The following is a 50,761-nucleotide window of genomic DNA, read 5'->3' as shown; positions in this document are numbered from 1 at the left end:
GTGAGGGCATCAGGCTTTCAGGACTCAGAAACCGGCGCTCTTGCGCTCGCCGTTTCGCGGCTATCGATAAAATGCTTCACCACAAACATGCCGCCCATCATCAGATACGCCGTCACGAACGTCAGCGAACTGCCTTCGGCGAAGCCCACCACCGGGGCGTGGATCACGCCGAACAGCGCCAGCACGGCACCGCCAGCGGCTGCCACCGCACCGCGCAGGGGTTTGTTGATGATGGCGAAGATCGCGATACAGCCCCAGAGCATGCTGGCGAGCGGCGCGCCGTTACCCAGATGCACAAGCCCCTCGTAGTAGATGCCTTTGCCGTGCAGCACGTCGGTGCCGATCTTCGCCGCGCTGGTGCCCGCCGCCCCCATCACGCTGTTCATCATGGTCAGCGCCCAGTTGGCGATCCACGGGAACAGACAGATGAAAATGACGGGCACCTCCACTTTGGGCGTTTCCCTCACCACCTGGTTGGCGGTGACCACGCCGATAAACACCAGGATCGGCACGATGGCGGTCATCGGAATGATGGCGAGCATAAACGCCCCCAGGCCGAACAGCGGCACGATGAACATGGTCACGCCGGAGGCCAGCGTGTAGCCGATGCTCGCCCCCATCGCTTTCCAGCCCGCGTGGCCGACGTAGACCGTCACCGGGAACGGGTTGCCCATCAGGCAGCCGAGCATCGACGCCAGACCGTTCGCCAGCATCACCTTGCGGGTCGGGTATTCATCCCCCGCCGCGTGGGCGCTTTCGATGTTCTCCAGGTCAAAGATGTAGTTCGCCAGCCCCAGCGGCACGGCGGAGGCCAGATACGGCAGGGCGTGCGGCAGCCCCTGCATAAAGCTGTCGATATGCACCCCAGGCGGGTTAAAGCCGAACGACGACATCGAAGCCCTGATCGCCTCCGGGCTTTGCAGGCCGGAGATCCACGCCAGCGCCGTTCCCGCAATCAGCAGCAGCAGGCCGGTCGGGATGCGGGCGAAGATCGGCTTTTTGCCAAACCAGTTGATGAAGATCAGCAGCAGCACGATGAACGACACGGTCGGCGCTTCGAACGCCTGGAGCATCGGGTTCATCGCCAGCAGCAGCAGGCCGAGGCCGGACAGGCACGACAGCAGCACGGTGCGCGGGATCATCTTGCGGATGGTTTCCCCGAGGAATGACCCGCCCGCGAGGATCATCGCCTCCACGAAGCACCACACCAGGCCAATCTGGATGGCGAAGTCAGCGTCGCCCGTCTGCTGATAGACCGGCATCAGCACCAGAAAGGTGACGGTGAAAATCGACGGCGCGCTCGGGCCGGACGGCAGCGCGGTGACGTCCGTTCGCCCGGTCGCGCGGGCCATTTGCAGGCCAAACCACGCGTAGCACACGCTCGCCACCAGTACCGCCAGCCCGAAGGCCGGCGCGATGCGTCCATAAACAATCTCCTTCGGGATGCCGACGACAAAAATGAGCAGCCCCATCATGGTCAGCAAATTGGTCAGGTTGTTGGTCATCAACCCGAAATATGCCGCCCAGTCACCTCTTTTCCACTCCAGTTTCATGCTTTTCATGGATGCTTACCTTATAGGAAGTAGCGATCGCGGAAGGTCAACAGCGCCTTTTCAAAACAGCTAAACGGCGGGTGAACGATGCCCGCCCCAATCATGCCGATGCCCGCGTCTTTGTGGGCAATGGCGGTGTTGATCACCGGCAGAATGCCGCTGCCCGCGACTTTGGTGATGTCGATAGCGGTCGGGATACCCATAAACGAGAGCAGCGGAATGGTGACGTTCGGATTTTCACCGAGGGTGATTTCGCGCATCTGGCGGGAGAAGTCGATGGCTTCCTCCACCGTGCCGCCCACCAGCGCCACAATCGCCGGCGCCGTCGCCATCGCAAACCCGCCGATGCCGTAGGTTTCGGTGATGGCGCTGTCGCCGATATCCAGCCCGGAGTCTTCCGGCTTATAGCCCGCGAACATCGGGCCAATCACCTGCTGCGCCGGGCCGGTGAACCACTGCCCCGGCAGGCCGGAGATGCGCAGGCCGAACTCGTAGCCGTTGCGCGCCATCGTCGTGACCACGGTGCTGTACTCGATGCCGTGGGCGGCATCCAGCGCGGCTTTGCACATCGCCATCCACGTCGGGCCGGAGAAGTAGTCGCTGCTGGCGACAAACTCAAACACCTCGCGCTGCTGCTCCACCGGGTAACCCGCCTGGATCAGGCCCGGCGTTAACGCCTGAATAAGCAGCGTGGTGCCCGCGTTGTTGCGGTTGTGGCACTCGTCGCCCATGTGCAGCGCCTGGGCCAGCATCAGGCGCAGGTCGATTTCGCCGATAATTTTCATCGCGTCGCGCAGCATCGGGCCGAGCACGTCGCGCATCCAGTTCAGACGGTCGATCACGCTCTGGTCGTTGGCGCCCATGCGCAGGATCTTCGCCATCTGCTCGCTGAGGTTGGTGAACGCGCGGTTGCCGTAGGTTTTGTTCTCCACGATGTGCATAAACATCGACGCGGAGGTGACGCCCGCCATTGATCCCACGCAGTCGTGCTCGTGGCACGGCGAGAAGGTGATGTCGCCTGAGGCCGCCAGACGCGCCGCGTCGTCCAGGTCTTTCGCGAGCCCTTCAAACACCAGCGCCCCGGTCACCGCCCCCTTCATTGCCCCGCACATGTTTTCCCACGCGACGGGCGGGCCCGCGTGCAGAATGGTGGTGCGGGTCATGCCCGGCACGACGTTGATGGCCTGCTCGAAGCCCACCAGCACCGGATGGGACTGGATAATGCGCTCAAGGGCAATCTGGTTGGCGGCAGCGATTTTCTCCGCCAGCGGTTTTTCCGCCAGCTGGTCGAGGGCGTCGACCACCTGCATATTGCCCTGCCCCGGCGGCGTCCAGTCGAGCTGGGTCACGGGAACATGCTGTTTTTTCAGGTCGTAACTGAACATGGCAATGCCGACGTTGATGACGTTCAGCGGCTGGTTAAATAACGTCGTCATTATGCTTTCTCCCCTTTGCAGACAAATTCGCGCGCCAGTAAACCGGTATTGGTACTGCTGCTGGCCCAAATCACGCCGGCATCCGTCAGCAGCTGGCACTGCTGAGAGAGCGACGGCGCATCCTGGTCGGTGCCGAGCACGTAGCCGAGGATCGCCAGCGGGCGGTTGTCGGCTTTAGCAATGGCCTGCGCCTCCCTGATGGCGTCGATCATCACGCCTACCGGATCCTCGTGCGCGCCGAAGCCGAGCACGAAGTCCATCACAATCACCCCCACTTCCGGATCGCGCGCTTCCTGCAGCAGGCGGCTGATGCGGTTGGTCGGGTCGATCATCGGATGCGGCCTGCCGTTGGTGAAATCGTCATCGCCAAAATCAAGGAAGGTGTGGGCCCGGCTGACGTTGATATCCGCCAGACGCCTGGCGGGATCCGGCTGGATGTTGCTGTAAACGTCGTCGAACTTTTCCAGCGCGGCGAACATCGCTTCGTCGCACAGGGTGCCGCCGCAGAACAGGCCGCGAATGTACTTCTGCTGCGGGGTCAGGAAGGCGCGCACCTCTTCGATCAGCGGCCAGTTGAGCGGGTGAAGGTCGAGGGACTCTTTTTTGATCCCGGTGAGCAGCACCGACTTCAGCGCCGCCTCTTTGGTGCCCCGGGCAAACTGCAGACCGTCTTCGTCGGCGGGCGGCTGGTTGCGACCGAGGAAGCAGGCGATAACCGGTTTACGGCAGGCGCGGGCGCGGGCCAGCACCTTTTCGGCCACCGCCGGCGCCGGGGGCTTGGAGATAAGGGCAATCACCTGCGTGGCGTCGTCCGCTTCCAGCATGTCGATGGCGTCGAGCATCATCAGGCCGCCGATCTTCTCGCTGAGATCGCGCCCGCCGGTGCCGATCAGCTGCGACACGCCGCCGCCGAACTCGTGAATGCGCACGCTCAGCTCCTGGCTGCCGGTGCCGGACGCCCCGACAATGCCAATCGACCCGCGACGCACCGCGTTGGCAAAGCACAGCCCCGCCCCGTTGATGATGGCGGTGCCGCAGTCCGGCCCCATCATCAGCAGCCCTTTTTCGTGCGCCAGCTGCTTCAGCGCCAGCTCGTCGTCCAGCGACACGTTGTCGGAAAAGAGCATCACGTTGAGATCGTTTTCCAGCGCCTGACGCGCTTCCCGGGCGGCGAAGGTGCCGTTCACCGAAATGACGGCCAGGTTGGCGTCCGGGCGATGGGTTTTGGCGCTGGCGAGGGTCGCGTAGCGCGCTTCATGGGAGCCTGCGCTCTCTTTACGCGTGAACAACGCTTCAATCGCCGCCAGGGTTTCGTCATTCGCCGCCTCGCCCTTAATGACGATCATCAGGTCGCCGTTTTTGGCGTCCTCTAATTCTGGCGTCAGCAGTCCGAGGTTTTTCAGTACGCCTTTATTCATTTCGGTCGCCATCGCCACAACGGCCTGCTCAACGCCCGGCAGTTTATTGGCTTTGGTGGACACCGACATTAGCGAAACCGAATCAAAATAGGTGTTCTTTTTTATGACGATTTTGGTGGGCATTATTTTCTCCTGAAAGCGGATAAAAGGGGGCCGCCACCGTGCAAAAGGCACGACGGTAAAAGGGTGTTGTGAATAACGACCAGCCCGGTCAGGCTGGCCGGTTTAATTACGCGCCCGCGGCCAGCAGCAGGTCAGCAATTTCGTGGAAGCCTTTTTCCCGCGCCAGTTCGAGAGGCGATTTACCGTATTTATCGGTCATGTGCGGGTTGGCACCGTTATCCAGCAGCAGCCTGACGATCGCCTGCTGCTTCGCGCCGCCGTCGTTTAATACGATGGCCTCCAGCAGCGGCGTCCAGCCGACAAAGTTGGTGTGGTTAACGTTGATATCGGTTTTTTCCAGCAGCTCACGCACGATCTCCACGTGCCCTTTTTCACTCGCAGGGGTAATCCCCACGCCGCCGAAGCGCGTCAGGCGGTCGAGATCGGGATTCGCCGGCAGCACCAGGCGCAGCAGGGTTAAATCGTTGGTCAGGCAGCTAATCAGGAAAGGGTTAAAACAGGTCTGATCCTGCTTATCAATATCCGCCCCGGCGGAAATTAAAAACTCAACGCAGGAATAGTGTTTATTCAGGCTGGCAATAGTAATGGCGGTTCTTTTCTGGCGGTTGGTGGCGTTAATATCCACCCCCTTTTCAAGGCAGGCCTTTAGCGCGCCGATATTCCCCTGCTCTGCCGCCAGCAGAAATTCAGTAACGAGTTCATTTGCAGACATATTCAGACTCCCGACGTTTCCATTTCTGATGACCTGAGAATAGCAACAGCCTGGTCATAAAAGAATCCGCTTAAAAATGATTCATCGACAGTCAATTCATTGTTGAGTTAAATTCAACAGTTCCGCTAAAACGTGCGTCCGTGCAACCTTTTTCTTATGTTTCACCGCGTTTTCGCCGTTTACGCTGCATTATGCTTATGTCTGGAGAAGCCTTGCCGGGCGCGGTTTTCAGCAAATATGCAGAACTGTGATCGGCTTCAAATGGGTTGTAACGGCGCTGTTAAAATATGTTCAAAACTGATGACCGCCAGGAGCCGTAATATGAATTCCATCTTTACCGAAGAGAATCTTCTGGCCTTCACCACCGCAGCGCGTTTCGGCAGCTTCAGCAAGGCCGCCAGCGAGCTCGGGGTGACGACCTCTGCCATCAGCTACACCATCAAACGCATGGAGACCGGGCTGGACGTGGTGCTGTTCGTGCGTAATACCCGCAGCATTGAGCTGACCGAGTCCGGCTTTTACTTTTACCGCAAAGCCACCGACCTGCTGAACGACTTTCACGCCATCAAGCGCGGGATTGATACCATCTCGCAGGGCATTGAGGCGCGGGTGCGTATCTGCATCAACCAGCTGTTATATACGCCGCGCCATACCGCCAGGCTGCTGCAGGTGCTGAAAAAGCAGTTTCCCACCTGCCAGATAACCGTCACCACCGAAGTGTATAACGGCGTGTGGGATTCCATCATCAACAACCAGGCCAATATCGCCATCGGTGCGCCGGACACGCTGCTCGACGGGGGCGGGATTGATTACACCGAGATCGGCGCGATCCGCTGGGTGTTCGCGATTGCGCCAGAGCACCCGCTGGCCTTTGCCCCGGAGCCGATTGCCGAAAGCCAGCTGCGCCTGTACCCGAACATCATGGTGGAAGACACCGCGCACACCATCAACAAGAAGGTCGGCTGGCTGCTGCACGGGCAGGAGGCGATTCTGGTGCCGGACTTTAACACCAAGTGCCAATGTCAGATCCTCGGCGAGGGGATTGGTTTTTTACCGGAATATATGGCGCGGGAGGCGGTGGAAGATGGCCTGCTGGTGACGCGGCGCATTAATAATCCGCGTCAGGATTCCCGCATGCTGCTTGCCACACAGCATGCGGCCACCGGTCAGGTCACGCGCTGGATCAAACAGCAGTTTGGCCCACAGGGCGTGCTGACCGGGATTTATAGCGATTTACTCTGGCGGGGCTAGCTTTTGGTCTGCACCCAGAAGGCGTGGATAAGACCGGGGATGTAGCCCAGTAAGGTGAGCAGGATGTTAAGAATGAACGCCCAGCCAAAACCTTTGCCAAGCAATACGCCAAGCGGCGGAAGAATGATCGTAAAGACGATTCGCCAAAAACCCATAAAGACTCCATGCTTGCTAAACAATTGAAAACAAAAAAGAGACTATCTCTAAGCGTAGCCAGTTTATCCGCCTTCGCCAGGGCGCGGCTGCGCTTTTACCTGCCTTTACCCTCTTTACACTGGCTTAAGGGCATGACGTACCTCAAAAGCAATAACGGATGAAATAGACTGTACCCTTTGCCGGGCGTGGTCTAAGGTGAAGAACACTACAATGACGAGGAGGTAATATGTTTTCTGTCGGCGATTTTGTGCAACCGCGTGCGGGCGGCCCAAAACTGAAAGTGCTTGAAGTGAATGGTGAGAGCATTGTGGCGGTACAGGCCAGCAATGAGCAGGGCGAGAAATACACGCTGAACGCGGCGGACGTCACCCTTTATAAAGAAGACGGCGATTTCGGCGTCTGCTAATAAAGTGCAGCCGGGTGAGTGATTTCGCCCGGCACACTGATTAGATCAGGAAATCATCCAGTGATTTGCCGTTTGCCAGCGCGCTGGCAATTGGCTTCGGCGTGCGGCCCTGGCCGGTCCAGGTTTTCTCTTCGCCGTTAACGTCAATGAAGCGATATTTTGCTTCACGCGCTTTACGTTTTTTCGCAGGTTGCCCCGCGCTGCCCGCTTCAGAGCCCAGCAGATCGGCAGGAGAAATACCGTCGGCTTTCATTCGTTCCAGCAGAGCATTAATTTTATCCTGCTGTTCAGCACGTTGCTGCTCGAATTCAGCCAGTTCGTTACGCTTTTCTTCGGTAACAATTTTGACTTTTTCCAGCATTTCTTCCAGAACGTCCAGAGAGAATTCACGGGCCATTGCGCGGAGTGTACGGATATTATTAAGATTCTGTAACGTCAAAGACATAATAATTGAAAACCTTTTCTTTGTGATTAATCGAAAAATCGAAGGACAGAATAATTCATTTCCCCTTCAATAGCCACCCATCGAAACTTAAAAGTAATATTGTAAACATTTTAAAATATTTAATTTAAATATCCTTTCGATTCCCATGGACGCGTGTGATGTATTTCACAGGGATTATTAATGCCTATGTACCGCGACAAGGATTTATATCGGTCGCGGCGCATGAAATGGGAATGCATAGATATGCACTCAAAGAGAATAAAACAAATCTTGCAGATGCAGAGCTTTTCACTACTATAGCGAAGTAATGAGAACAATCGTCACGAACAGGTTGTTTTTTACACACCTCTAAGGATGCTGTGCTGAACCGCGCTTTTAAGCATTATTCACTCTTATACAAACCAAATTTAAGACACTGATTTTTAATCAATTTAACGTCACCAGGAGAGAAAATAGCGAAGCGGATAACAAATATACAATTTTAGAGAATTTTGTGGACAAAACGCCTTTAAATAAAAATTAATCACTAATTGTTAGCTTCAAAGCAGAGATATACGCTATACACGTCAAATAAACCAACCTAAAGCACTAAAAGCCGAAGGTAAAGCGCCACTATTGTGTTTCTCTCAAGGAGTTCAGACATGTTCTCACCGCAGTCTCGCCTGCGCCATGCGGTAGCGGATACTTTCGCGATGGTTGTTTACTGTTCCGTGGTAAACATGCTGATCGAAATATTCCTCTCCGGAATGTCCTTCGAGCAATCACTTTCTTCTCGTCTGGTGGCTATCCCGGTAAACATCATTATTGCATGGCCGTACGGAATGTATCGCGATGTGGTGATGCGCTATGCCCGCCGCATTAGTCCGGCAGGCTGGGTGAAGAATCTGGCGGACGTGCTGGCCTACGTGACCTTCCAGTCACCGGTGTACGTTGCGATTTTGCTGACCGTGGGCGCAGACTGGCATCAGATTGCCGCTGCGGTAAGTTCGAATATCGTGGTGTCGATGCTGATGGGTGCGGTGTACGGCTATTTCCTCGACTACTGCCGTCGCCTGTTTAAGGTCAGCCAGTACAATCAGGCTAAAGCGTAACGACGCTTCGCGACTGGCACGCTGCCAGTCGCTCGTTTACTGCTGTTCGCCAAACAATCCCTTCAGAAAACGCTCCAGCGCCATGCGAGAGCTGAAACCGTGCGGAATACCATAATGCTCATGCGATTCACCGCCTAAATAGAGCGGGAATTGCTGGTAGTGATCGCAGGTTTTAATATCCGAGGCAGGCTCAGCAAATGACTGGCTTCTGTCTTTCAGCGTCGGGTGAATAATGAGAGCGGTACGCCCCATTCTCGCTTCACGGTTGACGTAAACATAATTCTCGCCGCGGCGATATCCATAGGCTTTAGTGGTCACAGCATCCATGGTAAATCCCGCTTTCTCAAGAACGCGTGCCACCTCATCGGGTCGTAAATACATATTTAATCCTCGTTATCTTTACCTGCCGGGCAACCTTACAGTATTCAGCATTAGCAGCGCTTTCAGAATATTCCATAAACGGCCGGATAAGTCGTGACTCGCTTCAGATAATAAAATCCTGGGCTAAACTTAACGGGAACGCAAAATTATGGAGGATCGTATGTTTAACAGACCGAACCGAAACGATATTAACGACGACGCTCAGGATATTCGCAATGATGTCAGCCAATTAGCGGACACGCTGGAAGAGGTGCTGAAATCCTGGGGCTCAGATGCAAAGGATGAAGCAGATGCCGCGAAACGTAAGGCTCAGTCTCTGCTGCGTGAAACCCGCGCGAGAATGAACGGGCGCAGCCGCACCACCCAGGCGGCGTGCGACGCCGTGAGCTGTGCGACAACCTTCGTTCGCGAGAAGCCGGTGTGCGCGCTGGGTACGGTGGCCGCCGTCGGTATTTTCGTCGGCGCGCTGCTTAGCCTGCGTAAGTAACCCCCGCGCGCGCAGACCCCGGTTGCCCCTGGCGCCGGGGTTTTTCTTTGCCTGACGCCTGAAAAGCCCGTACAGCCTGCCCTGCCCCGGTGCGTTCATCATCGCGGCAATATCAATCTGAATTTCCCATATCTTGTATGGTTGAAACTTATCGCAACTACATCTAGTATTCCTTTCAGCAAGACACACACAACCCGACGCGTTCCAACGCGCCGCAATCTCATTTTAAATGGAAATACGAATCATGAGCATTATTATTTACACTCGTAACGATTGTGTTCAGTGCCACGCCACCAAACGCGCAATGGAGAGCCGCGGCGTCGCGTTCGAGATGGTGAATATCGACCAGGAGCCCGATGCCGCCGACACGCTGCGCGCCCAGGGATTTCGTCAACTTCCGGTCGTTATCGCCGGGGAAACCAGCTGGTCCGGCTTTCGCCCGGACATGATTAACCGCATCGCCGCCATGGCCGCCAGTGCATGAGTGGTCTGGTCTACTTCTCCAGCAGCTCGGAAAACACGCTCCGCTTTATCGAGCGCCTCGGGCTGCCCGCGATACGTATTCCGCTCAACGAGCGGGAGCGTATTCAGGTAGACGAACCTTACATTCTGGTGGTTCCAAGCTATGGCGGCGGCGGAACGGCGGGCGCTGTGCCCCGCCAGGTGATCCGCTTTCTCAACGATCCCCATAACCGGCAGCTGATTCGCGGTGTGATCGCCGCAGGCAATCGCAATTTTGGCGATGCGTTTGGCCGGGCCGGGGATGTTATCTCTCAAAAATGCGCCGTGCCGTATCTCTATCGCTTTGAGCTGATGGGGACACAGCAGGACGTAGAGAACGTGCGTAAAGGAGTGAACGAATTTTGGCAACGACAACCGCAGAACGGGTAATGCAGGCCGCCCCCGACTATCACGCACTGAATGCGATGCTTAATCTCTATGACCGTGACGGGCATATTCAGTTTGGCAAAGACAGCGAGGCGGTAGACGCCTTTTTTACTGCCCACGTGCGACCAAACAGCGTGACCTTCGCCAGCCAGGACGCGCGTCTGGACTATCTGGTCAGTGAAGGCTACTACGAAGAGCGCGTGCTCACCCGCTACCATCGCCCCTTCGTGGTGGCGCTGTTCGAACGCGCCCACGCCAGCGGTTTTCGTTTCCAGACCTTCCTCGGCGCGTGGAAGTTCTACACCAGCTATACCCTGAAAACCTTCGACGGCAAGCGTTACCTCGAAGGCTTTGAAGATCGCGCCGTCATGGTGGCGCTGACCCTCGCCCAGGGCGACGAAGCGCTGGCGGAGCGGTTGACCGACGAGATCCTCTCCGGCCGCTTCCAGCCCGCCACGCCGACCTTCCTCAACTGCGGTAAAGCCCAGCGCGGCGAGCTGGTGTCCTGTTTTCTGCTGCGCATTGAAGACAATATGGAGTCGATTGGCCGGGCGGTGAACTCCGCGCTCCAGCTGTCAAAACGCGGCGGCGGCGTGGCGTTTCTGCTCTCCAACCTGCGCGAAGCGGGCGCGCCCATCAAGCGCATCGAGAACCAGTCTTCCGGGGTGATCCCGGTGATGAAAATGCTGGAAGATGCCTTCTCCTACGCCAACCAGCTCGGAGCGCGTCAGGGGGCGGGGGCGGTGTATCTGCACGCCCATCATCCGGATATCCTGCGCTTCCTCGATACCAAACGCGAAAACGCCGACGAAAAAATCCGCATCAAAACCCTGTCCCTCGGGGTAGTTATCCCGGACGTCACTTTCCAGCTGGCGAAAGAGAACGCCGAAATGGCGCTGTTCTCGCCCTACGACGTGGAGCGCCTCTACGGCAAAGCCTTTGGCGATATCGCCATCAGCGACAATTACGCGGCGCTGGTCGCCGACGATCGCATTCGCAAGACGTACATTAACGCCCGCGACTTCTTCCAGACCCTTGCCGAGATCCAGTTTGAGTCCGGCTATCCCTACATCATGTATGAAGACACGGTGAACCGCGCGAACCCGATTGCCGGGCGCATTAACATGAGCAACCTCTGCTCGGAGATTTTGCAGGTCAACAGCCCGTCAGCCTATGACGAAAACCTGGACTACGCGGACATCGGCAAAGATATCTCCTGCAACCTCGGCTCGCTGAACATCGCCCACACCATGGACTCACCGGACTTTGGCCGCACGGTGGAAACCGCCATTCGCGGCCTGACGGCGGTGTCGGACATGAGCCACATCCGCAGCGTGCCGTCCATAGAAGCGGGCAACGCCGCCTCCCACGCCATCGGCCTGGGGCAGATGAACCTGCATGGCTATCTGGCGCGCGAGGGGATCGCCTACGGCAGTCCGGAGGGGCTGGACTTCACCAACCTCTATTTCTACACCATCACCTGGCACGCGCTGAATACGTCGATGATGCTGGCCCGGGAGCGCAACCAGCGTTTCGCGGGCTTTGAGCAGTCGCGCTATGCCAGCGGTGAATATTTTAATCAGTATCTGGAAGGCGACTGGCAGCCGAAAACAGAAAGGGTGCGGGCGCTGTTTGCCCGGGCGGGCGTCGCCCTGCCCACCCGCGAGATGTGGCAGCAGTTGCGCAGCGATGTGATGCGCTACGGCATCTATAACCAGAATTTGCAGGCGGTGCCGCCGACCGGGTCGATCTCCTATATCAACCACGCCACGTCGAGCATTCACCCGATCGTGTCGAAAATTGAGATCCGCAAAGAGGGCAAGACCGGACGCGTTTACTACCCTGCCCCGTTTATGACCAACGACAACCTGGCGCTGTATCAGGACGCCTACGAAATCGGCCCGGAGAAGATCATCGATACCTACGCCGAGGCGACTAAGCATGTGGATCAGGGGCTGTCCCTGACGCTGTTCTTCCCGGATACCGCCACCACGCGCGATATCAATAAGGCGCAGATTTACGCCTGGAAGAAAGGCATCAAAACGCTGTACTACATTCGCCTGCGCCAGCTTGCGCTGGAAGGCACCGAAATCGAAGGCTGCGTGTCCTGCGCGCTGTAAGGAGAAAGGATGAAACTGTCACGCGTGAGCGCCGTTAACTGGAACAAAATCCAGGACGATAAAGACCTTGAGGTGTGGAACCGCCTGACCAGCAACTTCTGGCTGCCGGAAAAAGTGCCGCTCTCAAACGATATTCCCGCGTGGCAGAGCCTCAGCCACGCCGAGCAGCGGCTGACCATCCGCGTGTTTACCGGCCTGACGCTGCTGGACACCATTCAGAATACCGTGGGCGCTCCGGCGCTCATGGCCGATGCGCTGACGCCGCACGAAGAGGCGGTGATGTCGAACATCAGCTTTATGGAGGCGGTTCACGCCCGCTCCTACAGCTCGATTTTCTCGACGCTGTGCCAGACCAAAGATGTGGACGCGGCCTATAGCTGGAGCGAAGAGAGCGAATCCCTGCAGCGCAAGGCCGCTCTGGTGCTGGCCTATTACCAGGCCGACGAGCCGCTGAAAAAGAAAATCGCCAGCGTGTTTCTGGAATCGTTCCTGTTCTATTCCGGCTTCTGGCTGCCGATGTACTGGTCGAGCCGCGGCAAGCTGACCAACACCGCCGATCTGATCCGCCTGATCATTCGCGACGAAGCGGTGCACGGCTATTACATTGGCTATAAGTATCAGAAGGGGCTGGAGAAGGTCAGCGAGGCGAAGCGCGAGGAGCTGAAAGGCTTTGCCCTCGATTTGCTGATGGATCTCTATGACAACGAGCTGAGCTACACCGAAGAACTTTACGCCGGAACCGGCTGGGAAGAGGACGTGAAGGCGTTCCTCTGCTACAACGCCAACAAAGCGCTGATGAACCTCGGCTACGAGGCGCTGTTCCCGCCGGAAATGGCGGAGGTGAACCCGGCGATCCTGGCGGCGCTTTCCCCTAATGCCGATGAAAACCACGATTTCTTCTCCGGGTCCGGCTCGTCCTACGTGATGGGAAAAGCGGTAGAGACCGAAGATGAGGACTGGGATTTTTAATGTTTCCCCTCACCCCGCCCTCTCCCCAAAGGGGCGAGGGAGAAAAGACGACGCCGAACGATCCCCTCTCCCCTTTGGGCCGAGGGATTAAAGACGGCGCCGAACGATCCCCTCTCCCCTCTGGGGAGAGGGTTAGGGTGAGGGGAAATAACGTTCATTAATTTAATATAAACCCCATAATTCCCGCCCTAATATTTCCACACCCGCTACACTGTAATTTCCACGTCATATTCACCTGAATCACGCCGATTCAGGTGAAATTCCCCGATGCAGCAGCAAAAAAATCATAAAAATTCAGATCGCCCTCAGCCCTTTACTCATGGGAAATTCAGCCGTTTCGCCTGTGGCAAAATTCATGCCATAAGCAAACCCAGGGTTGTCTCAGATTCTCAGTATGTTAGGGTAATGCCAGTTAACTATTTACCATGGTAATCATATCGACATAAACAAATAACAGGACACTCTCTATTGCATGGCAATTAAATTAGAAGTGAAAAATCTTTATAAAGTATTTGGCGAGCATCCACAGCGCGCATTCAAATATATTGAGAAGGGACTTTCGAAAGAGCAAATTCTGGAAAAAACCGGGCTTTCGCTTGGCGTCAAAGACGCCAGTCTGGCCATTGAAGAAGGCGAGATTTTTGTCATCATGGGGTTATCCGGTTCGGGTAAATCCACTATGGTTCGCCTTCTCAATCGCCTGATTGAACCCACCCGCGGGCAGGTGCTGATTGACGGTGTAGATATTGCCAAAATATCCGATGCCGAGCTTCGCGAGGTGCGCAGAAAAAAGATTGCGATGGTGTTTCAGTCGTTCGCATTAATGCCGCACATGACGGTATTAGATAATACCGCTTTTGGCATGGAATTAGCCGGCACTCCAGCAGACGTTCGTATTGAAAAAGCCCTGGACGCATTACGTCAGGTGGGGCTTGAAAATTATGCGCACAGTTATCCGGATGAATTGTCTGGCGGGATGCGTCAGCGCGTTGGATTAGCCCGCGCATTAGCCATTAATCCCGACATATTATTAATGGACGAAGCCTTCTCGGCGCTCGATCCTTTAATTCGTACCGAGATGCAGGATGAGCTGGTAAAACTTCAGGCAAAACATCAGCGCACCATCGTATTTATTTCCCACGATCTGGATGAAGCGATGCGTATTGGCGACCGAATTGCCATTATGCAAAACGGTGAAGTGGTGCAGGTCGGCACGCCGGATGAAATTCTGAATAATCCGGCCAACGACTATGTCCGCACCTTCTTCCGCGGCGTGGATATTAGCCAGGTCTTTAGCGCCAAAGATATTGCCCGCCGTACCCCGAACGGCATTATCCGTAAAACGCCAGGCTTCGGCCCGCGCTCGGCGCTTAAGCTGCTTCAGGACGAAGACCGTGAATACGGCTATCTCATTGAACGCGGTAATAAATTTGTTGGCATTGTCTCCATCGATTCCCTGAAGCACGCCCTGAGCGAAAACCTGGGTATTGATGCGGCGCTTATCGCCTCTCCGCTTGCCGTAGACGCCGAAACGCCGCTCAGCGAGTTGCTCTCTCACGTAGGCCAGGCGCCGTGCGCAGTGCCGGTGGTGGGTGAAGAACAACAGTATGTCGGCATCATCTCCAAAGGGATGTTGCTCAAGGCTTTAGATCGCGAGGGGGCAAACAATGGCTGATCAATCTAATCCGTGGGGAACCACAGAGGCCGCCGACAGCGCGGCACAATCCGCCGATGCGTGGGGTTCATCCACGCCTGCACCAGACGCTGGCGGCACGGCAGACTGGCTCAACAGCGCGCCCGCACCGGCGCCTGAACACTTCAACATTATGGATCCGTTCCATAAGACGCTGATCCCGCTGGATAGCTGGGTGACGGAGGGAATTGACTGGGTGGTCACCCACTTCCGCCCGGTGTTCCAGGGGATCCGCGTCCCGGTGGATTACATCCTGAACGGCTTCCAGCAGCTGCTGCTGGGGATGCCGGCCCCGGTTGCCATCCTCGTCTTTGCGCTGATCGCCTGGCAGTTCGGGAGCGCAGGCATGGGGATCGCCACGCTGGTGTCGCTGATTGCCATTGGCGCAATCGGCGCCTGGTCGCAGGCGATGATTACCCTGGCGCTGGTGCTCACCGCCCTGCTCTTCTGCGTGGTGATTGGCCTGCCGATGGGGATCTGGCTGGCGCGCAGCCCGAAGGCGGCGAAAATCATCCGTCCGCTGCTCGATGCGATGCAGACCACGCCGGCCTTCGTCTATCTGGTGCCTATCGTGATGCTGTTCGGTATCGGCAACGTGCCGGGCGTGGTGGTGACGATTATTTTCGCCCTGCCGCCAATCGTGCGCCTGACCATTCTGGGCATCAACCAGGTGCCGGCCGACCTTATCGAAGCGTCGCGCTCGTTCGGCGCCAGCCCGCGCCAGATGCTGTTTAAAGTGCAGCTCCCGCTGGCGATGCCCACCATTATGGCGGGCGTTAACCAGACGCTGATGCTGGCGCTGTCGATGGTGGTTATCGCCTCGATGATCGCCGTGGGCGGCCTGGGCCAGATGGTGCTGCGCGGCATTGGCCGTCTTGATATGGGCCTTGCCACCGTGGGCGGCGTGGGGATCGTGATCCTCGCCATTATTCTCGACCGCCTGACGCAGGCCGTCGGCCGCGATTCACGCAGCCGCGGAAACCGCCGCTGGTACACCACCGGCCCTGTCGGTTTAGTCACCCGCCCATTCATTAAAGCTAAATAAGGAACAACGATGCGACATCACGTACTTTTTGCCACAGCGTTTGCGACCCTTGTCTCCACCAGCGCGTTTGCTGCCGATCTGCCGGGCAAAGGCATTACCGTCCAGCCGGTTCAGAGCACCATTTCGGAAGAGTCCTTCCAGACGCAGATTGTGAGCCGCGCCCTCGAGAAGCTGGGCTATACGGTGAATACCGCCAGCGAAGTGGATTACAACGTGGGCTACACCTCGATTGCCTCCGGCGATGCCACCTTTACCGCCGTGAACTGGCAGCCGCTGCACGACGACATGTATGCCGCCGCCGGCGGTGACAAGAAATTCTACCGCGAAGGCACCTTCGTGACCGGGGCAGCGCAGGGTTATCTGATCGATAAGAAAACCGCCGACCAGTACCACATCACCAACATCGAGCAGCTTAAGGATCCGAAGATCGCCAAACTGTTTGATACCAACGGTGACGGCAAAGCCGACATGATGGGCTGCTCCCCGGGCTGGGGCTGCGAAGCGGTGATTAACCACCAGAACAAAGCCTTCGACCTGGCGAAGACGGTTGACGTGAGCCACGGCAACTACTCCGCGATGATGGCCGATACCATTGCGCGCTTTAAAGAAGGCAAGCCGGTGATCTACTACACCTGGACCCCGTACTGGGTGAGCGACGTGCTGAAGCCGGGTAGAGACGTGGTATGGCTGCAGGTGCCGTTCTCCTCCCTGCCGGGCGAGCAGAAGGATATCGACACCAAGCTGCCAAACGGCATGAACTACGGTTTCCCGGTGAACACGATGCATATCGTGGCTAATAAGGCCTGGGCGGAGAAAAACCCGGCGGCGGCGAAGCTGTTCTCGGTGATCAAGCTGCCGCTGGCGGACATCAACGCGCAGAACGCCATGATGCACAACGGCAAATCGTCTGAAGCGGATATTAAAGGCCACGTTGACGGCTGGATCAAAGCCCACCAGCAGCAGTTCGATGGCTGGGTGAAAGAAGCGCTGGCCGCGCAGAAGTAGCCGTATACCCTCTCCCTTAGGAGAGGGTTACCAGTAGTTTTGATCTTTTGAAGCGACAGATTGTTGTCATAAAAGCAGAGAAGCTACAGCGACATTCCGTCCGGCCGAAAATCGCCGAAGCGTTTCCGGAAGGCCGGGGCGAGGCGCAGGGACGCGCCGAGAGGGCATAGCCTGCAGGGATGCAGGCTGGTGCCCGACCCGAAAGCCTGAAGGAATAAGCTGAGGGTCACCGCGAAGCGGCGATTTTCTTGCCGGGAGCCCGGGTGGTCAGGGCGGCGGCGACTGAGCCGCCCTGACACGTTCACAAGTTCCGTGGTAAACAGAGAAGCAGGGAACGTGAGGTGAACGGAATAACCACCGTAGCCGTATGTTCCCCTCACCCTGGCCCTCTCCCCACAGGGGCGAGGGAAATACCGTGCGCAAATAATCCTAAATGGAGATCTCCCGGCTCCAGGGGAGAGGATCGGGGCACAGCCCCCACCCCAAACCGCACAAACCCACACACAACATTCCCCCCACGGTCACAATCATTGGTTATTATTGGTTCCCGGAAAAATAATCACTTAACTAATGATTCCTGAACCAATGACCAAAACAACTCACGGGCTTAGCCCGGCACTGATCCTGCTCATGTCCGTCGCCACGGGCCTTGCCGTCGCCAGCAACTATTACGCGCAGCCGCTGCTCGACACCATCGCACGCGCCTTTAACCTCTCCGCCAGCTCCGCGGGCTTTATCGTCACCGCGGCGCAGCTCGGCTACGCCGCAGGCCTGCTGTTCCTGGTGCCGCTCGGAGATATGTTCGAGCGCCGGATGCTGATCGTCTCGATGACCCTGCTCTCCGCAGGCGGGATGTTGATCACCGCCAGCAGCCAGTCGCTCACGATGATGATTATCGGCACCGCGCTGACCGGGCTGTTCTCCGTTGTCGCGCAGATCCTCGTGCCGCTGGCCGCCACGCTCGCCTCCCCGGAAAAACGCGGCAAAGTGGTGGGCACCATCATGAGCGGCCTGCTGCTCGGGATTTTGCTGGCGCGTACCGTCGCCGGGCTGCTAGCAAGCCTCGGCGGATGGCGCACCGTCTACTGGGTCGCCAGCGTGCTGATGGTCATTATGGCCCTCGCCCTGTGGCGCGGCCTGCCGAAGGTAAAGCAGGAAAATCACCTCAACTACCCGCAGCTTCTCGGCTCGGTGTTCAGCCTGTTTACGCAAGATAAACTGCTGCGAACCCGCGCTCTGCTTGGTTGTTTCACCTTCGCTAACTTCAGCATTCTGTGGACGTCGATGGCGTTTCTGCTGGCGTCGCCGCCGTTTAACTATTCCGAAGGGGTGATTGGCCTGTTTGGTCTGGCGGGTGCCGCCGGTGCGCTGGGCGCGCGTCCCGCCGGCGGCCTGGCGGATAAAGGCAAGGCCCATCTGACCACCACCACCGGCCTGATTTTACTGCTGCTGTCGTGGGCGGCGATCTGGTTCGGACACGCGTCGGTGCTGGCGCTGATTGTCGGCATTCTGGTGCTCGACCTTACGGTGCAGGGGGTGCACATCACCAACCAGACCGTGATTTACCGCGTGAAGCCGGACGCGCGTAACCGTCTGACCGCAGGCTACATGACCAGCTACTTCATCGGCGGTGCCGCCGGATCGTTGATTTCAGCGTCCGCATGGCAACACGCTGGCTGGGCAGGCGTGTGCAGCATCGGGGCAATTGTTGCCGCGCTTAATCTGGTGGTGTGGTGGCGCGGTTATCACCGTCTGGAGGCAGATTCTTAAGCTTTACATGGCAATGGGGATACTGAGGGTGTTAAGGCGTCCCCATGTCTGTTAAGGTTAGCGTAATCATTTATCCCAGAAATTTTAATGTGGGTGACATATTAAAAAGCAGCATGAATAACTCATACCTGTTAGTTGATTCCGGTCCTCACATCCCGTCTTCAGTGGGCGTAAGCCCATCCCTTTCTGTGCTCACCGGGGCAGGGATTTACCCGGCGCTTTCTGATAGTGACATGTATTTGGCGGATATAACCGCACAAATAATTCATTTACATTATTTGTCACTATCGTTACTATATCGGCTGTAATTAATGAGGTTATGCCCAAATGGATAGTTCGTTTACGCCCATTGAACAAATGCTTAAGTTCCGCGCCAGTCGTCACGAGGAGTTCCCATATCAGGAAATCCTGCTGACCCGCCTGTGCATGCACATGCAGGGTAAGCTGCTGGAAAATCGTAATAAGATGCTGAAAGCTCAAGGGATTAACGAGACATTGTTTATGGCGTTGATCACGCTGGAGTCTCAGGAAAATCACAGCATTCAGCCTTCTGAACTGAGCTGCGCACTGGGTTCTTCCCGTACTAACGCAACCCGTATCGCTGATGAGCTGGAAAAACGCGGCTGGATTGAACGCCGTGAAAGCGACAACGACCGCCGTTGCCTGCATCTGCAGCTGACCGAAAAAGGTCACGAATTCCTGCGCGAGGTGCTTCCACCTCAGCACAACTGTCTGCACAAACTCTGGTCTGCCCTCAGCACCGCCGAGCGCGACCAGCTGGAGCACATCACTCGCAAGCTGCTCACCCGTCTGGATCAGATGGATGAAGACGGCGCCATTCTTGAGGCGCTGCGCTAACGCGACGACACGCTCGAACATCCAGATTTATAAGAAAACCGACAGGCCAGCACGTCACACTGCTGGCCTTTCTGACAACAGGTCGGCTCAGCCGATGTGAAAATAAGAAGATCGTGGAGAACAACAATGAGCGCAAATGCGGAGAACACTACCCCGCAGCAACCGGTCAATAAGAAAGGCAAACGTAAAGGCGCCCTTCTTCTGCTGACCTTGCTCTTTATTATTATTGCCGTGGCATATGGGATCTATTGGTTTTTAGTATTGCGTCACGTTGAAGAAACAGACGATGCATACGTGGCAGGGAACCAGGTACAAATTATGGCGCAGGTGTCGGGCAGCGTGACGAAAGTCTGGGCTGACAATACCGACTTTGTGCAAAAAGGGGATGTGCTGGTCACGCTCGATCCGACCGACGCCCAGCAGGCGTTTGAAAAAGCGCAGACGCAGCTCGCCTCCAGCGTGCGTCAAACCCGCCAGCAGATGATCAACAGCAAGCAGCTTCAGGCCAGCATCGACGTGCAGAAAACCGCACTGGCGCAGGCGCAGAGCGACTTCAATCGCCGCGTTCCGCTCGGCACCGCCAACCTGATTGGCCGTGAAGAGCTGCAGCACGCCCGCGATGCCGTTGCCAGCGCGCAGGCGCAGCTTGACGTTGCCATTCAACAGTACAACGCGAATCAGGCGATGATTCTGGGCACCAGCCTGGAAAACCAGCCTGCGGTAAAACAGGCCGCGACCGAAGTGCGTAACGCCTGGCTTGCCCTGCAGCGTACAAAAATCGTCAGCCCGATGACCGGCTATGTTTCCCGCCGCTCCGTCCAGCCTGGCGCGCAGATTAGCACCACCACGCCGCTGATGGCCGTTGTCCCGGCGAACAACCTGTGGGTGGATGCGAACTTCAAAGAGACTCAGCTTGCGCATATGCGCATTGGCCAGACCGCAACCGTGGTCAGCGACATTTACGGCGACGACGTGAAGTACACCGGTAAAGTGGTCGGCCTGGATATGGGAACGGGCAGCGCCTTCTCCCTGCTGCCTGCGCAGAACGCCACCGGTAACTGGATCAAAGTGGTTCAGCGTCTGCCGGTGCGTATCGAGCTGGATCCGAAACAGCTGGCTGACCATCCGCTGCGTATCGGCCTCTCCACGCTGGTGACCGTCGATACCGCAAACCGCGACGGGCAGATCCTGGCAAGCCAGGTGCGCAATACGCCGGCCTACGAAAGTAACGCCCGTGAAATTAGCCTCGATCCGGTCAACAAGCTGATCGATGAAATCGTGAAAGCGAACGCCGGTTAATCCGAGGTGAGCGTTATGCAACAGCAAAAGCCGCAAAAACCGCTGGAAGGCGCGCAGCTGGTCATCATGACCATTGCGCTCTCTCTGGCGACCTTCATGCAGGTGCTGGACTCCACCATCGCGAACGTGGCCATCCCGACGATCGCCGGGAACCTTGGCTCGTCACTTAGCCAGGGGACGTGGGTCATTACGTCGTTCGGGGTGGCAAACGCCATCTCGATTCCGATCACGGGCTGGCTGGCAAAGCGCGTCGGCGAAGTGAAGCTGTTTCTCTGGTCAACGGTGCTGTTCGTTCTCGCCTCCTGGGCGTGCGGCATGTCCACCAGCCTGACCATGCTGATTTTCTTCCGCGTTATTCAGGGGATTGTGGCCGGGCCGCTGATTCCACTGTCGCAAAGTTTGCTGCTGAACAACTATCCGCCCGCTAAACGCTCTATTGCGCTGGCGCTGTGGTCGATGACGGTGATTGTCGCGCCGATTTGCGGGCCGATTCTCGGCGGCTATATCAGCGATAACTATCACTGGGGCTGGATCTTCTTCATCAACGTGCCCATTGGCGCCGTCGTGGTGATGATGACGCTGCAGTCGCTGCGCGGCCGGGAAACGCGAACGGAACAGCGGCGTATCGACGCCATTGGTCTGGCGCTGCTGGTTATCGGTATCGGTAGCCTCCAGGTGATGCTCGATCAGGGTAAAGAGCTGGACTGGTTCAACTCCCGGGAGATCATCATCCTGACGATTGTCGCGGTGGTGTCGCTAAGCTTCCTGATTGTCTGGGAGCTCACCGACGATAACCCGATAGTCGACCTGTCGCTGTTTAAGTCGCGAAACTTCACCATCGGCTGTCTGTGTATCAGTCTCGCCTACATGCTCTACTTCGGCGCCATTGTTCTGCTGCCGCAGCTATTGCAGGAGGTATACGGCTACACCGCGACCTGGGCAGGCCTGGCCTCCGCGCCGGTGGGGTTGATTCCGGTACTGCTGTCGCCGATTATTGGCCGCTTCGCCCACAAGCTCGACATGCGCCGGCTGGTGACGTTCAGCTTCATTATGTACGCCGTGTGCTTCTACTGGCGCGCGTATACGTTCGAACCGGGAATGGACTTTGGCGCCTCCGCGTGGCCGCAGTTCATCCAGGGCTTTGCCGTGGCGTGCTTCTTTATGCCGCTCACCACCATCACGCTCTCTGGCCTGCCGCCTGAGCGCATGGCGGCGGCGTCGAGCCTGTCGAACTTCACCCGAACGCTGGCGGGCTCCATTGGTACGTCGATCACCACCACCCTGTGGACTAACCGTGAATCGATGCACCATGCCCAGCTGACCGAAGCGGTGAACCCGTTCAACCCGAACTCCCGGGAGATGTACACCCAGCTTCAGGGAATGGGCATGACGGAACAGCAGGCGTCCGGCTGGATAGCCCAGCAGATCACCAACCAGGGCCTGATTATCTCTGCGAACGAGATTTTCTGGATATCGGCGGGGATCTTTATCGTCCTGCTGGGGCTGGTATGGTTCGCCCGACCGCCGTTCGGTGCCGGTAGCGGCGGCGGTGGGGCGCACTAGTCCTCTGCGCGGGTTGCCCGGTGGCGCTACGCTTACCGGGCCTACTCGTAGGCCGGATAAGGCGCAGCCGCCATCCGGCAACCGCCCCCCACCGTTGTCCAAAACGCGACAGCGATTGTCAGTTCCGATAAAGCAGCGCTTCTGAAATCACTTCACGATAGTGAAAAGACAACAGGAGCGCATCATGCTGAACACCCCCGCAGACAAATACCAACCCTATCCCGCCCTCTCCCTGCCCGACCGCCGCTGGCCGGAGCAACGCATCACCCGCGCACCGCGCTGGCTCTCGACCGATTTACGTGACGGCAACCAAGCGCTCGCCGAGCCGATGGACAGCGCCCGCAAGCTGCAGTTCTGGGATCTGCTCCTCGATTGCGGGTTCAAAGAGATTGAAGTCGCCTTCCCGTCAGCCTCGCAGACGGACTTCAGCTTCGTCCGCCAGCTGATTGAGGAGAACCGCATTCCCGATGACGTCACCATTCAGGTATTAACCCAGGCGCGGGAAGACCTGATCCTGCGCACCTTTGACGCCCTGAAAGGGGCGAAGCAGGCCACCGTTCATCTCTATAACGCCACCGCCCCGCTGTTCCGCCGCCTGGTGTTCGGCATGGAGAAAGCGCAAATCGTCGCGCTGGCGACCCGCGCCACGCGCCTGATCCGCCAGCGTTGCGAAGAGAACCCCGACACCCGCTGGCAGTACGAATACTCCCCGGAAACCTTCTGCTTTACCGAGCCGGAGTTTGCGCTGGAAATCTGCGAGGCGGTGGCGGAGATCTGGCAGCCGTGCGCGGCGCGCCCGATGGTGATCAACCTGCCGGCCACCGTCGAAGTGAGCACCCCGAACGTTTACGCCGATCAGATTGAGTATTTTTGCCGCCACTTTAGCCGCCGCAGCGACGTCTGCATCAGCGTTCACCCGCATAACGATCGCGGAACGGGCGTGGCCAGCGCCGAGCTGGCGGTCATGGCGGGCGCAGACCGCGTGGAGGGCTGCCTGTTCGGCAACGGGGAGCGCACGGGCAACGTCTGCCTGGTGACGCTGGCGATGAACCTGTACAGCCAGGGCATCAGCCCTGACCTTGACTTCAGCGACATGAACCGGGTGGTGGAGGTTGTGGAAAGCTGCAACCAGCTGCCCGTGCATCCGCGCCATCCGTGGGCGGGCAGGCTGGCCTATACCGCGTTTTCCGGCTCCCATCAGGATGCGATCAAAAAAGGTTTTGACGCCCGCAGGCCGGGCGAGCGCTGGGAAATGCCGTACCTGCCCGTCGATCCTCAGGATATCGGCTGCACCTACGAAGCGGTGATCCGAGTGAACAGTCAGTCGGGGAAAAGCGGCAGCGCCTGGCTTATCGAGCAGAATCACGGCCTGAAACTGCCCCGCGCGTTACAGCAGGATTTCAGCCAGCACGTGCAGCAGGAAACCGACGCGCACGGCAAAGAGATGACGCAAAACGCGCTGTGGCAGCTGTTCCGCACCCGCTACGGGCTGGTCGCCACGCCGCGCTTTGCCCTGCTGCGCTACAGCAGCGACAGCCAGCAGGACGGCCAGCTGCGCCTGACGGCAACGGTAGCAACCGCGGGCGGGTCGCGCCAGCTTGAGGGTCAGGGCAACGGGCTGCTGTCTGCCGCCGCGAACGGGCTTAACCGCTGGTTAAACACGCCGTTTGTGATTAAGGATTATCACGAACATACCCTGGGTGAGCGCAGCGACAGCCGGTCGGTGGCGTACATCCGCTGCCTGTTCCAGGACGGCAGCAGCCGCTGGGGCGTGGGCATCGACAGCGACGTGGCGCGCGCCTCGATTCAGGCGCTCTTTAACGCGGTGGGCTAGTCGTTTTTGAAGTAATCGCTGGGAGAGATCCCCATCACCCGGCGAAACATCGCCGTAAATGCGCTGTGGCTGCCGTAGCCCAGATCCAGCGCCACCCTCAGCACCGGCTGGCCCTGCGCCAGCCGCACCAGCGCCTCCAGCAATCTCGCCCTTCTCACCCAGTCGCTGTAGCTCAGGCCCGTCTGCTGCTGGAAGCGGCGGTTCAGGGTGCGCTCGCTCATGCCGGTCAGGCTCGCGGCCTGGGCGCTGCTCCAGCTTTCGCCGGCCGCCTGGCGGATCTGCTGACAAAGGCCGCGCAGCATTTCGCTTTCCGGCTCCGGCAGATGAAACGGCAGTACGGGCATCGTGCGGATTTCGTCGAGGATCAGCTCGTACACCCGCTCGTCGCGGCTGCCGGGCAGATAGGATTCGGGAAGCGTCAGCGAGGCGAGGATCAGCTCACGCAGCAGGGGGGAGATCTGCACGATCTGGCAGGTCGCAGGCAGATCGGCGCGCGCCAGCGGATCGATAAAAAGCGTGCGAGCGGCCACGTTGCCGGTGATACGCAAAGAATGCGGCGTTCCCGCAGGCAGCCAGACGCCGCGTCCGGGCGGGACAACCCAGCAGCCGGAAGCCGTATCGACCCGCACCACGCCGCTCAGGCTGTGCAGCAGCTGGGCGCAGTTGTGCTGGTGCCAGGGCTCGCTGTCGCCGTGCACGTAATCGTGGGCAAATGGAAACAGGGAGCGATGGGTAAAGGAAAAGGTTAAGGCTGTGGTCATGGCCTCACCCTACCCTCTCCCTGAGGGAGAGGGAAAAGGTGCACTAGATGTGCAGTTCCTGCAGTTTTTCTTTCGGCAGGGCCAGCTCTTCGTTGCTGTTCACGCGAACGTCACGCTCGATGATGTGACGGGCGATCTCCTGCGCTTCTTCCAGAGAGTGCATCTGGTAAGTCCCGCACTGATAGACGTTCAGCTCAGGGATCTGGTTCTGCTCTTTCACCTTCAGCACGTCTTCCATCGCCGCTTTCCAGGCGTCGGCCACGCGTTTCTCGTCAGGCACGCCAATCAGGCTCATATAGAAACCGGTACGGCAGCCCATCGGGGAGATATCGATAATCTCAACGCCGTTGCCGTTCAGGTGGTCGCGCATGAATCCTGCGAACAGGTGCTCCAGCGTGTGAATGCCTTTTTCCGGCATCACTTCTTTATTCGGCACGCAGAAACGCAGATCGAATACGGTGATCGTGTCGCCGTGCGGGGTGTGCATGGTCTTCGCCACGCGTACAGCAGGTGCTTCCATACGGGTATGGTCGACGGTAAAGCTATCTAATAACGGCATACGTCACCTCCGATAGTGATTTTTTTTAAAATAAACTGAACTCTTCTACAAAATGGGCGTCTGAGTATATGAAAGACGCGCATTTGTTATCATCATCCCTGAATTCAGAGATGTATATTTTGGCCACATTACTGTGGCCTTTTTCTTTTCTGTCAGGCGTTCTTCGCCAGAAACGCGTCAAACGACTCGGTATCCGCCGCTTCCACTTCCTTCTGACGCACCAGTGATGCTTCACGCTCGGCAACAAAATCCGCTTCGCTCAGAATCTCTAACGGCTCCTGCTGCAGCATGTCGCGGTACTCCGCCGCCAGCGAGCGCCCTGTTCCGCCAATGCCCCGATCAATCATAGAACGCAGAATACGCGCGGAGAAGGTCAGTTCAGGGTTATCAAAGCACGCAACCAGCTCGTCGCACACTTTTTGATACGCATCGCCGCCGTAAACGCTGTCCATGGTCTGCGCCACGCGCTTCAGGTCGCGGAACAGATCTTTACCCACTTTCGGCAGCGGGAACTGCGCCGTTTCACAGCCAATGCCCAGCGTCAGGCCCGGCTTGCGCCCTTCCAGAATCACGCGATTCCAGTTGGTGCGGGTGCAGAGCAGTTCGTCTGCGCTCATTTCCGGCGCATCGGCCAGCACGCACCAGACCATAAACAGATCAAGGAAGCGAACCTGCTGCTCGTCCACGCCAATCGGCGAGAACGGGTTAATGTCCAGCGAACGCACTTCGATGTACTCGATGCCGCCACGCTGCAGCGCATCGGACGGCGTTTCGCCGCTGCGCGTGACGCGCTTAGGACGAATCGGCGCGTACAGTTCGTTCTCAATCTGCAACACGTTGGTGTTGATCTGCAGGCGCTTACCGTCTTTTTCGAGGCCGATTTTCTCGTACTCTTCCGACGGCGTTTTGATCGCCCGCTTCAATCCTGCCACATACTCGTGCAATTCGTTAAACGTAATACCGAGATTGCTTTGCGATTTATTGGTATAACCAAGATCGCTCAGGCGCAGCGAGGTCGCATAGGGTAAGTAGTACATCCCGCATTCGGTCTTTTCGAACGGCAACGTGGTCGGTTTTCCCTGCAGGAACGACGAGCAAATTGCCGGCGATGCGCCGAACAGGTAAGGAATCACCCAGCCGAAACGGTAATAGTTACGGATCAGACGGAAATAGCCCGCCGAAATCGCCTCTTTATCCGTTTCGCCACATTTCGCCTGCCAGAATGCCATCGGCAGCGAGAAGTTGTAATGCACGCCTGAGATGGTCTGCATCAACGCGCCGTAGCGGTTTTTCAGGCCTTCACGGTACAGCGTTTTCATTCGACCGATGTTCGACGTGCCGTATTGCGCCAGCTCAATCTCCTGCCCCTGCTCGATATAGCAGGGCATACTGAGTGGCCACATACGTTCATCGCCCAGATTACGGGCGGTATAGCGATGAACATCGCGTAAAATCGCCAGCATATGATCAACATCACCGTCTACCGGAGTAATAAACTCCAGCAGCGCTTCAGCGAAATCAGTTGTGATCCATTTATGTGTCAGCGCCGAGCCTAACGCCTGAGGGTGGCCCGTTGTCGCTAAGCTGCCATCCGCGTTAACGCGCAGCGTTTCGCGCTCAAGACCACGCTGAATACCCTTCAGAGCCTGAGGGTGGTTTTCCAGCCAGGCCAGCGCCTGTGATACGTCCGGGATCAAATTGACCTCCCGCCTGTCAAAGTAATGTTACTCAGCATAATTGTAATGGTTGACGATTGAAGGTCGCGTTTATATTCCACCAATTAGTGCCACCACGTCATACCCTGTAGTGTTACCCATGCCACGAGAACATAGCGCAACGCCTTTCCAAGGCACAAAAAAAAGAGCACCGGCCCCCAGGAGATGCGCATCCATCCCGCCAGCAGGCACAGCAAATCACCTATTACAGGCATCCAGCTTAATAACAGCGTGGCAGCGCCATAGCGTTTTAGCCAGCTAACTGCCTTTTCCTGCCAGCGCGATTTTTCGCGCAGCGGAAAGAAACGCCCAAGAATAACGTTAGTCAGCCCCCCAAGGCTATTACCCATTGTTGCTATTAATACCAGCAACCACGGCTGACTCACGCCGGACAACAGCATCGCCACCAGCACCACTTCCGAATTACCCGGTAAGAGTGTAGCGCTTAAAAAACTGCTGGCGAATAATGAGGCGAGTGACAGCGCATCACTCACAGTAAGCGAACGTCCACTGCATCCATTCCGGCATCACGCGCGGCCTGAATACCGAAATCAGCATCTTCAAACACTACGCACTTCGCGGCGGGTACACCCATTAATTCTGCGCAGAGCAGGAAGGTGTCCGGTGCGGGCTTGTGATTTTTAACATGATCGGCTGCCACCACGGCAGAAAAATAGTGGCGCAGCCCCAGATGGGCGAGCAACGCTTCTGCAATCGCGCTTTCGCTGCCCGTTCCCACCGACATAGGACGACGCCCGTGCCACTCTTTGACCACATCAATTAACGGCAAAGGACGCACGGTATCTAAAAGCATGGCTTTTACCGCGTCGGTTTTTTCACGAGCAAGAAGATGGGGATCGAGATCGGCGTGATTGAGTTCAATGACGGCCTGCGCAATACGCCAGGTCGGTGAGCCGTTAAGCGCCACCATCGCGTCCAGGTCGAAGCGCATTCCATAGCGACCAAGAACGTCGTTCCAGGCTTTACGATGAGTTGGCTCGGTATCAAGGATGGTGCCATCCATATCGAAGATCAAACCGTCATACTGTGCGTACATCGTGCTCTCGCCATATGTTTAACAAAGCATTACTTTATCGTAAACAATGGTTTTTGTCGCTGATTGCGAAGCAATAACAAAGAGAGTGAGTAAGAATTGAACTTGCGGAAAAGTAAGGAGAAGAGATGGTGCATCCGGGAGGATTCGAACCTCCGACCGCTCGGTTCGTAGCCGAGTACTCTATCCAGCTGAGCTACGGATGCATCAGGGTAATGCTTTAAGAAACAGTAAATGGTGCATCCGGGAGGATTACTCGGCTGCGCCTCGCCCTTCGGGTCGTTGCTAAAGCAACGTTATCCTCCCTGGTGCTTGCGGCTAATCCGCAGACCTTGAAACAACAGCTTTGCTATTATCTCGGAGAATATGGTGCATCCGGGAGGATTCGAACCTCCGACCGCTCGGTTCGTAGCCGAGTACTCTATCCAGCTGAGCTACGGATGCATCAGGGTACTGCTTTCAGAAATAGTAAATGGTGCATCCGGGAGGATTCGAACCTCCGACCGCTCGGTTCGTAGCCGAGTACTCTATCCAGCTGAGCTACGGATGCATCGGGATTTACTACTGTACTGCTCGATATTCATATCACTTCGAAAGCAATATGAAGTAATAGATGGTGCATCCGGGAGGATTCGAACCTCCGACCGCTCGGTTCGTAGCCGAGTACTCTATCCAGCTGAGCTACGGATGCAAAAATGGCGGTGAGGCGGGGATTCGAACCCCGGATGCAGCTTTTGACCGCATACTCCCTTAGCAGGGGAGCGCCTTCAGCCTCTCGGCCACCTCACCACACAACGCCTCTTTCGAGTGCTTCGAGTAACTTGTTGAAAGCTTCTCGTCGCTGCGTGGCGCATATATTACTTTCTGGGACTTATAAGTCAAACAATTTTCCACGACCTTTTATCGTTTGCACAAATCGCAGGCAATTCGCATGTAAAAGCCGCAAAGAGGGTGTTTTATAAGCGGATTTTGCAGGGTTCTGCGCATAAATAATTGGGCGGAACGCGGTTAAAGCGACGAGATAAGTCAAAGAGAGTGACGAAAAAGCGAGCGATTGAAATCGAATGGTAACTTTAAGCAGGAAGAATGTCTGGAGGGTTGCGTCTCGCGAAGCGCGAGACGCGATAATATCAGTAACTGGACTGCTGGGATTTTTCAGCCTGGATACGCTGGTAGATCTCTTCACGGTGGACAGATACTTCTTTAGGGGCGTTTACGCCGATGCGTACCTGGTTGCCCTTCACCCCTAAAACTGTCACGGTGACCTCATCCCCAATCATGAGGGTCTCACCAACTCGACGAGTCAGAATCAGCATTCTTTGCTCCTTGAAAGATTAAAAGAGTCGGGTCTCTTGTATCCCGGCATTATCCATCATATAACGCCAAAAAGTAAGCGATGACAAACACGTAAAGTGTAAGCAGTCACGGCATCACATTCTGTTAAACGTAAGTTTAGCCGATATACACAAACTCAACCTGACTTTATCGTTATCGATAACGCAGTGAACAAAACGCCATAACGTTACCGCTATGGCGCCTGGTTGTGTTTTTTAGTTATTACAGTTTCGCACTTACCCAGCTTTCAACGCTGGCTAATGCTGCAGGAAGCGCCGCCGCATCCGTACCACCGGCTTGCGCCATGTCAGGACGGCCACCACCTTTGCCACCCACCTGCTGGGCGACCATACCAATCAGTTCCCCTGCTTTTACGCGATCGGTCACATCCTTAGAGACCCCCGCAATCAGAGAAACCTTACCTTCTGCCACTGTCGCCAGAACGATAACCGTTGAACCAAGCTGGTTCTTCAGATCGTCGACCATAGTGCGAAGCATTTTAGGCTCAACGCCAGCCAGATCGCTGACCAGCAGTTTAACGCCTTTAATCTCAACCGCTTTGCTGGAGAGGTTTGCGCTCTCCTGCGCGGCGGCTTGTTCTTTCAGCTGCTGCAGCTCTTTTTCCAGTACGCGGGTACGATCCAGCGCGATACGCACTTTTTCGCCCAGGTTCTGGCTATCGCCTTTCAGCAGCTGCGCGATGTCGTGCAGCTGATCGCTTTGTGCATGAAGGCTGGCAATCGCACCTTCGCCGGTCACGGCTTCGATACGACGCACGCCTGCCGCAGTACCGGATTCAGACACAATGCGGAACAGACCGATGTCACCGGTGCGCGATGCGTGCGTACCGCCGCACAGTTCGGTAGAGAAATCGCCCATGCTCAGAACGCGAACGCGGTCGTCATATTTCTCGCCGAACAGCGCCATTGCGCCTTTCTTCTTCGCCGCTTCGAGATCCATGATATGGGTTTCGATTGGCAGGTTACGACGGATCTGCGCGTTCACCAGGTCTTCAACCGCGCGGATTTCAGACGGCTTCATCGCTTCAAAATGAGAGAAGTCGAAACGCAGCACTTTGTCATTAACCAGAGAACCTTTCTGCGCAACGTGCGTACCCAGAACTTCACGCAGTGCAGCGTGCATCAGGTGCGTTGCGGAGTGGTTCAGACGAATACGCGCGCGGCGTGCTTCATCAACGTTGGCCTGAACGCCCTCGCCCACTTTCAGAGAGCCGGATGCCAGTTTACCGAGATGACCAATCGCCTGACCGTATTTCTGAGTGTCGGTCACGCTGAAGCTGAAACCGTTGCCCTTCAGTTCGCCTTTATCGCCAACCTGGCCGCCGGATTCGGCATAGAACGGGGTTTTGTCCAGAATCACAACCGCATCCTGGCCCGCGCTGATGCTGTCTACGGATTTACCGTCAACAAACAGGGCGGTCACTTTGCCAGTCAGTTCCAGCGCTTCATAGCCTTTGAATTCAGATGCGCTATCAACGCGGATCATCGCGTTGTAGTCTGCGCCGAAACCGCTGGACTCACGTGCGCGGCGGCGCTGTTCTTCCATCGCCGCTTCGAAGCCTGCTTCATCCACTTTGATGTTGCGCTCGCGGCAAACGTCAGCCGTCAGGTCAACCGGGAAGCCGTAGGTGTCGTACAGGCGGAAAGCGGTTTCGCCGTCCAGCGTGTCGCCCTTGAGTTTACCCAGCTCTTCGTCCAGCAGCGCCAGACCGCGCTCCAGAGTACGTGCAAACTGCTCTTCTTCGGTTTTCAGAACTTGCTCAACCTGAGCCTGCTGGCGTTTCAGTTCGTCACCCGCAGCGCCCATCACGCCGACCAGAGGACCCACAAGCTTGTAGAAGAAGGTGTCCTTCGCGCCCAGCATGTTGCCGTGACGGATTGCGCGACGAATGATACGACGCAGCACGTAGCCACGGTTTTCATTCGACGGGATAACACCGTCGGCAATCAGGAACGCACAGGAACGGATGTGGTCCGCGATTACGCGCAGAGATTTGTTGCTGAGATCAGTCGCGCCGGTCACTTCTGCTACGGACGCGATCAGCGTGCGGAACAGGTCGATGTCGTAGTTGGAGTTAACGTGTTGCAGAACAGCGGCAATACGCTCCAGACCCATGCCGGTATCAACAGACGGTTTTGGCAGAGGCTCCATTGTGCCATCGGCCTGACGGTTGAACTGCATGAAGACGATGTTCCAGATCTCAATGTAGCGATCGCCATCTTCTTCCGCGCTGCCCGGAGGGCCGCCCCAGATGTGGTCGCCGTGATCGTAGAAGATTTCGGTGCATGGGCCGCAAGGACCGGTGTCGCCCATCTGCCAGAAGTTGTCAGATGCGTAAGGTGCGCCTTTGTTATCGCCGATGCGAATAATACGCTCGCGCGGGATACCCACCTCTTTTTCCCAGATGTCGAACGCTTCGTCATCGGTTTCATAGACGGTGACCCACAGACGCTCTTTCGGCAGGTTGAACCAGTTTTCACCGGTCAGCAGTTCCCACGCGTATTGAATGGCGTCGTGTTTGAAGTAGTCGCCGAAGCTGAAGTTACCCAGCATTTCGAAGAAAGTGTGGTGGCGCGCGGTGTAACCGACGTTTTCCAGGTCGTTATGTTTACCGCCCGCACGTACGCAACGCTGTGACGTCGTTGCGCGGGAATAATTACGCTTGTCGAGACCAAGGAAAACATCCTTGAACTGGTTCATCCCGGCGTTGGTAAACAGTAAAGTCGGGTCGTTGTTTGGTACCAGGGAGCTGCTGGCAACAACCTGGTGTCCCTTACTATGGAAAAAATCGAGAAACGCCTGACGGATCTCAGCGGTGCTCTTGCTCATAATTATCCTGAAATCAAGCTAACGAAATGTCGCAGCCAGCCTGTACCTGTAAACCGTTGGACAGACCAGCTACTGGAAAAAGTGGGAATAAGATAAGTTTTCTTGCGGGGGAAGTAAAATCCCGGATGCGTTCAATCGGCAAAATTACGCCAGATATCCTGAATATCTTCCATCAGGTACCCGCGATAGAGCAAAAAGCGCTGGATTTTAATTTTTTCTGAAAATTCACGCGGCAAGGGCTCGCCGTACTTCCGCACCGCCTGGTCTTTCGCGCGTTCGCACCAGTCGATATCGCATTCACGCATCGCTTTTTCAGTCGATTCCCGGGCGATCCCTTTCTGGTTTAGCTCCTGGCGAATGCGTGCCGGGCCGTAGCCTTTCCGGCTGCGGCTGGCGATAAACCGCGAAACAAAGCGGTCATCGTCCAGATAGTGATGTTCATAGCACCAGGCCACCACGCGATCGTAGTCCTCCGCCGTGGCGTCTATCTCTTCCGGGCCATTTTTACTCATGACCGGCGCGGCGAGCTTGCGCCGCAACTCCTGTTCGCTGTGATCGCGCACCGCCAGAATGCGCACCGCGCGATCCAGTAAGCGTGCGTATGCGGGGCGACGAGATGTAGGTTCGGACATAAAAAACCTGCTGGTTCAGAAATGCAAAAAGGGCCGCATTCGCAGCCCTTCATTTTTAAACGAAAGAATTAAAAGTCTTCGTTGGTTTCTTCAGCATCAGCGGCGTCAACCACGAAATCCGGTTTGGAGTCCTGATTGTTCAGCAGAAGCTCACGCACTTTTTTCTCGATCTCTTTCGCCGCAGCCGGGTTATCTTTCAGCCAGGAGATAGCATTCGCTTTACCCTGACCAATCTTGTCACCGTTGTAGCTGTACCATGCGCCCGCTTTTTCGATCAGTTTCTCTTTCACGCCCAGGTCAACCAGCTCGCCGAAGAAGTTGATACCTTCGCCGTAGAGGATCTGGAATTCAGCCTGTTTAAACGGTGCAGCGATTTTGTTCTTCACCACTTTGACGCGGGTTTCGCTACCGATGACGTTATCGCCCTCTTTCACCGCACCGATACGGCGGATATCAAGACGAACAGAGGCGTAGAATTTCAGCGCGTTACCGCCGGTGGTGGTTTCCGGGTTACCGAACATCACGCCAATTTTCATACGGATCTGGTTGATGAAGATCAGCAGCGTGTTGGACTGCTTCAGGTTACCTGCCAGCTTACGCATCGCCTGGCTCATCATACGTGCCGCGAGGCCCATGTGAGAGTCACCGATTTCGCCTTCGATTTCCGCTTTTGGCGTCAGGGCCGCAACGGAGTCGACAACGATAACGTCAACCGCACCAGAGCGTGCCAGCGCGTCACAGATTTCCAGCGCCTGTTCACCGGTGTCCGGCTGAGAACACAGCAGGTTGTCGATATCAACGCCCAGCTTGCGTGCATAAATTGGGTCGAGCGCGTGTTCGGCATCGATAAACGCACAGGTTTTGCCTTCACGCTGAGCTGCGGCGATAACCTGCAGCGTCAGGGTTGTTTTACCGGAAGATTCCGGGCCGTAGATTTCTACGACGCGACCCATTGGCAGGCCGCCCGCACCCAGTGCGATATCCAGAGAAAGCGAACCGGTGGAGATAGTTTCCACGTCCATGGAACGGTCTTCACCCAGGCGCATGATGGAGCCTTTACCGAATTGCTTTTCGATTTGGCCCAGTGCTGCCGCCAGCGCTTTCTGTTTGTTCTCGTCGATAGCCATTATTACTCCTGTCATACGGTAAATACGTTTACGTACTTACTGGGGTGAATTCTGTTCTGTTGGTGCAATTATACTGTATGGTCATACAGTATCAAGTGTTTTGTAGAAATTGTTGCCAGAGCGTTTTTAACGCATATTCCGTTGCCTGACGGCGCACGCTTTCGCGATCGCCGCTAAAGCACTCCCGGCGGGTGATGCCCTCACCTTTTGAGGTCGCAAAGCCAAACCAGACGGTGCCAACGGGCTTCACGTCGCTGCCGCCGTCCGGCCCCGCGATGCCGCTTATCGAGATGGCGTAATCTGCGCGCGCCGCTTTGAGTGCGCCAATCGCCATTTCAATCACCACCGGCTCACTGACCGCACCGTGCTGCTCAAGCGTGGATTCGTGAACGCCGATCATCTGCGCTTTTGCTTCATTACTGTAGGTGACAAAGCTGCGTTCAAACCAGGCGGAACTGCCCGCAATATCCGTTATCACTTTGGCAACCCAGCCACCCGTACAGGACTCGGCGGTGGTCAGGGTCGCGCCGCGCTGCTTCAACGCCAGCCCTACCACTTCGCTAAGCTGCATCAATTCATGGTCAGTCATTTTTGCTCCCGGCTTCGGAAAAACGTGCTGCACAAGATAGCACTTTCTCGTGGGATATGGGGATGAGCTTCAGGTTTTACGAGGGCGCTTCAGAAAAAAGCCGACGCGGGCGCATCGGCCTGAATACAGCGGTTATTTCATGCTGTCCGCGAGGGTATCGACGTTATGACGGAAGGCCTTAACGTAGGTATCCGCCGCGCCGCCTTTTGCGGATAAGGCTTCAGGATAAAGCTCGCCTCCCGGCTGCGCTCCGGTGGCGCTGGCAATCTGCTTAACCAGACGCGGGTCGAGCTGGTTTTCCATAAACCAGGTCTTCACGCCGTCGGCTTTAATCTGGTTGATGATGTCCGCCACCTGCGCCGCGCTCGCTTCGCTCTCGGAGGACAGCCCCTGCGGCGCCATAAAGGTTACGCCGTAGGCGCGGCTGAAGTAGCCGAACGCGTCATGGCTGGTCAGCACTTTGCGTTTCTCCACGGGGATCTGGCTAAAGCGCGTTTTCGCCCAGCCGTCCAGTTGGGTGAGCTGCGCGATGTACGGCTTGCCCGACGCCTCCAGCGCGGCCTTGTCCTGCGGGTCGGCCTTCACCAGCCCGTTGAGAATGTTTTGGGCATACAGCGCGCCGTTTGCCGCGCTGTTCCACGCGTGCGGGTCGGTGACGGTTTTCCCGTCCTCCTCCAGCGTGTGCGTTTTCACCCCATCAGAGGCCACCACCAGCTGGCCTTTAAAACCGGAGGCTTTCACCAGCCGATCAAGCCAGCCTTCCAGCCCCAGACCGTTGACCACCACCACGTCGGCCCTGCTCAGCGCCGCGCTGTCCTTCGGTGAAGGCTCAAACGTGTGCGGGTCGCCGTCCGGCCCCACCAGCGTTGTCACCTTCACGCGATCGCCGCCAACTTCCTGGGTGATATCCCCCAGGATCGAAAAGCTGGTCACCACGTTGAGCGTTTTTGCCATGACGCCGTGCGACATCATCCCGAGCGCGAGCGCAACCATTAACCCTGTACGTTTCATTGTTTCCCCTTGCGTTAAAAAAGCGCCCGCAGGCTGCCAGCCAGCCTGCTGCGCGTGCCAAATAAAACGGAAATAAAGAACAGCGCGCTGGCGGTCAGCACGATGGACGGCCCCGCGGGCAGGCTTACCGCCCAGGAGAGGCTCAGCCCCAGCCACGCGCAGAAAATGCCGCTGATACCGGCCATCAGGAGCAGCCCCGGCAGGGTGCGAACCCAGCAGCGCGCCGCGACGGCCGGGAGCATCATCAGCCCGACGGCCATCAGCGTGCCGAGCACCTGGAAACCGGCCACCAGGTTAAGCACCAGCAGCGCGAGAAACAGCCCGTGCAGGAGGCCCGGCAGCCAGCGGGCGTTCACCTGCAGCCACGCGGTATCGAAGGCCTCGGTGACCAGTCCGCGATAGAACATCGCCAGCATGACTAACGTGAAGATGCAGACGCCCGCCACAAACAGCGCCGCGTCGTTGTCCACCGCGAGGATGGAGCCAAAAAGCAGGTGCAGCAGATCGACATTCGAGCCGCGCAGCGACACCAGCGTGACGCCCAGGGCCAGCGACCCGAGATAGAACCCGGCGAAGCTGGCGTCCTCTTTCAGCGGCGTGCGGCGGCTCACCAGCCCCGCCACCAGCGCCACGACAATCCCGGCAATGAATCCGCCGACGCTCATCGCCAGCAGCGACATGCCGCTCAAGAGATAGCCCACCGCCACGCCGGGTAAAATGGCGTGCGAGAGGGCATCGCCCATCAGGCTCATTCGCCGCAGCTGGAGGAAAACGCCCAGCGCGGTGGTGCTGACGGAAAGCGCCAGGCAGACCACCAGCGCGCGGCGCATAAAGCCGTAGTCGATAAACGGCTGGAAAAAGAGATGCCAGATCATGCCACCCTCACCCGGTCGGTTTTCCAGTGCGGGATGTCGCCGTCCAGCCGCAGCGTTTGCGGGAAGTGGCGCGCCACGCGCTCGCTGTCGTGCAGTACCGCCAGCAGCGTTTGGCCCTGCATATACATCTCCAGCATCAAATCCATCAGCACGCTGCAGGTGGATTCATCGACGCCGGTAAAGGGCTCATCGAGCATCACCAGCGGCGCCTGCTGCACCAGTACGCGGGCGAACAGCATCCGCTGAAACTGGCCGCCGGAGAGCTCATCGATGGTGGATTGCGCCAGCGTTTCCAGCCCGACGCGTTCGAGGGCGCTGGCGATGCGCAGGCGCGATTCGCGGCGAAATCCGGCAAAAAGCGAAACGCCCGGCCAGCAGCCCATGCTCACCACGTCCTGCACGGTGAGCGGGAATTGCGCTTCGAGAGCGTGTCGCTGCGCCAGCCAGCCGATGGTCGGGCGCTTGCCCTGCCAGCGAAAAGAGCCGCTGACCGGCGGGATAAACCCGGCGAGGGTTTTCAGCAGCGTGGATTTGCCGCAGCCGTTCGCGCCGATAATGGCGGTCATGCTTCCACGCTCGATAACGCCGCTAATGGTGCGCGTGACGGGATGGCGATCGTAGCCCGCGACCAGCTGATTCATCACAATCATGGCAGCGCCACCGCCCAGCGCACGGCCAGCCCGAGAAAGAAAACAAGCACCAGCGCCAGCAACAGGCGGATCGGCGCGGAAAGCGAGAAAAGGGACGTTGACATCATAGCACCATGCAAAATGTTATAACATAACAATAACCAGGCGCGATGAGGATGTAAATGGCGCGATTGAAAAGGGAGTGTGGCGAAATGTTTCTGAAAAAACCAGGATAGGCGCGGGGTGCCCTCACCCTGTGGGAGAGGGCTGAATAAGACGGCTTACTGACTAAACGGTGACGCCGCCGGGACGCGCGCCTGCGAAACCGCCAGCCCAAGCTGCCACACGGCCATCGCGTAGTGGGTGCTGTGGTTGTAGCGGGTAATAGTGTAGAAGTTCGGCATTCCGTACCAGTACTGGTAACCCGTACCGACATCCAGACGCAGCAGGCTGACCTGGTCGGCATTCCCCAGCGGCTGGGTCGGAGTCAAGCCCGCCGCCGTGAGCTGCGCCACGCTGTATTTGGTTTTGAAGCCGTTCTCCAGGCCAAATGCGTCGCCGTTGGCCTGCACCGCCACCTGTCCGCCCGGCACCCAGCCGTGGGCTTTGAAGTAGTTCGCCACGCTGCCGATAGCATCGACCGGATCCCACAGGTTGATGTGCCCGTCACCGTTAAAATCGACGGCGTACTGCTTGTAGGAGGACGGCATAAACTGGCCGTAGCCCATCGCCCCGGCAAACGAACCTTTCAGTTCGAGCGGGTCGTCCTGTTCGTTACGCGCCATCAGCAGGAAGGTTTCCAGCTCGGAAGAGAAGTACTCGGCGCGGCGCGGATAGTTAAAGGAGAGGGTCGCCAGCGCGTCCAGAATGCGGGTTTTGCCCATCACGCGGCCCCAGCGGGTTTCGACGCCGATGATCCCAACAATGATTTCCGGCGGCACGCCGTACACCTGCCACGCGCGGTTCAGGGCGTCTTCATACTGATTCCAGAACGCCACGCCGTTTTGCACGTTGTCCGGGGTAATAAACTGTTTGCGATAGCGCAGCCATGCGCCGTTTGGCCCGGTCGGCACCTGCGCGGTCGGCGCCTGCCTGTCCATCAGACGCAGCACGTAGTCCAGACGCTTCGCCTGCGAGAGGATCTCGTGAAGCTGCTGTCTGTCAAAACCGTGCTTGCTCACCATGTTATCGATGAACTTTTCCGCCGCCGGGTTGTTCGCGAAGTCGCCGCCCATCTGCATCATATTGTGCTGAGGCTCCAGCAAGAATCCCCCTGAAGGCGCGCCAGCAGTGGGCTGAGCGGGTTCAGTTTTAGGTTTGCTACTACAGGCAGAAAGCAGAATAAGCGCAGGTAACAGCGCTTTGTAACGACGCTTGAACATGGGACATCCATTTAACGAGTTCGACAAGAACCCAGTATGGTAAAGCATCCTCAACTCCTCAAGGAAGCGGTACTCGCTCCCCAACGCAAATCTGCCCTTTTTTCAGGCGAATCGATCTCCCCTCGCCAATAAACTTTCAAAATAATCCATTTTTCTTTCATTGTGAGATCTAACTAACACTTTAAAACCTTTCAAAGTGATTATTATTAGCCGCAGTTATACAAAAACAATAAGCCCCAAGAGGAGAGAAGAATGATAGAAACCATCACCCACGGCGCCGAGTGGTTCATCGGGCTGTTTCAGAAAGGCGGAGAGGTCTTTACCGACATGGTGACCGGGATCCTGCCGCTGCTGATCAGCCTGCTGGTTATCATGAACGCGCTGATCAACTTTATCGGCCAGCAGCGCATCGAGCGCTTCGCCCAGCGCTGCGCCGGAAATCCGCTGTCCCGCTACCTTGTCCTGCCCTTCATCGGGACGTTCGTTTTCTGTAACCCGATGACCTTAAGCCTCGGGCGCTTTATGCCCGAGAAGTACAAGCCGAGCTACTACGCCGCCGCCTCCTACAGCTGCCACTCGATGAACGGCCTGTTTCCGCACATCAACCCCGGCGAGCTGTTTGTTTACCTCGGGATCGCCAGCGGCCTGACCACCCTCGGCCTGCCGCTCGGCCCGCTGGCGGTGAGCTATCTGCTGGTCGGCCTGGTCACTAACTTCTTCCGCGGCTGGGTAACCGACCTCACCACCGCCATCTTCGAGAAAAAAATGGGCATTCAGCTTGAACAAAAAGTCCATCTTTCAGGAGCCACAGCATGAGCCGCATTCGTATTGAAAAAGGGACCGGAGGCTGGGGTGGCCCGCTGGAGCTGGACGCCACCGAAGGCAAAAAGATTGTCTACATCACCGCAGGCACCCGCCCGGCGATTGTCGACAGGCTGCGCGAACTCACCGGCTGGGAGGCGGTGGACGGCTTTAAAGAGGGCGAGCCGCCGGAAGCGGAAATCGGCGTCGCGGTGATCGACTGCGGCGGCACCCTGCGCTGCGGCATTTATCCCAAACGCCGTATCCCGACGGTAAACATTCACGCCACCGGCAAATCCGGCCCGCTGGCGCAGTACATCCTGGAAGACATTTACGTTTCGGGCGTCAAGGAGGAGAACATCACGCGGGTTGAGGGTACGTCCGCGCCGCAAAAGGCCGCCCCGCGTGATTACGACACCAGCAAGAAGATCACCGAGCAGAGCGACGGCCTGCTGGCGAAGGTCGGCATGGGAATGGGGTCAGCCGTTGCGGTGCTGTTCCAGTCCGGCCGCGACACCATCGACACGGTGCTGAAAACCATCCTGCCGTTTATGGCGTTCGTGTCGGCGCTGATCGGCATCATCATGGCGTCCGGCCTGGGCGACTGGATTGCCCACGGCCTCGCCCCGCTCGCCAGCCATCCGCTCGGGCTGGTGACGCTGGCGCTGATCTGCTCCTTCCCGCTGCTCTCGCCGTTCCTCGGCCCCGGCGCGGTGATTGCCCAGGTGATCGGCGTGCTGATTGGGGTGCAAATCGGCCTGGGGAATATTCCCCCGCACCTGGCCCTGCCCGCCCTGTTTGCCATTAACGCCCAGGCGGCGTGCGACTTTATCCCGGTCGGGCTGTCCCTTGCCGAAGCGCGTCAGGACACCGTGCGCGTGGGCGTGCCGTCCGTGCTGGTGAGCCGCTTCCTGACCGGCGCGCCGACGGTGCTGATTGCCTGGTTTGTCTCCGGCTTTATCTATCAATAAGAGGTTCCTGCGATGAACGTGATTTATCAGACCACCATTACCCGCATCGGCGAGAGCGCGGCGGAAGCGCTCGGCGACCAGATGCTGATCACCTTCCGCGAAGGCGCCCCGGCGGATATCGAAGAGTTTTGTTTCATTCACTGCCACGGCGAGCTGCACGGTGAGCTGAAGGCGGGCAGCCAGCTTGAGCTGGGCGAAGCGCGCTACGCGGTGACCGCCGTGGGCGATGTCGCCGAGCAGAACCTGCGCGAGCTGGGGCATATCACCCTGCGCTTCGACGGTCAGCCGCAGGCGGAATATCCCGGCACGGTTCACGTGGCGGGCCCGGTTCCGCAGGCAGTAGCCCCGGGCTGCACATTAAAATTTGTTGCGTAATTAAGGAGAATCACATGAGTCAGGTTGCCGTTGTCATTGGTGGGGGACAGACCTTAGGCGAGTTCCTCTGCCGTGGGCTTGCCGCAGAGGGTTACCGCGTGGCGGTTGTGGACATTCAGAGCGAAAAGGCCGCCCGCGTGGCGGATACCATCAACACCGAGTTTGGCGAAGGCATGGCGTATGGCTTTGGTGCCGACGCCACCAGCGAGCAGAGCGTGATGGCGCTGGCCCGCGGGGTGGATGAGATTTTTGGGCGCACCGATCTGCTGGTCTACAGCGCGGGCATTGCGAAAGCGGCGTTTATCAGCGACTTCGCGCTGGGGGATTTTGACCGCTCGCTGCAGGTGAATCTGGTGGGCTATTTCCTCTGCGCGCGGGAGTTTTCGCGCCTGATGATCCGCGACGGCGTTCAGGGGCGCATCATTCAGATCAACTCGAAGTCCGGCAAGGTGGGCAGCAAGCACAACTCCGGCTACAGCGCGGCGAAGTTCGGCGGCGTGGGGCTAACGCAGTCTCTGGCGCTGGATCTGGCCGAGTATGGCATTACCGTGCATTCGCTGATGCTGGGCAACCTGCTGAAATCACCGATGTTCCAGTCGCTGCTGCCGCAGTACGCCACCAAGCTTGGGATTAAGGCCGACGAGGTGGAGCAGTATTACATCGACAAAGTGCCGCTCAAGCGCGGGTGCGATTATCAGGACGTGCTGAACATGCTGCTGTTCTACGCCAGCCCGAAAGCCTCTTACTGCACCGGGCAGTCGATCAATGTGACCGGCGGGCAGGTGATGTTCTAATCGCGCGGTATGTTCCCCCTCACCCTAACCCTCTCCCCGGAGGGGAGAGGGAACTAGTCGGTGCAGTCTTTCCCCCTCGCCCCTTTGGGGAGAGGGCCGGGGTGAGGGGAAACATTAAAGGAGCCAACATGGTCACCGCATTAATCACCGTCGCCGCCATCGCCTGGATCTGCCAGATAGCCTTTGGCGGCTGGCAAATCCACCGCTTTAACCGCGCGTTTGACGCCCTGTGCCAGAAAGGCCGCGTGGGCGTCGGGCGCTCCGGCGGACGCTTCAAACCGCGGGTCGTCATCGCCGTTGCGCTGGATGAAAACAATAACGTCTGCGATTCCCTCCTCATGCGCGGGATAACCGTGTTCGCCCGCCCGGCGAAAATCCAGGCAATCAACGGCCTCTCCCTTAAGGAATTGCAGCCCGATGTGATCTTTCCCCATGATCCGCTCTGTCAGAATGCACTATCATTAGCGCTTAATCTGAAACATGGATAATTTCGTTGTGAACGCTATAAGCTTGCGAAATTATCATTTTGCAACCTAAGGAACAGAGCGCCTATGAAACCACGTCAGCGGCAGGCGGCCATTCTGGAGCATCTGCAAAAGCAGGGTAAATGCTCGGTCGAGGAACTGGCGCACTACTTTGACACCACCGGTACGACGATACGCAAGGACCTGGTATTGCTCGAAAACTCTGGCGCAGTCATCCGCACCTACGGCGGCGTGGTGCTTAACAAGGACGAAGCAGACCCGCCCATCGACCACAAAACGCTGATCAACACCCACCAGAAAGCGCTCATCGCCGAGGCCGCCGTGAAGTTTATCCACGACGGCGACTCCATTATCCTCGACGCGGGCAGCACGGTTTTGCAGATGATCCCGATGCTCAGCCGCTTCAATAACATCACGGTGATGACCAACAGCCTGCACATCGTCAACGCGCTGTCTGAATTTGACAGCGAGCAGACCATCCTGATGCCCGGCGGCACCTTCCGCAAAAAATCGGCCTCGTTCCACGGCCAGCTGGCGGAAAACGCCTTCGACCATTTCAGCTTCGACAAGCTGTTTATGGGCACCGACGGCATCGATCTGAACGCGGGCGTGACCACCTTCAACGAGGTGTTCAGCGTCAGTAAAGCCATGTGTAACGCCGCCCGGGAGGTGATCCTGATGGCGGACTCGTCGAAGTTTGGCCGCAAAAGCCCCAACATTGTCTGTAGCCTGGAAAGCGTCGATAAGCTGATTACCGACGCAGGCATCGATCCGGCGTTCAAAAAGGCGCTGGAAGAGAAAGGCATCGACGTTATCGTAACCGGAGAAAAAGATGAGTGATTTTCTGTTAAACGCGGGCCGCCAGACCCTGATGCTTGAGCTCCAGGAAGCCAGCCGCCTGCCGGATCGTCTGGGCGACGATTTCGTCCGCGCGGCAAACACCATTATCCAGTGCGAAGGCAAAGTGATTGTGGCGGGTATCGGGAAGTCCGGCCATATCGGCAAGAAAATTGCCGCGACGCTCGCCAGCACCGGCACCCCTGCCTTCTTTGTTCACCCGGCGGAAGCGCTGCACGGCGACCTGGGGATGATTGAAAGCCGCGACGTGATGCTGTTTATCTCCTACTCCGGCTCGGCGAAAGAGCTGGATCTGATCATCCCGCGGCTGCAGGAAAAGTCCGTCGCCCTGCTGGCGATGACCGGGAAATCCCGCTCGCCGCTGGCGCTGGCCGCCAAAGCAACGCTGGATATTTCCGTTGAGCGCGAAGCCTGCCCGATGCACCTGGCCCCGACCTCCAGCACCGTCAACACCCTGATGATGGGCGACGCGCTGGCGATGGCGGTGATGCAGGCGCGCGGCTTTAACGAAGAAGATTTTGCCCGTTCGCATCCGGCGGGCGCGCTGGGCGCACGCCTGCTCAACAAAGTGCATCACCTGATGCGCACCGACGACGCGATCCCGCAGGTCAGGCTCGACACCAGCGTGATGGACGCGATGCTGGAGCTGAGCCGCACCGGGCTGGGCCTGGTGGCGGTGTGCAACGACGGCGGGCGGGTGAAAGGCGTCTTCACCGACGGCGACCTGCGCCGCTGGCTGGTGGGTGGCGGCAGGCTGGAATCTCAGGTTGCCGATGCGATGACCCTGGGCGGGCTGACGCTGAACGCCGACAGCCGCGCCGTTGAGGCCAAAGAGGTGCTGATGAAGAGCAAAATCACCGCCGCCCCGGTGGTGGACGAAAGCGGCAAACTCTGCGGCGCCATCAACCTGCAGGACTTCTACCAGGCGGGGATTATTTAAGCCCCAGACGCTTCGCCAGCCGGTGCAGGTTGGCGACGTCGATCTCCAGCGCCCGGGCGCACGCCGCCCAGCTACGGTTGTTTTGCTCCAGCGCGCGAACGATCGTCTGCCGCTGAAACGCATCCGTGGCCTCGCGCAGGTTTTCTTTCGCGATTTCCGGCGCGCCCTGCACCACCGCGGGCGCGGATTCATCGTGCAGGGCAAAATGGCCCGCGTGGATCACCACTTCGTCCCCCGACCGCGCGGCCCGCGCCAGCACCACCGCCCGATGAATGGCGTGCTCCAGCTCGCGCACGTTGCCCGGCCAGCCGTAGCTCAGCAGGTGGGTTCTCGCCCCTGGGCTGAGCACCACGCGGGACAGCCCCATTTTCAGCCGACACTGCTCGCAGAAATAGCCCGCCAGCAGCACCACGTCGTCCCCACGCTCGCGCAGCGGCGGCACGGAGAGCGGAAACACGCTCAGGCGATGGAACAGGTCGGCGCGGAAATTCCCCGCCAGCACCTCTTCGCGCAGGTCGCGGTTGGTGGCCGCCAGCACGCGCACGTCCACACGCAGGCTGCGGTCGTCCCCCACGCGCTGAATGTCGCCATACTGCAAAACGCGCAGCAGCTTGGCCTGCAAAGAGAGCGACAGCTCGCCGATTTCATCGAGGAACAGCGTGCCGTTATCCGCCATCTCAAACTTGCCGCTGCGGTTGCTGATGGCCCCGGTAAACGCCCCTTTGACGTGGCCGAACAGCTCGCTTTCCGCCACGCTCTCCGGCAGCGCGGCGCAGTTGAGGTACACCAGCGGGTTCACCGCGCGGGGCGAAGCTTCGTGAATGGCCTTCGCCACCAGTTCCTTCCCGGTGCCGGTTTCGCCGAAAATCAGCACGTTTAAATCGGACGCGGCAACGATATCGATCTCTTTTTTGAGCTGCTCCATGCCCGGCGACAGGCCGATCATCTCGGTGTGCGTCACCGGCTCAAACGCCGCGGGGCTGCCCGGGAGAATGTTCTGGCTCTCAAGCTGCTCAATCAGCAGCGCATTGTTGAGCGCCCCGGCGGCCAGCGCCGCAATCAGGCGCAGCTCCTCGTCGCTGAAGGTGTCGAACTGATCCGGCGACATGCCGTCGAGGGTTAAGGCGCCAATCAGGTTTTGTCCGGCAAACAGCGGCAGGCCGATGCAGGCGTGCACTTTCAGGCTCTCCTGGCCGGGGATCAGGCCGTCGTAGGGATCGGGCAAATCGCTGTCCGCCGGGAAGCGCACCACGTCGCCCGCCCGGGCGATGGTTTCCAGGCGCGGATGGCCCTCCAGGGTAAAGCGCCGCCCTAGCACGTCCTGCGCCAGTCCGTCGATCGCCAGCGGAATAAACTGCCGACCTTCGTAGCGCAGCAGCGCCGAGGCGTCGCAGTCAAGCACGTGGCGCAGCGTGGAGATCAGCCGCTGAAAGCGGTCCTGATGCCCGATACCGGTTTGCAGTTCAATGGCGATTTTCGCCAGCACGTCTACGGAAAAGCTCATGTTCGCCTCGCTGTCATTTTGACAATGCATATTGTCATATTGACAGTTATTAAGATAGTCATAATGACTACCCATTAGGGGTGATAATTTTTAAAAACCTTTATTATCAACAAATTAAAAAGTTGGCACGCAACTTGATATAGCTAACGCATCTGATTTAAAAACATCGTTTAAGCTGAGGTTGCTATGTCTATTCTGGTTAAAAATAACATTCATTGGGTGGGTCAACGTGACTGGGAAGTGCGTGATTTCCACGGGACGGAATACAAAACGCTGCGCGGCAGCAGCTACAACAGCTATCTCATCCGCGAAGGAAAAAACGTGCTGATCGATACCGTCGATCACAAGTTCAGCCGCGAGTTCGTGCAGAACCTGCGCAGCGAAATCGACCTGGACACCATCGACTACATCATTATTAACCACGCGGAGGAAGACCACGCCGGCGCGCTGACCGAGCTGATGTCTTATATTCCGAACACCCCGATCTACTGCACCACCAACGCCATCGACTCAATCAACGGCCACCACCACCATCCGGAGTGGAACTTCCACACCGTCAAAACCGGTGATTCGCTGGATATCGGCAACGGCAAACAGCTGATCTTCGTTGAAACGCCGATGCTGCACTGGCCGGACAGCATGATGACCTACATGACCGGCGACGCGGTGCTGTTCAGCAACGACGCCTTCGGCCAGCACTACTGCGACGAGCGCCTGTTTAACGACGAAGTGGATCAGACCGAGCTGTTCGAACAGTGCCAGCGCTACTACGCCAACATCCTGACCCCGTTCAGCCGCCTGGTCACGCCGAAAATCACCGAGATCCTCAGCTTCAACCTGCCGGTAGACATGATTGCCACCTCTCACGGCGTGGTGTGGCGTGAAAACCCAACCCAGATCGTCGAGCTGTACCTGAAGTGGGCGGCGGACTATCAGGAAGATCGCATCACGATCTTCTACGACACCATGTCCAACAACACCCGCATGATGGCGGACGCCATCGCCCAGGGCATCAACGAAGTTGACCCGAACGTGGCGGTGAAAATCTTCAACGTGGCGCGCAGCGATAAAAACGAGATCCTGACTAACGTGTTCCGCTCGAAGGGCGTGCTGGTAGGCACCTCCACCATGAACAATGTGATGATGCCGAAAATCGCCGGGCTGGTGGAGGAGATGACCGGCCTGCGTTTTCGCAACAAGCGCGCCAGCGCCTTTGGCTCCCACGGCTGGAGCGGCGGCGCGGTTGACCGTCTGTCCACCCGTTTGCAGGACGCCGGGTTTGAGATGTCCATGAGCCTGAAGGCCAAGTGGCGCCCGGACATCGATGCGCTGGAGATTTGCCGCCAGCACGGTCGCGACATTGCCCGTCAGTGGGCGCTTGCTCCACTGCCTGACGCCACAGTAAAAACCACCGAACAGCAGGAAGCCTGCGCCTGTGCGGCCGCTGCTGCCGCCAGCCTCGGCCCACGCATGCAGTGCAGCGTGTGCCAGTGGATTTACGACCCGGAACTGGGCGAGCCGCTGCAGGATGTCGCCCCGGGCACACCGTGGAGCGACGTGCCGGACAACTTCCTGTGCCCGGAATGCTCGCTCGGTAAAGACGTGTTCGACGAACTGGCATCGGAGGCAAAATGAGCCACGGCATTGTGATTATCGGCTCGGGCTTCGCCGCCCGCCAGCTGGTCAAAAATATCCGCAAACAGGACGCGAACGTGCCGCTGACGCTTATCGCCGCCGACAGCATGGACGAGTACAACAAGCCGGATTTGAGCCACGTCGTCAGCCAGAATCAGCGCGCCGACGACCTTACCCGCCAGACGGCGGGGGCGTTCGCCGAGCAGTTTAACCTGCGGCTGTTTCCCTGGACCTGGGTGACCGACATCGACGCCGACGCCCGCGTGGTGAAGGCCAAAGACAAAAGCTGGCAATATGACAAGCTGGTGCTGGCGACGGGCGCCGCGGCGTTTGTGCCGCCGGTGGAGGGCCGCGAGCTGATGGTGACCCTGAACAGCCAGCAGGAGTATCAGGCCAGTGAAACGCTGCTGCGCGACGCGCAGCGGGTGACGATCGTCGGCGGCGGGCTGATTGGCACCGAGCTGGCGATGGACTTCAGCCGCGCGGGTAAGGCGGTGACGCTGGTTGACCATGCGGCGAGCATCCTTTCCGCATTGATGCCCGCTGAAGTAAGCAGCCGCTTACAGCATCGCCTGACCGATATGGGCGTGCATCTGCTGCTGAAATCGCAGCTGCAAAGCCTGAGCAAAACCGGGAGCGGTATCCGCGCCACGCTTGACGGGGATCGCAGCATAGAGGCTGACGTGGTGATTGCCGCCACCGGCCTGCGCCCGGAAATCGCCCTTGCCCAGCGTGCGGGGGCCGAAACAAACCGCGGCGTGAAGGTCGACAGCTATCTGCAAACCACGCGGCCGGACATTTACGCCCTGGGCGATTGCGCGGAGATCAACGGGCAGGTGCTGCCCTTCCTGCAGCCTATCCAGCTAAGCGCCCTGTATCTGGCTAAAAACCTGCTCGGCACCCGGGCGCCGCTGAAGCTGCCCGCGATGCTGGTGAAGGTGAAAACGCCGGAACTGCCGCTGCACCTGGCGGGTGAAACCCAGCGTCAGGATTTGCGCTGGCAGCTGGCGATTGAGCCGCAGGGGATGGTAGCGCGCGGCTCGGATGAGAGCGGCCAGCTACGCGCCTTTGTGGTCAGCGAAGATCGGATGAAGGAGGCCTTCGCGCTGCTGAAATCCCTGCCCGCTTAATCGTGCGCCTCTTACCACGCTTACTTAACCTTTGGATTTTATTATCCGCCGCCCCGATGTCCCGGGGCTTTTTTTTACGCATTTTATTCATAATATAAATACATAAAAGATAAATCATCGCTAACATTTCTTTGTTAATTCACTTCATCAATATTTAAATACGGAACAGCGCAAAAACCGCGCCCTGTTTTATTCCCCGTTCCCGGCCTACCCTGATGATGTATTCATTAGCCGGAGATATTCCATGACCCCTTTCAGCAAAGAACTTAACGATCTTTACGCCTGGTTCAGGCAGGTTAATAAACATGAGCGCGTTTTATTTCGCTGGCTCTACCTTAGCCCGGAAGCCCGCATGGAGCGGCTGCGCGAGCTGATGATGCCGATAAGCAACGTGAAGAAATGACGCCGGGAAACGCGGTGCTGACCCGGCCAAAAAGCGGCCTACGCGCCGTTTTTTATTACGCGAAAAGCGGAACAATTTATTTATCATTTCATTGTTTATTTAAACAATGATTCGGTTGCCGAATATAATTCAAATTTATTTATTGCGCATCACATTTTTATTCTTCGCTCGTTTACAGCCCTGGAAAAGCTGTTATTTTTCGCCGTGAATTAAGTCATACCGGAAACCAAAACTATGAACGCATTTAGCTATTTACAGCGTCTGGGTAAAGCCCTGATGCTGCCTATCGCGACGCTACCGGTCGCGGCCATATTATTGCGTCTGGGCCAGCCCGACGTGTTTAATATTCCGTTTATCGCCAGCGCGGGCGGCGGCATTTTTGACAGCCTGCCGCTGCTGTTTGCGCTGGGCATCGCCATTGGCCTGGCAAAAGACAACGCGGGCGCGGCGGCACTGGCCGGAGCGGTGGGCTTCCTGGTGCTGACCAAAGCCACGGCGGTGATCAACGCGTCGATTAACATGTCGTTTTTCGCCGGGATCATCGCAGGCGTCGTGGCGGGCCACTGCTACAACCGCTTCTCGAACACGAAGCTGCCTGACTTCCTCGCCTTCTTTGCCGGCAAGCGCCTGGTGCCGATCGTGACCGGGCTTATCTGCCTGTTCATCGCCTGGATTTGCGGCTACGTGTGGCCGTCCGTGCAGCACGGTATTGATACCTTCAGCCTGTTTGTCTCTCGCAGCGGCGAGCCGGGCTGGTTTATCTACGGCGTGCTCAACCGCGCGCTGATCCCGTTTGGCCTGCACTACATTCTGCACTCCGTCTTCTGGTTCAGCCTGGGCGACTGCCTGAAGGTAACCTACGACGCCGCCAGCGCGGTGCATAACATCTGCCTCGCGCCGGACGTGGTGAAGGGGCTGGCGGTGGGCGGCGCGGTGCCGGGCATTGACGGCTCGAGCATTACCCAGATTGCCACCGACCTGACCCGCGGCGACCTGAACCGCTTCTTCGCCGGCGATCCGCACGCGGGCGTGTACATGGCATGGGCGTATCCTATCTTCATGGGCGGCCTGCCGGGCGCGGCGCTGGCGATGTACTTCGCGGCCCCCAAAGCGCGTCGCTCCGCCGTGGGCGGGATGCTGCTCTCGGTTGCCCTGACCGCGTTCCTGACCGGGATCACCGAGCCTATCGAGTTCTCCTTCCTGTTCCTCGCCCCTGCCCTGTACGCCCTTCATGCGGTGCTGGCGGGCGTGAGCATGGTGATTGCCAACAGCCTGGGCGTGCTGCACGGTTTTGGTTTCTCCGCCGGACTGATCGACTTCGTGCTGAACTGGGGGCTGGCAACCAAACCGTGGATTCTGATCCCGCTGATTGCCCTGTTCTTCGTGATTTACTTCGCGGTGTTTACCTTCGCCATCCGCGTCTTCAAGCTGAAAACGCCGGGGCGTGAAGATGACGAAACGCTTTCCGGCGAGTCTGACGACCAGAGCGAAGCCATTGCCCGGTACATCGCCGCGCTCGGCGGGAAAGATAACCTGAAGATGGTGGATGCCTGCATCACGCGCCTGCGCTTAACGCTCGCGGATAACAGCGTGCTGGATGAGCCCGCGCTGAAGGCGCTGGGGGCCAAAGGGGTTCTGAAAATGGGCACTCAAAATGCGCAGGTGATCCTGGGGCCGCAGGCGGAGAGTATTGCGCTGAAGATCCGGGCACGGATCGATGCCTGAGGCGGAATAATGGAATGAGAGTCAGGGAGAACATACGGCTCTGGAGGTCGTTCCGTTCACCTCACGTTCCCTGCTTCTCTGTTTACCACGGTACTTGTGAACGTGTCAGGGCGGCTCA

The 50,761-nt window shown here is 57.8% G+C and carries 49 protein-coding genes and 5 tRNA genes; 27 read left to right on the top strand and 27 right to left on the bottom strand.

The window, feature by feature from the left end:
* Window positions 1-17: 17 nt before the first annotated feature.
* From AB6V08_RS21475 to AB6V08_RS21460, 4 genes are all read right to left on the bottom strand, one after another.
* Complete coding sequence (locus tag AB6V08_RS21475; RefSeq protein ID WP_368544818.1) at window positions 18-1,562, bottom strand: xanthine permease; 1,545 nt, start codon at window positions 1,560-1,562, stop codon at window positions 18-20.
* Between the two features lie 11 nt (window positions 1,563-1,573).
* Window positions 1,574-2,989, bottom strand: coding sequence for a DUF1116 domain-containing protein (locus AB6V08_RS21470; RefSeq protein ID WP_368544817.1), 1,416 nt, complete (start codon window positions 2,987-2,989; stop codon window positions 1,574-1,576).
* Window positions 2,989-4,530, bottom strand: a complete 1,542-nt coding sequence (fdrA, locus tag AB6V08_RS21465) for an acyl-CoA synthetase FdrA (RefSeq protein WP_368544816.1) — start codon at window positions 4,528-4,530, stop codon at window positions 2,989-2,991. Before fdrA ends, AB6V08_RS21470 begins: the two co-directional genes overlap by 1 nt.
* Window positions 4,531-4,636: 106 nt before the next feature.
* Window positions 4,637-5,242: an ankyrin repeat domain-containing protein gene (locus AB6V08_RS21460; RefSeq protein ID WP_368544815.1), complete on the bottom strand. Its 606-nt coding sequence runs from the start codon at window positions 5,240-5,242 to the stop codon at window positions 4,637-4,639.
* A gap of 321 nt (window positions 5,243-5,563) precedes the next feature.
* Between AB6V08_RS21460 and AB6V08_RS21455 the strand changes: the two genes are divergently transcribed.
* Entirely contained in the window at window positions 5,564-6,493 is a 930-nt protein-coding gene (locus tag AB6V08_RS21455) for a LysR substrate-binding domain-containing protein (protein WP_368544814.1), read from the top strand.
* Here the strand turns inward: AB6V08_RS21455 and AB6V08_RS21450 are convergent.
* The gene (locus AB6V08_RS21450) at window positions 6,490-6,648 is read right to left on the bottom strand and encodes a YqaE/Pmp3 family membrane protein (protein WP_014884952.1); all 159 of its coding nucleotides are present in this window, start codon (window positions 6,646-6,648) and stop codon (window positions 6,490-6,492) included. The two genes, AB6V08_RS21455 and AB6V08_RS21450, sit on opposite strands and share 4 nt — an antisense overlap.
* A gap of 227 nt (window positions 6,649-6,875) precedes the next feature.
* On the opposite strand from AB6V08_RS21450, the gene AB6V08_RS21445 reads away from it, so the two are divergent.
* Window positions 6,876-7,055: a hypothetical protein gene (locus tag AB6V08_RS21445; protein WP_368544813.1), complete on the top strand. Its 180-nt coding sequence runs from the start codon at window positions 6,876-6,878 to the stop codon at window positions 7,053-7,055.
* A gap of 40 nt (window positions 7,056-7,095) precedes the next feature.
* Here AB6V08_RS21445 and stpA read toward each other — a convergent pair whose 3' ends face one another.
* Window positions 7,096-7,500 carry a DNA-binding protein StpA gene (stpA, locus tag AB6V08_RS21440; RefSeq protein WP_368544812.1) on the bottom strand — a complete coding sequence of 135 codons (405 nt, stop codon included), beginning with the start codon at window positions 7,498-7,500 and terminating at the stop codon, window positions 7,096-7,098.
* Between the two features lie 641 nt (window positions 7,501-8,141).
* On the opposite strand from stpA, the gene alaE reads away from it, so the two are divergent.
* Window positions 8,142-8,591, top strand: coding sequence for an L-alanine exporter AlaE (alaE, locus tag AB6V08_RS21435; RefSeq protein ID WP_368544811.1), 450 nt, complete (start codon window positions 8,142-8,144; stop codon window positions 8,589-8,591).
* 36 nt (window positions 8,592-8,627) lie between these two features.
* On the opposite strand, the gene AB6V08_RS21430 is transcribed toward alaE, so the two are convergent.
* On the bottom strand, window positions 8,628-8,972 hold the full coding sequence (locus AB6V08_RS21430; RefSeq protein ID WP_368544810.1) for a DUF2002 family protein: 345 nt from the start codon (window positions 8,970-8,972) through the stop codon (window positions 8,628-8,630).
* Window positions 8,973-9,132: 160 nt separating this feature from the next.
* Here AB6V08_RS21430 and AB6V08_RS21425 point away from each other — a divergent pair, with 160 nt between their 5' ends.
* The 13 genes from AB6V08_RS21425 to leuA all read left to right on the top strand — a co-directional run bounded on the left by AB6V08_RS21425 (window position 9,133) and on the right by leuA (window position 24,503).
* The gene (locus AB6V08_RS21425) at window positions 9,133-9,459 is read left to right on the top strand and encodes a DUF883 domain-containing protein (protein WP_368544809.1); all 327 of its coding nucleotides are present in this window, start codon (window positions 9,133-9,135) and stop codon (window positions 9,457-9,459) included.
* Between the two features lie 244 nt (window positions 9,460-9,703).
* A complete protein-coding gene (gene nrdH / locus AB6V08_RS21420; protein WP_368544808.1) occupies window positions 9,704-9,943 on the top strand; it encodes a glutaredoxin-like protein NrdH in 240 nt (79 codons plus the stop codon).
* Window positions 9,940-10,350: a class Ib ribonucleoside-diphosphate reductase assembly flavoprotein NrdI gene (nrdI, locus tag AB6V08_RS21415; RefSeq protein ID WP_368544807.1), complete on the top strand. Its 411-nt coding sequence runs from the start codon at window positions 9,940-9,942 to the stop codon at window positions 10,348-10,350. Before nrdH ends, nrdI begins: the two co-directional genes overlap by 4 nt.
* Window positions 10,323-12,467 carry a class 1b ribonucleoside-diphosphate reductase subunit alpha gene (nrdE, locus tag AB6V08_RS21410; protein ID WP_368544806.1) on the top strand — a complete coding sequence of 715 codons (2,145 nt, stop codon included), beginning with the start codon at window positions 10,323-10,325 and terminating at the stop codon, window positions 12,465-12,467. Before nrdI ends, nrdE begins: the two co-directional genes overlap by 28 nt.
* Window positions 12,468-12,476: 9 nt before the next feature.
* Entirely contained in the window at window positions 12,477-13,436 is a 960-nt protein-coding gene (gene nrdF / locus AB6V08_RS21405; RefSeq protein ID WP_368544805.1) for a class 1b ribonucleoside-diphosphate reductase subunit beta, read from the top strand.
* Between the two features lie 472 nt (window positions 13,437-13,908).
* Window positions 13,909-15,111, top strand: a complete 1,203-nt coding sequence (gene proV, locus AB6V08_RS21400; protein WP_368544804.1) for a glycine betaine/L-proline ABC transporter ATP-binding protein ProV — start codon at window positions 13,909-13,911, stop codon at window positions 15,109-15,111.
* Entirely contained in the window at window positions 15,104-16,174 is a 1,071-nt protein-coding gene (gene proW / locus AB6V08_RS21395) for a glycine betaine/L-proline ABC transporter permease ProW (RefSeq protein WP_368544803.1), read from the top strand. The genes proV and proW overlap by 8 nt, the downstream gene beginning before the upstream one ends.
* A gap of 9 nt (window positions 16,175-16,183) precedes the next feature.
* Window positions 16,184-17,179: a glycine betaine/L-proline ABC transporter substrate-binding protein ProX gene (gene proX / locus AB6V08_RS21390; protein WP_368544802.1), complete on the top strand. Its 996-nt coding sequence runs from the start codon at window positions 16,184-16,186 to the stop codon at window positions 17,177-17,179.
* A gap of 585 nt (window positions 17,180-17,764) precedes the next feature.
* Complete coding sequence (locus AB6V08_RS21385) at window positions 17,765-18,949, top strand: MFS transporter (RefSeq protein ID WP_368544801.1); 1,185 nt, start codon at window positions 17,765-17,767, stop codon at window positions 18,947-18,949.
* Between the two features lie 327 nt (window positions 18,950-19,276).
* Window positions 19,277-19,807: a transcriptional repressor MprA gene (gene mprA / locus AB6V08_RS21380; RefSeq protein WP_368544800.1), complete on the top strand. Its 531-nt coding sequence runs from the start codon at window positions 19,277-19,279 to the stop codon at window positions 19,805-19,807.
* 126 nt (window positions 19,808-19,933) lie between these two features.
* On the top strand, window positions 19,934-21,106 hold the full coding sequence (gene emrA, locus AB6V08_RS21375) for a multidrug efflux MFS transporter periplasmic adaptor subunit EmrA (RefSeq protein WP_368544799.1): 1,173 nt from the start codon (window positions 19,934-19,936) through the stop codon (window positions 21,104-21,106).
* Between the two features lie 15 nt (window positions 21,107-21,121).
* Entirely contained in the window at window positions 21,122-22,669 is a 1,548-nt protein-coding gene (gene emrB, locus AB6V08_RS21370) for a multidrug efflux MFS transporter permease subunit EmrB (RefSeq protein WP_368544798.1), read from the top strand.
* Between the two features lie 184 nt (window positions 22,670-22,853).
* Window positions 22,854-24,503 carry a 2-isopropylmalate synthase gene (gene leuA, locus AB6V08_RS21365; RefSeq protein WP_368544797.1) on the top strand — a complete coding sequence of 550 codons (1,650 nt, stop codon included), beginning with the start codon at window positions 22,854-22,856 and terminating at the stop codon, window positions 24,501-24,503.
* Here leuA and AB6V08_RS21360 read toward each other — a convergent pair.
* The 19 genes from AB6V08_RS21360 to mltB form a co-directional block, all read right to left on the bottom strand.
* A complete protein-coding gene (locus AB6V08_RS21360; protein WP_368544796.1) occupies window positions 24,500-25,264 on the bottom strand; it encodes a helix-turn-helix transcriptional regulator in 765 nt (254 codons plus the stop codon). The genes leuA and AB6V08_RS21360 overlap by 4 nt on opposite strands.
* A 43-nt stretch (window positions 25,265-25,307) precedes the next feature.
* Window positions 25,308-25,823: an S-ribosylhomocysteine lyase gene (gene luxS, locus AB6V08_RS21355; protein ID WP_047646219.1), complete on the bottom strand. Its 516-nt coding sequence runs from the start codon at window positions 25,821-25,823 to the stop codon at window positions 25,308-25,310.
* Window positions 25,824-25,975: 152 nt separating this feature from the next.
* Window positions 25,976-27,520 (bottom strand): glutamate--cysteine ligase, encoded by a 1,545-nt coding sequence (gene gshA, locus AB6V08_RS21350; protein WP_368544795.1) that lies wholly within the window; start codon window positions 27,518-27,520, stop codon window positions 25,976-25,978.
* Window positions 27,521-27,603: 83 nt separating this feature from the next.
* Window positions 27,604-28,032, bottom strand: a complete 429-nt coding sequence (locus tag AB6V08_RS21345; protein ID WP_368544794.1) for a YqaA family protein — start codon at window positions 28,030-28,032, stop codon at window positions 27,604-27,606.
* Window positions 28,029-28,595, bottom strand: a complete 567-nt coding sequence (gene yqaB / locus AB6V08_RS21340) for a fructose-1-phosphate/6-phosphogluconate phosphatase (protein WP_368544793.1) — start codon at window positions 28,593-28,595, stop codon at window positions 28,029-28,031. The genes AB6V08_RS21345 and yqaB overlap by 4 nt, the downstream gene beginning before the upstream one ends.
* Window positions 28,596-28,721: 126 nt before the next feature.
* Window positions 28,722-28,798, bottom strand: a tRNA-Arg gene (locus AB6V08_RS21335).
* A 161-nt stretch (window positions 28,799-28,959) separates the two neighbouring features.
* Window positions 28,960-29,036: transfer RNA gene (locus AB6V08_RS21330), tRNA-Arg, on the bottom strand.
* A gap of 29 nt (window positions 29,037-29,065) precedes the next feature.
* Window positions 29,066-29,142: transfer RNA gene (locus AB6V08_RS21325), tRNA-Arg, on the bottom strand.
* Between the two features lie 64 nt (window positions 29,143-29,206).
* Window positions 29,207-29,283, bottom strand: a tRNA-Arg gene (locus AB6V08_RS21320).
* Between the two features lie 5 nt (window positions 29,284-29,288).
* Window positions 29,289-29,381, bottom strand: a tRNA-Ser gene (locus tag AB6V08_RS21315).
* Between the two features lie 341 nt (window positions 29,382-29,722).
* Entirely contained in the window at window positions 29,723-29,908 is a 186-nt protein-coding gene (gene csrA, locus AB6V08_RS21310; RefSeq protein WP_000906486.1) for a carbon storage regulator CsrA, read from the bottom strand.
* Between the two features lie 241 nt (window positions 29,909-30,149).
* Complete coding sequence (alaS, locus tag AB6V08_RS21305; RefSeq protein ID WP_368544792.1) at window positions 30,150-32,777, bottom strand: alanine--tRNA ligase; 2,628 nt, start codon at window positions 32,775-32,777, stop codon at window positions 30,150-30,152.
* Window positions 32,778-32,908: 131 nt separating this feature from the next.
* The gene (gene recX, locus AB6V08_RS21300; RefSeq protein ID WP_368544791.1) at window positions 32,909-33,409 is read right to left on the bottom strand and encodes a recombination regulator RecX; all 501 of its coding nucleotides are present in this window, start codon (window positions 33,407-33,409) and stop codon (window positions 32,909-32,911) included.
* 68 nt (window positions 33,410-33,477) lie between these two features.
* Window positions 33,478-34,536 carry a recombinase RecA gene (gene recA / locus AB6V08_RS21295; RefSeq protein ID WP_368544790.1) on the bottom strand — a complete coding sequence of 353 codons (1,059 nt, stop codon included), beginning with the start codon at window positions 34,534-34,536 and terminating at the stop codon, window positions 33,478-33,480.
* 91 nt (window positions 34,537-34,627) lie between these two features.
* Window positions 34,628-35,125: a nicotinamide-nucleotide amidase gene (pncC, locus tag AB6V08_RS21290; RefSeq protein ID WP_368544789.1), complete on the bottom strand. Its 498-nt coding sequence runs from the start codon at window positions 35,123-35,125 to the stop codon at window positions 34,628-34,630.
* A gap of 132 nt (window positions 35,126-35,257) precedes the next feature.
* A complete protein-coding gene (locus AB6V08_RS21285; protein WP_368544788.1) occupies window positions 35,258-36,136 on the bottom strand; it encodes a metal ABC transporter substrate-binding protein in 879 nt (292 codons plus the stop codon).
* 14 nt (window positions 36,137-36,150) lie between these two features.
* Window positions 36,151-37,011, bottom strand: coding sequence for a metal ABC transporter permease (locus AB6V08_RS21280; protein ID WP_368544787.1), 861 nt, complete (start codon window positions 37,009-37,011; stop codon window positions 36,151-36,153).
* Window positions 37,008-37,661 carry a metal ABC transporter ATP-binding protein gene (locus AB6V08_RS21275; RefSeq protein WP_368544786.1) on the bottom strand — a complete coding sequence of 218 codons (654 nt, stop codon included), beginning with the start codon at window positions 37,659-37,661 and terminating at the stop codon, window positions 37,008-37,010. Before AB6V08_RS21275 ends, AB6V08_RS21280 begins: the two co-directional genes overlap by 4 nt.
* 260 nt (window positions 37,662-37,921) lie before the next feature.
* Window positions 37,922-39,022 (bottom strand): lytic murein transglycosylase B, encoded by a 1,101-nt coding sequence (mltB, locus tag AB6V08_RS21270; RefSeq protein ID WP_368544785.1) that lies wholly within the window; start codon window positions 39,020-39,022, stop codon window positions 37,922-37,924.
* A gap of 252 nt (window positions 39,023-39,274) precedes the next feature.
* Here mltB and srlA point away from each other — a divergent pair, with 252 nt between their 5' ends.
* The 7 genes from srlA (at window position 39,275) to gutQ (ending at window position 44,246) form a co-directional block, all read left to right on the top strand.
* The gene (srlA, locus tag AB6V08_RS21265) at window positions 39,275-39,838 is read left to right on the top strand and encodes a PTS glucitol/sorbitol transporter subunit IIC (protein WP_368544784.1); all 564 of its coding nucleotides are present in this window, start codon (window positions 39,275-39,277) and stop codon (window positions 39,836-39,838) included.
* Entirely contained in the window at window positions 39,835-40,794 is a 960-nt protein-coding gene (srlE, locus tag AB6V08_RS21260; RefSeq protein ID WP_368544783.1) for a PTS glucitol/sorbitol transporter subunit IIB, read from the top strand. The genes srlA and srlE overlap by 4 nt, the downstream gene beginning before the upstream one ends.
* Window positions 40,795-40,806: 12 nt before the next feature.
* Window positions 40,807-41,169 (top strand): PTS glucitol/sorbitol transporter subunit IIA, encoded by a 363-nt coding sequence (srlB, locus tag AB6V08_RS21255; protein ID WP_368544782.1) that lies wholly within the window; start codon window positions 40,807-40,809, stop codon window positions 41,167-41,169.
* 14 nt (window positions 41,170-41,183) lie between these two features.
* Window positions 41,184-41,963: a sorbitol-6-phosphate dehydrogenase gene (gene srlD, locus AB6V08_RS21250; RefSeq protein ID WP_368544781.1), complete on the top strand. Its 780-nt coding sequence runs from the start codon at window positions 41,184-41,186 to the stop codon at window positions 41,961-41,963.
* A gap of 128 nt (window positions 41,964-42,091) precedes the next feature.
* Window positions 42,092-42,451, top strand: a complete 360-nt coding sequence (gutM, locus tag AB6V08_RS21245; RefSeq protein ID WP_368544780.1) for a transcriptional regulator GutM — start codon at window positions 42,092-42,094, stop codon at window positions 42,449-42,451.
* Between the two features lie 63 nt (window positions 42,452-42,514).
* A complete protein-coding gene (gene srlR, locus AB6V08_RS21240) occupies window positions 42,515-43,288 on the top strand; it encodes a glucitol operon DNA-binding transcriptional repressor SrlR (RefSeq protein WP_368544779.1) in 774 nt (257 codons plus the stop codon).
* Window positions 43,281-44,246 (top strand): arabinose-5-phosphate isomerase GutQ, encoded by a 966-nt coding sequence (gutQ, locus tag AB6V08_RS21235; protein ID WP_368544778.1) that lies wholly within the window; start codon window positions 43,281-43,283, stop codon window positions 44,244-44,246. The genes srlR and gutQ overlap by 8 nt, the downstream gene beginning before the upstream one ends.
* Here the strand turns inward: gutQ and norR are convergent.
* Entirely contained in the window at window positions 44,239-45,750 is a 1,512-nt protein-coding gene (norR, locus tag AB6V08_RS21230; protein WP_368544777.1) for a nitric oxide reductase transcriptional regulator NorR, read from the bottom strand. The two genes, gutQ and norR, sit on opposite strands and share 8 nt — an antisense overlap.
* A 186-nt stretch (window positions 45,751-45,936) precedes the next feature.
* On the opposite strand from norR, the gene norV reads away from it, so the two are divergent.
* The 4 genes from norV to nagE all read left to right on the top strand — a co-directional run bounded on the left by norV (window position 45,937) and on the right by nagE (window position 50,643).
* Window positions 45,937-47,385, top strand: a complete 1,449-nt coding sequence (norV, locus tag AB6V08_RS21225) for an anaerobic nitric oxide reductase flavorubredoxin (protein ID WP_368544776.1) — start codon at window positions 45,937-45,939, stop codon at window positions 47,383-47,385.
* Window positions 47,382-48,515 (top strand): NADH:flavorubredoxin reductase NorW, encoded by a 1,134-nt coding sequence (gene norW, locus AB6V08_RS21220; RefSeq protein WP_368544775.1) that lies wholly within the window; start codon window positions 47,382-47,384, stop codon window positions 48,513-48,515. Before norV ends, norW begins: the two co-directional genes overlap by 4 nt.
* A gap of 244 nt (window positions 48,516-48,759) precedes the next feature.
* On the top strand, window positions 48,760-48,918 hold the full coding sequence (locus AB6V08_RS21215) for a hypothetical protein (RefSeq protein ID WP_368544774.1): 159 nt from the start codon (window positions 48,760-48,762) through the stop codon (window positions 48,916-48,918).
* A 234-nt stretch (window positions 48,919-49,152) separates the two neighbouring features.
* Window positions 49,153-50,643, top strand: coding sequence for an N-acetylglucosamine-specific PTS transporter subunit IIBC (gene nagE, locus AB6V08_RS21210; RefSeq protein ID WP_368544773.1), 1,491 nt, complete (start codon window positions 49,153-49,155; stop codon window positions 50,641-50,643).
* Window positions 50,644-50,761: the final 118 nt, after the last annotated feature.

The organism is Enterobacter soli (assembly GCF_964208575.1).
Classification (GTDB): domain Bacteria; phylum Pseudomonadota; class Gammaproteobacteria; order Enterobacterales; family Enterobacteriaceae; genus Enterobacter; species Enterobacter soli_A.
Note: the sequence above shows the minus strand (reverse complement) of the source record. Positions and strands in the feature narration are given on the sequence as shown.

Coding starts and splice junctions, on each gene's coding strand:
- nagE (WP_368544773.1), top strand. CDS start 49,153: ATGAACGCATTTAGCTATTTACAGCGTCTGGGTAAAGCCCTGATGCTG.
- AB6V08_RS21285 (WP_368544788.1), bottom strand. CDS start 36,136: ATGAAACGTACAGGGTTAATGGTTGCGCTCGCGCTCGGGATGATGTCG.
- AB6V08_RS21460 (WP_368544815.1), bottom strand. CDS start 5,242: ATGTCTGCAAATGAACTCGTTACTGAATTTCTGCTGGCGGCAGAGCAG.
- fdrA (WP_368544816.1), bottom strand. CDS start 4,530: ATGCCCACCAAAATCGTCATAAAAAAGAACACCTATTTTGATTCGGTT.
- nrdF (WP_368544805.1), top strand. CDS start 12,477: ATGAAACTGTCACGCGTGAGCGCCGTTAACTGGAACAAAATCCAGGAC.
- srlE (WP_368544783.1), top strand. CDS start 39,835: ATGAGCCGCATTCGTATTGAAAAAGGGACCGGAGGCTGGGGTGGCCCG.
- AB6V08_RS21385 (WP_368544801.1), top strand. CDS start 17,765: ATGACCAAAACAACTCACGGGCTTAGCCCGGCACTGATCCTGCTCATG.
- AB6V08_RS21275 (WP_368544786.1), bottom strand. CDS start 37,661: ATGATTGTGATGAATCAGCTGGTCGCGGGCTACGATCGCCATCCCGTC.
- AB6V08_RS21475 (WP_368544818.1), bottom strand. CDS start 1,562: ATGAAAAGCATGAAACTGGAGTGGAAAAGAGGTGACTGGGCGGCATAT.
- mprA (WP_368544800.1), top strand. CDS start 19,277: ATGGATAGTTCGTTTACGCCCATTGAACAAATGCTTAAGTTCCGCGCC.
- emrA (WP_368544799.1), top strand. CDS start 19,934: ATGAGCGCAAATGCGGAGAACACTACCCCGCAGCAACCGGTCAATAAG.
- gutM (WP_368544780.1), top strand. CDS start 42,092: ATGGTCACCGCATTAATCACCGTCGCCGCCATCGCCTGGATCTGCCAG.
- AB6V08_RS21455 (WP_368544814.1), top strand. CDS start 5,564: ATGAATTCCATCTTTACCGAAGAGAATCTTCTGGCCTTCACCACCGCA.
- srlA (WP_368544784.1), top strand. CDS start 39,275: ATGATAGAAACCATCACCCACGGCGCCGAGTGGTTCATCGGGCTGTTT.
- csrA (WP_000906486.1), bottom strand. CDS start 29,908: ATGCTGATTCTGACTCGTCGAGTTGGTGAGACCCTCATGATTGGGGAT.
- yqaB (WP_368544793.1), bottom strand. CDS start 28,595: ATGTACGCACAGTATGACGGTTTGATCTTCGATATGGATGGCACCATC.
- AB6V08_RS21450 (WP_014884952.1), bottom strand. CDS start 6,648: ATGGGTTTTTGGCGAATCGTCTTTACGATCATTCTTCCGCCGCTTGGC.
- norV (WP_368544776.1), top strand. CDS start 45,937: ATGTCTATTCTGGTTAAAAATAACATTCATTGGGTGGGTCAACGTGAC.
- leuA (WP_368544797.1), top strand. CDS start 22,854: ATGCTGAACACCCCCGCAGACAAATACCAACCCTATCCCGCCCTCTCC.
- recA (WP_368544790.1), bottom strand. CDS start 34,536: ATGGCTATCGACGAGAACAAACAGAAAGCGCTGGCGGCAGCACTGGGC.
- norR (WP_368544777.1), bottom strand. CDS start 45,750: ATGAGCTTTTCCGTAGACGTGCTGGCGAAAATCGCCATTGAACTGCAA.
- AB6V08_RS21425 (WP_368544809.1), top strand. CDS start 9,133: ATGTTTAACAGACCGAACCGAAACGATATTAACGACGACGCTCAGGAT.
- proX (WP_368544802.1), top strand. CDS start 16,184: ATGCGACATCACGTACTTTTTGCCACAGCGTTTGCGACCCTTGTCTCC.
- gutQ (WP_368544778.1), top strand. CDS start 43,281: ATGAGTGATTTTCTGTTAAACGCGGGCCGCCAGACCCTGATGCTTGAG.
- emrB (WP_368544798.1), top strand. CDS start 21,122: ATGCAACAGCAAAAGCCGCAAAAACCGCTGGAAGGCGCGCAGCTGGTC.
- alaE (WP_368544811.1), top strand. CDS start 8,142: ATGTTCTCACCGCAGTCTCGCCTGCGCCATGCGGTAGCGGATACTTTC.
- AB6V08_RS21360 (WP_368544796.1), bottom strand. CDS start 25,264: ATGACCACAGCCTTAACCTTTTCCTTTACCCATCGCTCCCTGTTTCCA.
- proV (WP_368544804.1), top strand. CDS start 13,909: ATGGCAATTAAATTAGAAGTGAAAAATCTTTATAAAGTATTTGGCGAG.
- srlB (WP_368544782.1), top strand. CDS start 40,807: ATGAACGTGATTTATCAGACCACCATTACCCGCATCGGCGAGAGCGCG.
- norW (WP_368544775.1), top strand. CDS start 47,382: ATGAGCCACGGCATTGTGATTATCGGCTCGGGCTTCGCCGCCCGCCAG.
- srlR (WP_368544779.1), top strand. CDS start 42,515: ATGAAACCACGTCAGCGGCAGGCGGCCATTCTGGAGCATCTGCAAAAG.
- AB6V08_RS21280 (WP_368544787.1), bottom strand. CDS start 37,011: ATGATCTGGCATCTCTTTTTCCAGCCGTTTATCGACTACGGCTTTATG.
- proW (WP_368544803.1), top strand. CDS start 15,104: ATGGCTGATCAATCTAATCCGTGGGGAACCACAGAGGCCGCCGACAGC.
- alaS (WP_368544792.1), bottom strand. CDS start 32,777: ATGAGCAAGAGCACCGCTGAGATCCGTCAGGCGTTTCTCGATTTTTTC.
- recX (WP_368544791.1), bottom strand. CDS start 33,409: ATGTCCGAACCTACATCTCGTCGCCCCGCATACGCACGCTTACTGGAT.
- AB6V08_RS21470 (WP_368544817.1), bottom strand. CDS start 2,989: ATGACGACGTTATTTAACCAGCCGCTGAACGTCATCAACGTCGGCATT.
- nrdI (WP_368544807.1), top strand. CDS start 9,940: ATGAGTGGTCTGGTCTACTTCTCCAGCAGCTCGGAAAACACGCTCCGC.
- luxS (WP_047646219.1), bottom strand. CDS start 25,823: ATGCCGTTATTAGATAGCTTTACCGTCGACCATACCCGTATGGAAGCA.
- AB6V08_RS21215 (WP_368544774.1), top strand. CDS start 48,760: ATGACCCCTTTCAGCAAAGAACTTAACGATCTTTACGCCTGGTTCAGG.
- AB6V08_RS21445 (WP_368544813.1), top strand. CDS start 6,876: ATGTTTTCTGTCGGCGATTTTGTGCAACCGCGTGCGGGCGGCCCAAAA.
- pncC (WP_368544789.1), bottom strand. CDS start 35,125: ATGACTGACCATGAATTGATGCAGCTTAGCGAAGTGGTAGGGCTGGCG.
- stpA (WP_368544812.1), bottom strand. CDS start 7,500: ATGTCTTTGACGTTACAGAATCTTAATAATATCCGTACACTCCGCGCA.
- nrdH (WP_368544808.1), top strand. CDS start 9,704: ATGAGCATTATTATTTACACTCGTAACGATTGTGTTCAGTGCCACGCC.
- AB6V08_RS21430 (WP_368544810.1), bottom strand. CDS start 8,972: ATGTATTTACGACCCGATGAGGTGGCACGCGTTCTTGAGAAAGCGGGA.
- srlD (WP_368544781.1), top strand. CDS start 41,184: ATGAGTCAGGTTGCCGTTGTCATTGGTGGGGGACAGACCTTAGGCGAG.
- mltB (WP_368544785.1), bottom strand. CDS start 39,022: ATGTTCAAGCGTCGTTACAAAGCGCTGTTACCTGCGCTTATTCTGCTT.